This is a genomic window from Pseudomonas kielensis (assembly GCF_030505375.1).
In the GTDB taxonomy this organism is placed as follows: domain Bacteria; phylum Pseudomonadota; class Gammaproteobacteria; order Pseudomonadales; family Pseudomonadaceae; genus Aquipseudomonas; species Aquipseudomonas kielensis.
Genome location: NZ_CP130043.1, coordinates 3895652 through 3952709, shown reverse-complemented (window position 1 = coordinate 3952709; position 57058 = coordinate 3895652). Strand labels below are relative to the sequence as shown.

Genomic DNA, 57058 nt, shown 5'->3' with positions numbered 1-57058 from the left:
GAAAGCATGCAGAGCGTCGCCACCTTTCTCGAGACCCAGGGCCTGAGCCTGAGCAACATGCTGTTCGACCGCGGCGGCCGCCTGGGCCAGGCCGTGGGCTCCATGGCCCTGCCGACCACGCTGTTCTATAGCCCGGACGGACGCCTGCTGAGCAGCCATCTGGGCGAACTGTCGAACGCCAGCCTGGCCCACGCCCTGGAGGCCTTCGAGCCCGTCACCCCTGCCGCAGCACCCGCCACTTCTGTAAGGAAACTGCCATGCCCCGCCTCCGCCACCTGCTGACGCTGACCCTGGGCACTGCCCTGTTGCACCTGCCGTTGGTGCAGGCCGAAGAACTGCCCGCCGCGATCAAACAGATCGAAGCCAAGGGTGCAAAAATCATCGGTACCTTCGATGCCCCCGACGGCCTGCGCGGGTATGCCGCGCAGTACCAGAACCGCGGCATGGCCCTGTACCTGACACCCGATGGCAAACACGTGTTGCTGGGCAACTTGTATGACGCGGACGGCAAGGACCTGAGCGCCGAGCCGCTGCAAAAACTGGTGTACGCACCGATGGCCAAGGAAGTCTGGGCCAAGTTCGAAACCAGCCACTGGATTCAGGACGGCAACAAAGATGCACCGCGCGTGGTCTACCTGTTCAGTGACCCTAACTGCCCGTACTGCACGCTGTTCTGGGAGCAGGCACGGCCTTGGGTGAAGTCCGGCAAGGTGCAGTTGCGACACATCATGGTCGGTATCATCCGCGAAGACAGCCCAGGCAAATCCGCCGCCCTGCTGGCCAGCAAAGACCCAGGCAAGGCCTTGGACGCCCACGAAAAGGCCGGCAAACAAAGCACCCTCAAGGCACTGAAAACCATCCCGGCAGACGTCCAGGCCAAGCTCGACGCCAACTTGAAGTTGATGGACGAACTCGAACTGTCCGCCACCCCGGCGATTTTCTACCTGGACGCCAAGGGCGAACTGCAACAGCAACAAGGCGCACCGTCGCCGGAAAAACTGGCCGCGATACTCGGGCCGAAGTAACCCCCACGTGACCCGTGGCGCAAGTCGCGACATCGCTGAGTGCACCTGTTACGTCAACACAGATTCACTCAGTGATGATCGCTTCAATTGGACTAGACCGGGCTGGGCTCCCTGATGCGCCATGTAGTCAGCGAATCAATAGATCCGTGACTGGAAGTTCGTATATCAATGCGAGCGATGGTATCGCCCTCGGGTATTCTTGACTCTACCCAGGCAGGAGGGGTTATCTCCTGAGTCTCCAGCAACGTTCCGTGTGCATCAAAGAAAGAAAAGCTAGCGGCGGCTGCGCCAGTACCTGAAAAACCGAACCTGACCCTTGTGCATTCGTACTTGAAATGCATGGATGCCAACTGAGATCCACCCCCACCACAATGCACCGTGAGCGCGCGGCCTTCCACCATGCCTTCCTGATGCTCGCCTGCGCCTCTAACTTGATGAAGTCCAATGTATGAATCTGAGCCCGCGACCGTTTCAAACATCAATAGATTTGTATCGATAACCGTGCCAGGGCCTCCAAACTCTTTGCGGGGATAAGTCTCAAAATCATCAAACTCGCTTAGCTGCGCCTCCACCCGTAGCATTGCAGACGTAGCTGGACGAAACAGGTGGGCGTTTTCCGGGAGCGGAACTGCGGATACAGGATCGGGGATGGGAACGGGCGGTACTGGAACGCAACCACTGAAAATAACCGCGCTCTCAGAGCTTAGCCGTGACCTGTCAAGACGCCTTGTCAGCCAGCCCCGGGGTAGTTTGAACTCAAAAACATGATCGATTTTGGCCTCAGCTACGGTTACAACGTGATCATAAGCCAACCAAATGACTGGCATCGGCGGCTCTGAGTCTTGCCCACCTACCCCGACGAACAGCCGCTGCCCCGCCTGGATAAAGGGCCACGCCTTCATTGTGACGGTTTCATCGCCAGTGAACCTGTGCATATCCAGTTGCACGGTGAAATCGATGACTTCAGCGTGAACAAACTTGGGCAACGAGCTTTTCAAGTCCTCATTCCTGAGGGGCTCTATGGTCAACTCCAGGACAACCGATTCCTTGAGTTGACCACCCACCGTAGCGGTGTACCAGATCAACACAGAGTGCCCAATACAGGCACCCACCCATTGCCAGGGAACATCGATGTCGACAGTACCGCTGGCGCTGCCCTCTTTTTCAATCGGGCTAAACGTCGGTTCAGCCTGACCCTTGATTGCCCAATGCAATGTGATCGTGGTTTCTTCCATTCCCTCAAAGGCGATGGTCGCTACAGTGCCTTCAATGGCACCAATGGGGTACAGAGTGTTGTCGTCCTGTGCATGCTTTATGGTCGCTGCCGGCAATGTATTTACGCCAGCAACCGCAAGTGTTTGTGGAGTCATGATGAGCCCTCTTGCCTAGCGATGAGTACCGTCAGACCTGAACCGGAAGGCTCAGGGTCGCGGTTAGCTAAGCTCCCGGCAGGAGATAATCGCAACTGTCAGAACTGACAGGTGCCGAGGAAAAATCTGAAATATCCGACCACCGGTCTGTGAAGACTCGCGCTCCATATCGGTGTTCATGAACGCTTATCGCCCCTTCACGTCCATCGGCATCTTCTTATCGTCTTCAATCAAGTTGTAGCGATAGACCCGACCCGCTTGCTTCTCGAACGCAAAGTCATGGCCTGGAATCAAGTGTACTTTTTTCGTCGGTTTGCAATCTTCTTCGTTACTGGCGGCGCAGTCCTTGAACGAGTCGATGATAACTACGCTATTGCCATTATTTTTCAACTGGTAGCGACCAGCAGTGTTGTCTATTTTTGTATCAAAACGGGTTGTGGCCGGGCGAACAAAAAACACCATGCCATAACCGGCCATTACGTTGAAACCGGCAGACATGCTCTTTTCATAGGACTCTCGCTCACTTTCGGCGACGGCGAATTTATCTTCTTTTTCAGGTACAACCGGCAAAAAGCGGACCCGGAAATATCGCTCCTTGCTACGATCGCCGGTATACAACAGACGGGTGCCTTGAGTGCCCTTGGCGGGCACGATCAATCGGGCCGGACTGGCAACCAGGCCATCGCGAGCACTGCCTTCGACGGTCTTCAAGGGCTCCTCTCGGGACTTACCGTTCTTCTCGTAAAAAATCTCCTTGATCTCGATTTTCACGAATGCTGTTGATGTGCCGCCGTTATGAATACGTTTTAGATAACTACTTTGATTACTTTTCATAAAGTCATAAAAGGAACCAATTTGCAGGCTCGGGCCTGCGTGAGCGCTCAGGCTGAACATCAATGTGCAAAGCAACGTACAAAAAAATTTCATGTGATGAACCTCGTGCTGGAGACTGGCCTGATTAAGCCTCAGGCCGTGCTACTGCCATTAAATGTCTGAATCAAAGGTGACATAGACAATTCCGCGATAACTGCTGTCGCCTTGCATATCCTTCACTGAGTCTGGTTGCACCTCGAAGTGCAAAAGACTGGGTTGCCCAGTTGGCGAGCCTATCAGTTTTAGATATTGCAAACCGGTGCCGGCCACTGTCAGCGGACGCCGCGATATTGGCTGATTCATATTATCGACCCACGGAGGTGGCAGACTGACACTCATCTCGACCGGCACCTGATGGGATCCATTGCTAATTGCACAGGTATCACCCAAAAAACGCTCACACGTAAGTTCCATCTTGAACGGTGCATTGCTCAATATGGAAAAACGCAGGTCTCCCAGTAACTTCTCCTCTTTGCGACCGTTAGTGATCCAGTCCATCCATCCGCCCCTGGGGGCCAGAACAACCCTGTCGGAGGACATCACGACCTTGACGTCTTGTTTCACTGCCAGGTTCAGGTTGAATGTCATGGAAGAATCACTGGCATTAAAATTACCCATGTTCAAGTCGCTGGGTATTGTGTAGGTATACGACCCTACATAGTTTCCACTGATCAGTTTTTCCGGGCGAACGGCGCGTAACTCATAATCTACATCGAGCCTGTCTAAAGTCATCCACGGAATTGCAAATCGTGCGGTTCTTGGACCACAGGTGCTGGCCACTTCAGAGATTTTCCAGAAAGTTGTGTAGTCCGTTCCATTTGGATCAGCACCATCAGAAATCACTGAAAAACAGGGGGCAATCGCATTAGCCCATGAAGGCCTCCAAAGAGTGACATGGTATTCGTGAGGCGCGGCACCCGGTGGTCGCCCCGTCAACGCTTGTGCAGTGTCACTCAAGCGATAACGGGTTCCTGCACCGGCAATTCGGATTTCGATCTCTGCGGTTTCGCCAGGAATACTTTCATGGGCGACATTAAATCTGCGCCATGTCGCTGGAAAATGAAAAGGCAGGTTGCCATTCTGCGGAATAGCCCCAGACGACTGAAAAGTAATATTAAACGTATTACTTCGAATACGATTGCTCGCGCATTGGCCCGGGTATTCCAGACAAAATCCGGTAACTGGGGTGTTATTAATAATTTCAGCACTGGCCGGATTACTCGGGTCCGGCTTTATTTCTGCCTCTACGTTCAATGTGGCGGCATGGGCAGCCCCCAGATAAACCCCGCAAAGCATCCCCGCCAATACAAGGCGATTCATTAACTTGTTCATTTGACCTTCCTGTGTACGCCATATTCAGACCGCTGTTGTATAAGTGCCCTTCAACTGGCTTTCTCAGACTTATAAGCAGCTTCGGCTAATGTGTCTGGATGACACTTTAGATCGCCTACCATCAGCACATCATTCTCTCGGCGCTGGGAGGTGGGATCGAGCCTGAACTGGCATAACAACTGACTGTCGTGCCGCACTTCAAGCGTAGGTGACTTTTCACTAAGTTCCATGGAAAAGAACCCATCGACTTCGCTGACGCCACGACTGGCATGGTTGATCACATGGTGGCCTTTCAGCGGCTTCCCATTGGCATCCACCAAGCGGCCCATGACTGTCACAGTCTTCAGAATGCGTACCTGACGATAGTCCACACCACCCTTGTTCAAGTGATAGGTGGTACGCGCCGGCTGGATAGTCGCCGCGGGTACATCCGTCCCGTTGAAATCGAAGTTCACGGTGCCGTTCTTGTAGGCCGACACCGGAATGAAATTGCGACCTGCCCGCAGCGTAGAGTGGGTGCCGGAGAAGTCGTCGGCGCGTAACTGGATATCATCCACGTCACTCTCAACATCAACGATCATGCCCGCCTCGCGAGTTGTGGCCTGGCTGCTGAGTACTACGTTTGTTCCACTGACCGCCAGAGTACTGTCCAGATTCAACCCACCGGTGACGCCCCCGTTGAAGGAAGAGCGCTGCGCATGCATAGAGCCGTTGACCTGGTCAGTCTTGAAGTCGACCGTGCCCGCAAGGCCGGCCCCGTATACATCTCTGCTTGCGGTGGCGGATACGCTTTGCAATACGTGATCCTTGAGGTCCCGACGATAGGTGACGGACGCATTGGCATCCCGCCCACCGTCACGCGATGTACGCTGACCGATGCTACCGGACACCTGGTGACCGTCTGAACCCAGTGCCAGGCGCAGACTGATATCGATCCCGCGATTACGCTGGTCGGCAGTACCCACGGTACCCGGCCGGTCGAACACGGCCACGCGCCAGTCGGCAGCATTGCCAAACAACTGTGCATTACGGGTCCAACTCAAATCGATGCCCATACCTTCGGAATAACCCTGGCTTTGAGAGACTTGTGCACTGACCGAACTCCTGCTGCTCAGGCGTTGGCTCATCGACAGAGACGTGTTGCTGGTTTGCCCGTTGTACGTATTGCGTTGGCGGATGTGCGTTCCGTCCGGCAGCGTTTCATAAGTGTTGCGTGTGTCCAGCCAACTGCGCTGGTGGCGCAATACCAGACTCCCACCGTTGTAGTGATGCACGCCCTGCACTTCCACGCCCGTGCCTTCGCCCTTGGTCTGGGACAAGCTGCTGAAGACGGAGGTCTTGTCGCTCACCGTCAACTCGGCGGAAGTGCCCATCTGCATCTGCTCCTTGACCTGTCGGGCGGACACGCCCAGGACCACTCGTGGGTGCAGCAGAAAATTGAAGGCTGCACCTGCCGTCAGATCGCCGTCATCGCGTTCTTGCCAATTGCTGAGCAACTTGCTTTCGCGACCGGCAAACAGGTTGTAACGCCAGCGATTTTCCGGGTTACGCCAGTTGGTGGGCTTGTAAATAAGCTCTTGGTTGGTGGAAATCACTTGACCGTCTTCGATCAAGCGAACTTCCACTTCGTAGATGCCGCCCGGTAACGGACGCGTGTCCAGAGTCTGAAGGCCGCTGGCCACCTGCTGACTGTTGATCAGCACGCCATTGCGATAAATCTCCACCATTGCCTGTCGATTGGCGGTCACCGAAATCGGATAGAGGCTCGGCTTAGGGTCGTCGACTGCCAGGCTGTCGGAACTGCCGTACATCATGCCCAACACTGTATCGGGGCCGGCGCCGATTGTCCGCGCTGACCGAGTCAAACCCTGGGCACTGGGCGTAAAGTACCCGGCACGAAAGAAGCTGCCTTCCAGTTCCCGCTGGGCATGCAACTCGTGAACCGCGTGCTTGATGCCAGTGTCTACCCCGGACATGCGCGACAGTTGGGCGTTGAACGTGTTTGTCCAGTTGCCCAGGCTCGCGCTTGCCTCCAGGCCATAACGACCGGCCGCGTTCTGCTCCTGGCCACCGCTGATGTTCAATTGATTGCGGACAATCAACCCGACGCTGCCGCCTTCCGGTTGATCGTGAAACTGTCGGGTTTGCGGGTCGCGCTCGGCATTGGCCGTTACCAACGACACCATGGAGTCTGCAAGACTGTAGTGAACAGACTGCAACTGCCGAGGGCAGGCACTTTTGCACGATCCCAGCGCCACGCCCTGGGTCAAGAACGCAGACCACTCATCACGTTCGGCCGAAGTCAGGTCGCTGTTGCGGGTATCGGAAAAATTGATCAACGTGACCCGTTCATCTCGGGTCAACAGGATCATGGCCTCACCCAAAAACTGTTGGTCGACTTCGACGCGGACCGCCAATGGCACGTCAAAAAAGAATTCATGAAACTCCGCGGGCAAGCCTTCAGCCTGTTGCAATAAACTGACGGATTTATCCGCAGGTTTGGATTCACTGGCAAGCGCACCCGCGCAAATAATCAGCGCAAGCGCTCCTGCGATAGGAGTCTTCGAAAACATGGAAATACTTCTCAAGTTAGCGCTTGCATGTGCAAGGAAGAATGCGGCCGGCTTAGAGCGCCGGCCACAGAAACAACGAACTGACTGTTATAACTTACTCAGCATTATGGTGCGTCGAACATCACTTTAACGAAGCCGCGGTAGTTACCTTCAGCGTAGCCTCCGCCTGGTGCAACCGGGGTGATTACCAACGGCGATCGAATTTCAGTTGTCGCACCATCTTCGCCAACAACTTCTACAGGGGTACCGACAGTAGTCAGCGCCGCACCGTTAAAACTTACATTCAAGTTAATTTTTTTACTGGCATTTTTGACATCCACAATCTCCGCAGCCTCCATAAGAGTCGCCTCAATAGCAGGGGCAGTACCAGTACCAACGGAACTCTTGACCTTGAACATGCGAGTAATACCTTCCAACTGCGACGTCGCCTGATTCCAAAGCAGGCGCTGCTCGTCGCGAATGGTGCTCATGTCTTCCGGCTGCACATAAAAATCGGCGCCCGGAATATCAGCAATGACAGTAATATCATGCTGCTGAGGAACAGCCAGTGCCGCCGAAGAAGCCAAAGCCAAAGCCAGCGCAGAGGTAGACATTGCAACTTTCTTGAACATTAAATTCACCTTTAAATAGCTAAGTAAAAGTGCAAGCTTCAGCCAAGCGACGAAAGTCCAGCACCGGGTTTTCATGCCAACCAAGAGAGCTGGCATTGCATTTCAAACGGGGCGCATCTTCGTGCTTTCTGAAGGACCGGTATGCAAGACCTATCCGATCATCTTGTAGGACTTATCCTTCACCATGAAGGGGAACCTTCCACCTGCCGCTTACTCCTTGTAGGTATTTTCGCTGCAAATACAGGGGAGAGCATTTGGCTGACAGGATCAAAATAAGGGTATTGGTGTTATCAAGTACAAGGAGGATCAGGGTTCGAAAACCGAAGCTCACCTAGAGATGGGTGGCAGGAGCGAAGGGAGCATCTGCGTACGGGCAGATCGAGGGGGGGCGTGGCATTCGTTGCGTCAGTTAAGCCGAAAACACACAGTGGGTTGAAAGAAGGACTGTACGACTGTCACCGATTGACAAGGCATGCAACGCAACAGACCCCAAGCACAAAAAGTCCCGATGCTTGTGCATCGGGACGGGGTCAATCGCGCAAAACCAACCGCGTTAAACGGTTACTGCCTGTGCTTTAAAGGAATGCCGATGGGGGGGTAGGTTGTACATTCTTTTTCTGATTTATTACCGGAAGCATCCTCAGCCTCTACACAGATCTGATAGCGCTTCCCTGACTCCATCTCGGTAATAGAAAATGCCGTCTCTTCCGTGGTTCCCTTATGGTCACCATCCAGATAAACATGGTATTTAATACGTCCGGAAGAGTCATACGCCGGATCCCAGAGGACTTGCACGCTAAGATCAGTGGTTCTCAAGTTTGATATTTCAGTGGGCGGGGTAAGGTCATCGAAGCTGAGGGTCAGTGTAACCCGATCCGATTCGTTGTACTGATCATCAATCGTACAAACGCTATACAGGTAAGTGCGCCCCTCCTCCGGAGTTAAATCCCTATAAGCAGTATCTTCCGTTTCCTCCAATACTACTTCATCTCGCCGAACCCTATATAAAACCTCGCCACCATCGACCTCCCCCGGCGGCCCCCAATGCAACAAGACCGAATTGGTGGTATGTTCAAACTTCCCTAAACTCCCAGGCTTGGTCGGACGATTTCTCAATGTCTCTACACTTACTGTAGTCAGACTATAAGTTGGAGGCCTATTTCTATCTTGGAACTGAAAAATGTTTGTCCTACCTGGCGTCAACCCAGTAAATGTATACTCAGTGGCGGGGAGTGAAATCGTGTGTGTTTTACCTTCGAAATATATCCAAAGCCCTCCATGAGTCCAGGGAAACGTTAAGGTGACCGCCGTTCTTGTCACATCACGAAAGCCAACTGGATAAGGTGGTTGAGCCTTGACAGTGCTAGAAACTTTATTTAGATCACCCATAATATAGACACCTTGATTTACATATTGATTTTGTGTGGCCCGCAGCAACATCTAATCAGATCAACATTAAAAAATAACCTATCAAATCTGATAGTATTAAAAAAAACCATTACCAGCCGCATTTTGATAGAACCTACTTATCTATACAAAACTACAAACCCAACCACAGCAACACGCATACACTCCCGAACAACAGTAAGCGCTCCATACGCGCCTGCTCGAGGGCTATCGTGGCTACGTCATGACCGATGATTATGCCGTTTACAACGCACTGGGCGCCCAAGACTGGAGTTGAGCGTTTAGGCTGCTGGGCCCATGCGCGTCACAAATTCGTTGAAGCACAGAAAGTGCAGCCCAAAGGTAAAACGGGGCGCGCGGATATCGCGCTGAACCTGATCAACAAGCTTTACGGCATCGAACGCGACCTGAAGGCCTGCGGTGACGCTGAACGTAAAAACGGCCGTCACGAACAAAGCCTACCGGTGCTGGCTCAGTTGAAAAGCTGGATCGAAAAGACGCAGCCGCAGGTCACCGCGCACAATGCCTTGGGCAAAGCCATCAGTTATATCTGGCAAGCAACTGGAGCAAACTTGAATGGTACGTCGAAGAAGGCTACTTGCCGATCGACAACAACGCGGCCGAACGTGCGATCCGCCCATTGGTGATCGGAAGAAAGAACTGGCTGTTTAGCGACACGCCCAGGGGCGCGACGGCCAATGCTCAACTTTATAGCCTGGTCGAGACTGCCAAAGCCAACAGCCAAGAGCCCTATGCGTGGCTGCGCCACGCATTAGAGCGCCTACCGCTGGCGACCTCGATTGAAGATTACGAAGCGCTGCTCCCGTGGAACTGCTCACCCGCATCGTCTAGCTGAGCGCTCCACCATTAAGGTTGGTGGGGTTTATGGAGTGCTTACGGTCTATTTGATGAAGGCTGAACTCAAAACACTCTGGACACCGAGTACTGCTTGGGCCTGGAGAACGGCCTGGAAACAATGGCTGCGCCATGCTCATCAAAGCGAAATACCGGCTCTGATCCAGTTTGCCAAACGGCTAAAGGGTTACTGGCGGGGCATCGTCAGCCGGGTTCGCTGGCCGATGCACACGGGGCAGTTGGAAGGAATAAACAATCGAATAAAGGTCATCAAGCGGATGGCGTACGGTTACCGGGATAGCGAGTTCTTTTTCATGAGGATCAAGAGCGTCTTTCCCGGTTATCCGTGCTGAACCAAAAAAAAGCCCTGATGCACTGGCATAAGGGCTGGATGAAAGAGAAAACGCCCATAACACAGGAGTGTTACAGTTTCCTTCGAACAGAAACAACCGTCACCGGATAATCTATCGCCACCCGACCAGATTCGTTGCCACTTTGACCAATCGCCGTTACGCCAAAGTTATATCTCTCACTCCCGTCCAGGTCGGTAAGAACAATCTCGGTATCTGTTGTTCTAGCCAGTACATCACCGGGACCCTTATCAACGTCATAAAAAACAATATGGGAGCTGTCGAACGACGCTTCCCAGCTCAACTTAACACTAAGCTCAGAAAACTCTAACTCAGATGGATCAGTGGGCGCAGTGAAATCCTCGAAATAAATCTCGATACAACGCGGCTCCGAATAATGAAACTCATCATCAAACGTACGAATACAGTACAAATGATTACGCCCTTGCTGAGGGTCTGTATCTGTATAGGGAGGAGCGGAGGGGTTTTCTAGTAAGTCCCCATCTCGACGTATCTCATAACGTGGTATACCTCCATCAACGATGCCATCATCCCAGAAGAAAGAAACCTGCTCGGCTGTCTGACCGAACTCCCGGAAGAACGTCGGCGGGATCGGCGTTCCTCTAACTGCTGTCCGCGCTATGATCAATACAGGCAATGTAGTTTTATTGTCCGCCGTTTTCCCGCTCAAAAAATAACTGTATTCCGTGTTCGACTTGAGTGACGAGTGACGAGTGACGAGTGACGAGTGAGTAAAATTATTGTCCGGCCCCTGGTAAAGCGGAACATCAGAATTTTCACCAGCAGGAGTCAGCCAATACTCCACCAAACCTTCGCGCGTCTCCCATGATAACGCTATCGAATGTTTCGCCACATGCTCAATCTATACTTAAGACTTGAATTATCAAAATTCGCAGTATTCATCGCAGGCCTCAACTAATGAAATCCAATGGATATATTTCCTACAACGCAAGCACTTCACACCTGTATTCCCCCATAAAAAACCAACTGAGTATACTGGTAGAACTGCTAGTTGCTTTTTAGGCAGTCGTATTCAAGGCGAAATATCCATCCCACATGGACCGAACGGTTGAGCTTTTCAAAAACAGACATCTTCGGCAAATCCGCCGCGCGGTTGGCCAGCAAGGACCAAGGCGCTGAAAGGCATCCCGGCTGACATGCGGACCAACTTCAACGCCGACTTGAAGTAGATGAACGAACTTGAACTGTCCGCCACCCCAACGCCTTGCTATCTGGATGCCAAGTGCGTACTGCAACCGCAACAAGGCACGCCAACTCCGACAAAAAACACATACCCAGCGATGGTTGTAGACGACAAGCGCCCTGCAGGTACGAACTTGACCGCGATGAACCTGAACACTCTTCTGCATATCAGTTCACTCACCATGGGGATGACAACCCGGCCAGCACGCACCTACAGCCAGGGCCGTCAACGATTGGCCAGGAATGCCAGCAACGCTTCAGTGACGAATTGCGGGTTTTCCAGATTGGAGATGTGCCCCGCCTCAGGCACCCATTGGTAAGGGCAACCGATCAACTCGGCCATTTCCATGGTTTCTGAAGGCGGCCTTGGCGTGTCCTGCTCACCGCACATCAACAGCGTCGTATCCGGGTTCAATTGATTCAGGCACGCCAGCCTATCCTCACGACCAAAGGTGATACGCCCCATTGGCACGATGCTCTTGCGCAACCGCTCCGCTGGCAGCGAGGCCAATGAGTCGCGCAACTGTCGATAAAGCGCTGATTGCGGGTCGATTCCCGGCCGGAAGAAGATTGGCACCACGATATCGAGAACCTGCGGTGTAATTGCACCCGCCTCCTCGATCTGATTGAGCAGTGAGAAGTAGTACTGCCGAGTGGCTTCGGGCTCAGCCCCCAGGTACGTGTCCATCAGTACCAGGGCACTGATGCGTTGCGGGTGGGACAGGGCCAGGCGCGCGCCCCACATTCCACCAACTGAAAGACCAACCAGTGCGACACGCTCAATGCCCAGGTGATCGAGTAATGCCAGTGCCTGGCGTGCCAGGTCATTGAGTGAAGCGGTACCCTGCGGCAGCGCCCCGGACTCCCCATGCCCCCACAAATCCAGGGCAATCACCCGATAGTGTGGAGACAACGCAGCAATCTGTGGCGCCCACATGGTGTGGTCCCACAAGTAACTTCCAGCCAGGAGCACGGCAGGGCCAGTGCCCTGATCAATATAGTGAAGGGGCTCACCCTCAATAGTAACGAAAGGCATCCTGTATCTCCTGCGTAGACTCTGTCGAAAAAAATGCCCGCAGAGACTGTCCCGCCCGGGCACCTCCGTCAATTCAAGCCTTAACAGTAAATATTACAGAGCCCCCGACAACAGAAACCGCGACTCTAGACAAACCGGCATCTCCAGTAATGACCTATATCGAACTCACACCCAGCCTACACGCCATGATCTCCCCCCGCTTTTACAGCCTGCGCTTACCGTCGAACTTGGCGCAAGCTTAACGCTGCTTGACCACTCAATGGTTCGACTGCCTTGACAACTCGCCTGAAACACCGGCCGCAAACTAATCCTTCGCTGCATTCCAACGCAGCAAAACAACACTAACAAACTGTAAAACACCTACAAAGACTTCCACCGATAAAAATACTACTTTCAGGACTTCAAGACCCCATTGAAAGTAGAGCTCAAACAATGAACATCATCAGCGACTACACGCGTGACTTTGAACGCAGCGCCAACATCACCGAACTTAGAATATCTGCAAAAATTGCCGAGGCAAATTGGGCTGGCACCGATGACAAGGTATATGTAAGCATGGGCCACCACAATAACTTCCAGTTGTTTTCCGACGCCCCCAGGGTGGGTGAAATCATTAGTGTCGATGTTGATATTCCCCGCCTCTTCGGAAGACCCAGCATCCATATCAGCGAACTGCAAAACATCTCCCTGCACCAAATACCGATTGCTCACCCCATCGCCAGCGACAACTGGGAGCTAGACTCGCTGATACTGATCGCCAATGGCGTTTTCACTAACCGCTCCTTCAAAAAAATTCATCAATGGTTGCATGCCTCTTCCTCGCATTTGCAGCAAGTTTGGGCTGGACATATCAGTTGGTCAGACTGGAGCAACTCCGACAATCGCCCCCTCGATATCAACACCCAAACCTATCCCGTGCGCTGGATGCCCTGGATCGGCGACATCAAATCTTGGCGAACCTACGATCCCTCGACCCTCGAAGGCACAGGCCAACTGGTCGGCATGGTCGATGGAAAGCTGATGGGCGAATTGTTGAAAGACCGACAGACAGAAATACTAACGCCGAATACTCCCAGCGATAGTTACACCTGGGTGTATACCCCAGAGGGTGCAATTATCTACAGGCGCTGGAAACATGAGTCGCGAAACGACTACATCAGGCATAGCCAACTGGGCAGTGGACGACCGGTCATCTGCGCAGGCGAATTCAGAATAGAGAGTGCCAATGATGGTATTGCCTTGCGAGACGTTATCGCCAGCGTCAATGACGCCTCCGGCCACTATCAACCCGATGGCGGAGTGTGTTTGAGGTACGTTGAGGAAAAGCTCAACGGATTAGGCATCAATACCGATGAAACCCGTTGGTACTTCAGACAAAAATAAGTCCTCTGCAACGACTTCGCGGCAGATCGGGTAGCGCCCCAACCTGCCGCGAACAGGCCGTCGATGTGCTCAAGCGCAGGCTTGGTAAGCAAGGGGCAACCAGGGCGCAATTGCCCCAGGTGAACGGATCCAGACGAAGGAGCCGGCGCCATAACTCAAGGCACATCAGTGTGAGCTCGTCGGCGAAAGCCAAACGTAATTAATTCTTTATGCTAATTGACAATTATTATCATTAAGCCTAGCTTGTCGCTCAATGCGTAGGACGGATCCGAAGCGCTGGTCGTCCCACTAACTTTTGCAGCGAGGTGACTTCCATGGCGCAATCCGTTTCCACAAGCAGCTGCGACTCATCCTTACTCCAGGCGTTCGTAGACAACCGGCCGATGCTGGTGAAAACCGCGGCGCGCATTACGGGTTGCCGGTCCCGTGCCGAAGACGTTGTGCAAGACGCTTTCTTCCGCTTGCAATCGGCGCCCCAGATCACCTCTTCGTTCAAGGCCCAGCTCAGCTACCTGTTTCAGATCGTGCGCAACCTGGCGATCGATCACTACCGCAAACAGGCCCTGGAGCAGAAGTACTCGGGCAGTGAAGAGGAAGGCTTGAATGTGGTCATCCAGGGCGCCTCACCGGAAACCTCGCACATCAACTTCCGTGTCCTGGAAAACATCGCCGACGCCCTTGGCGAATTGCCCAGCCGTACCCGCTACGCCTTCGAGATGTATCGCCTGCATGGCATGCCACAGAAAGACATCGCCAAGGAACTGGAGGTCTCGCCGACCCTGGTGAACTTCATGATCCGCGATGCACTGGTGCACTGTCGCAAGGTTTCGGACACCCTCAGCGATACCTTCGCCCGCCGCTGATTTCAGCCCTGGGGCACTGCGACGAGCGCAATCTTGTAAGGCTGGAAAATCTTCAGCATCTGGCCATTATCCCGCAGCCCCTGCAACATCCTGCCGAACGCTTCGCCACTGATCGGAGCCTGCGGACGGATCAGGGCGTAATGGTGATACACCTGATCGACCCGCTCGGACACCAGCAAGTGGGGGGCGACCTGCTCGTTGCGCAGCACGTAGTCGCTCAAGAACGAACGAGTGACCAGGGCGATGTCGGCACGACCGCGCAGCACCATCAGCAGGTTGCTGTCGTGGGAATATGTCAGCGTCACGTTGTAGTGGCTGGCGAGGTAGCGGGTGTCGGAATTGAAGTCGGCAAAGGCATAGTGATAGCCGTTGAACAGCGCGAGCCGTTTGTCCTGCAGGTTGGAAAAATAGCTTTGTTCGCGCTCAGGAAGCTGTTGCGAGACAAAAACCTCCGCATCCTCCAGGCCCATGTCGACGGCCGTGTGCGGGACGTCTTTCCAGCCCCACTGGGGATTCTCGAAGATAGCCACGTCGATCCGGCCCTGCTTGAAGTCACCGAAACGGCGCGGAATGGAGGTGGGTACCTGGACAAATTGATAGTCGCTCTGCAACTGGTTAAGGGCGACGATCAATTGCGCGAGAAGTCCGGAATCGGCACCGGTTTCCGGGCGAATGGTGTAGGGCGGGAAATGCGCCGCGCCGATGCGCACCAGTTGTGCGGCCGAACTCGGCGCTACCGACAGCACACCCAGCGCCATCAACAACATCCGCGAAGCCATCCGAACTGGCGAATACATCAACCCACACCACCCCTGAAAATAGACCCACCCGGATTAAGCTAGGCGGTTTCGCCCACTAAGACAACGCGACGGGGCTATTTAATGCGTTTTGCCCAAATCGTCATGCTTGCGTCAGCACCAGGATCAGCGCTTCATCGGCCAACTGATCGAGGCTCATGCTGCCATCGGGCCGAAACCAGGTAGTGGTCCAGGACAATGCACCGGTGAGGAAACGACGGGTGATGAACAGGTCTCCGCGAATCAGGCCCGCGTCCTTGGCTTCCCCCAGTACCTGCAGCCAGAGCTGCTCGTAAATGTCGCGCAGCGCCAGCACCTGGGCCTGCCCGCTTTCGGACAATGAGCGCCATTCGTAGACCAGCACCGCCATTGCCTCGCCGCTGCCGCCCATGATCGACTGCAACTCGCAGCGGATCAGCGCCAATACCCGCTCGCGCACGCTGGTGGCCTGCGCCAGTTCGGCGCGCATCAACGCGGTGTTGTAGCGAATGGTTTCCTCCATCACCGAACGCAGGATCTCGTCCTTGCTCTTGAAGTGATGAAAAATACTACCGGACTGAATCCCCACCGCACTGGCCAGGTCGCGCACAGTGGTGCGCTCATAGCCCTTGTTGCGAAACAGGTGGGCCGCCATTTGCAGCAGTTTGCCGCGAGCACTGTCCGGATCGGTCAGTTGCCCGTTGTCGACCAACTCGCGCATTACCAGCAGAGCTTTTTGCTCGTCCACCCATTCTCTCCTACAGTCGCTCGAACCCAGTGCACACACCACAAATGCCGTGGCTGGCGCGGGCAATTTAAGCCGCCGAAGGAAACCAAGCAAGCGCTCGGGTAAAAGTCCTCCTCGGGATTTACAAACCAAGCGCTTGCTTGGTAGTCTCGAAACACTTCTGTCGGAGGCTTGCCATGAACAAGACGGTTCGTATCGGATGCGCCAGTGCCTTTTGGGGGGATACCTCGACCGCTGCCGCCCAACTGGTGGAGGGCGCCGCCCTGGACTATCTGGTCTTCGACTACCTGGCTGAAATCACCATGTCATTGCTCGCCGGGGCACGTATGAAAGATCCCCAGGCCGGCTACGCCAGCGACTTCGTCGAGGTCCTCGGCCCGTTGCTCGGGCAGATCGCCGAACAGCGCATCCGGGTGATCAGCAACGCCGGGGGGGTCAATCCACTGGCCTGTGCCGCCGCCTTGCAGCGCGCCTGCGATCAGGCCGGCGTCCCCCTGAAGATCGCCGTGCTGCTGGGTGATGACCTGCAACCGCAGTTCAAGCAACTGGCCGCCAGTGGCGTGCGCGAGATGTTCAGCGCAGCGCCCTTGCCGCCCGTCTGCGTATCGACCAACGCCTACCTCGGCGCTCCCGGCATTGTCGAAGCCTTGCGCCTGGGCGCAGACATCGTCATCACCGGCCGGGTGGTGGACAGCGCGGTGGTCAGCGCAGCGCTGGTGCATGAGTTCGGCTGGGCGTGGCACGACTACGAACACCTGGCCCAGGCCGCACTGGCCGGGCACATCATCGAGTGTGGCGCACAGTGCACCGGCGGCAACTTCACCGATTGGCAGCAGGTGCCGGACTACGAGCACATCGGCTTCCCCGTGATCGAGGTCAGCGCCGACGGCCAGTTCATCGTCACCAAGCCCGAAGGCTCCGGAGGTCTGGTCACGCCCTTGAGCGTGGGCGAACAATTGCTGTACGAAATCGGCAATCCACGGGCCTACCTACTGCCGGATGTGATCTGCGATTTCAGCCAGGTCAAACTCCAGCAGCAGGGCCCGAACCGGGTCCAGGTCCACGGCGCCAAAGGCTTTCCGGCACCGGCGCAGTACAAGGTCAGCGCCACTTACCCGGATGGTTTCCGTTGCACCGCCAGTTGCTTGATTGCCGGGATCGACGCCGTGGCCAAGGCGCGCCGGGTGAGCGAGGCGATCATCAACAAGACCGGGCAAATGTTCAGCCAGCGCGGTTGGGCGCCCTATAGCGAAGTGCACATCGAACTGCTGGGCAGCGAGGCCACCTATGGCCCCCACGGTCAACGCCAGGACAGCCGCGAAGTGGTGATCAAACTGGCGGTGCGGCATCCGAACAAACAGGCGCTGATCCTGTTCTCCCGGGAAATCGCCCAGGCCGCCACCGGCATGGCGCCCGGCCTGACCGGCATTGTCGGCGGCCGTCCTACCGTCTACCCGCTGATCCGCCTGTTCTCATTCCTCATCGACAAAAACGCCTGCACCCTGCAGATCGACCTGCAGGGCCAGCGCCACCCATGCACCCTGCCCGCCCTCGACCACCTCGACAGCGCCGACCTGCCCTTGCCCTTTATGGCGCCAAAACCCCAAGGGCGTGCCGATGCCAGCGTGGCACTGGTGAAACTGGCAGTGGCGCGCTCCGGCGACAAGGGCAATCACAGCAACATCGGGGTCATGGCCCGCGCCCCTGAATACCTGCCGTGGATCGCCGAAGCGCTGACGCCCGAGGTGGTCGTCGAGTGGATGAGCCACGTGCTCGACCCGATCCACGGGCGAGTCCAGCGCTGGTACCTGCCAGGCAGCCACAGCCTCAATTTCCTCCTGGAGAATGCCCTCGGTGCCGGTGGCGTGGCCAGCCTGCGGATCGACCCACAAGGCAAAGCGTTCGCCCAGCAGCTGCTGGAAATCCAGATTCCGGTGCCGCAAAGCATCGCAGACCAAGTCAACTAGAGGGTTGTCGCCGTGGCTTTTGATTCGATCTTCAAACCCGAGCTGTTTGCCGGTCAAAACATCATTGTCACCGGTGGCGGCAGTGGCATCGGCCGCTGCACCGCCCACGAGCTGGCAGCCCTTGGCGCCCACGTGCTGCTGGTGGGGCGCAAGGCGGAAAAACTGCAGCAGGTCGCCGCTGAAATTGCCGAAGACGGTGGCAAGGCCAGTTGGCAAGCCTGCGACATTCGTGACGAGGACGCCGTCAAGCACCTGGTGAGCGAACTGCTCAAGACCCATGGACCGATTCACGGCCTGGTCAACAACGCTGGCGGCCAATACCCCGCGCCACTGGCGTCGATCACCCAGAAAGGCTTCGAGACGGTGATGCGCACCAACCTGGTGGGCGGTTTCCTGATGGCCCGGGAAGTGTTCAACCAGTCCATGTGCAAGACCGGTGGCGCCATCGTCAACATGCTCGCCGACATGTGGGGCGGCATGCCGGGCATGGGCCACTCGGGGGCGGCGCGCTCGGGCATGGACAACCTCACCAAGACCGCCGCCGTCGAATGGGGCTATGCCGGGGTCCGGGTCAATGCCGTGGCCCCCGGCTGGATTGCCTCCAGCGGCATGGACACCTACGAAGGTGCATTCAAGGCGGTGATCCCGACCCTGCGCGAGCACGTGCCGCTCAAGCGCATTGGCAGCGAATCGGAAGTCAGCGCCGCCATCGTGTTCCTGCTCAGTCCCGCGGCGGCATTTGTCAGCGGCAGCACCCTGCGCATCGACGGCGCGGCCAGTCTCGGCAGTCGGGCGTGGCCATTGCACAAGGCCCAGCACAGCGAGTCCTTCAATGGCTTTCACCGCGCCTATATGCCCGATGTACTCAAGGACGAGGACTGAGCAATGCCGATGATCGAATCCCAACTCGACCCCCACAGTCCGCAGTTTGCGCTTAACCGCGAGGCGATGGTGGCCAGCATCGAGCAGGTCCGCCAACTGGAACGCAACCTGCTGACCAAGGCCGCCGAGGCCAAGGCGAAATTCGACCGGCGCGGGCAACTGCTGCCGCGCGAACGCTTGAACCTGTTACTGGACCCCGGCGCGCCGTTTCTCGAGCTGGCGAGCCTGGCCGGCTATAAGTTGCACGACGACAAGGACGGCAGCCAGGCCGGCGGCGGCTTGATCGCCGGGATCGGGTATGTGTCCGGGGTCCGGGTGCTGGTGGTGGCCAACAACAGCGCGATCAAGGGTGGGACCATTTCCCCCAGCGGCCTGAAAAAATCCCTGCGCCTGCAACAGATCGCCATGGAAAACAAACTGCCGGTGATCACCCTCGCCGAAAGCGGCGGCGCCAACCTCAATTACGCCGCCGAGATTTTTGTCGAAGGCGCGCGCAGCTTCGCCAACCAGGCCCGGATGTCGGCCATGGGGCTGCCGCAGATTACCGTGGTGCACGGCTCGGCCACCGCCGGTGGCGCCTACCAGCCCGGGCTGTCGGACTACGTGGTGGTGGTGCGCGGCAAGGCCAAGCTGTTTCTCGCCGGCCCGCCGCTGCTCAAGGCCGCCACCGGGGAAATCGCCACCGATGAAGCCCTGGGCGGCGCCGAAATGCACGCGCAGACCGCCGGCACCGCCGAGTACCTGGCCGAAAACGATGCCGATGGCGTGCGCCTGGTGCGCGAGATCGTCAGCCTGTTGCCGTGGAATGCCCGCCTGCCACAGCCCGCCCGCCCCGATTTCGATGAACCGCTGTATCCCATCGAGGAGCTGCTGGGACTGATTCCTGCCGACCCGAAAAAACCCTACGACGTGCGCGAAATCATCGCGCGCATTGCCGACGGCTCACGCTTCCTCGAGTTCAAGGGCGAGTTCGACCAGCAGACCCTGTGCGGCCATCTGAAAATCCAGGGGCGGCCCTGTGGTTTGATCGGCAACAACGGCCCGATCACCCCGCAAGGCGCGAGCAAGGCGGCGCAGTTCATCCAACTGTGTGACCAGAGCCAGACCCCCCTGCTGTTTTTCCACAACACCACCGGCTTCATGGTCGGCACCGAGTCGGAACAACAAGGGGTGATCAAGCATGGCTCCAAGCTGATCCAGGCCGTGGCCAATGCCCGTGTGCCGAAACTGACGCTGGTGGTCGGCGGCTCCTACGGTGCTGGCAATTACGCGATGTGCGGCCGCGGCCTCGATCCGCGCTTCATCTTCGCCTGGCCCAACAGCCGCACGGCGGTGATGGGCGGCGCCCAGGCCGGCAAAGTGCTGCGCATCGTCACCGAGGCCAGGCAGCTCAAGGATGGCCTGGTCCCGGACCCGAAGATGCTCGACATGCTGGAGCACGTCACCGCACAAAAACTCGACAGCCAGTCCACCGCCCTCTACGCCAGTGCCAACCTGTGGGATGACGGACTGATCGATCCACGGGACAGTCGCACGCTGCTGGGCTACCTGCTGGATATTTGCCAGGAGGCCGAGGTTCGTCAGTTGCAACCCAACAGTTTTGGTGTCGCCCGGTTCTAGTCCGGCCAAAGGAGAACAATAAAAATGATCTTTACCCAGGAACACGAAGCCCTGCGCCGCACTGTGCGCCAGTTTGTCGACAGCCAGATCAACCCCTACGTCGATGAGTGGGAGAAGGCCGGGCGTTTCCCGATCCATGAGATTTTTCGCCAGGCCGGCGAGCTGGGTCTGCTGGGTATCAGCAAACCGGAAAAATTCGGCGGCATGGGCCTGGACTACAGCTATTCGATCGTCGCGGCCGAAGAGTTCGGCACCATTCATTGCGGCGGGATTCCCATGTCCATCGGCGTACAGACCGACATGTGCACCCCGGCGCTGGCGCGCTTTGGCTCCGATGAGCTGCGCGAGGAATTCCTGCGCCCGGCCATCAGCGGCGAACAGGTCGGCTGCATTGGCGTCTCGGAAGTCGGCGCCGGGTCCGATGTCGCCGGGTTGAAGACCACCGCGCGCAAGGACGGCGATGACTACGTGATCAATGGCAGCAAGATGTGGATCACCAACTCGCCAAGTGCCGACTTCATCTGCCTGCTGGCCAACACCTCGGACGACAAGGCGCACATCAACAAGTCGCTGATCATGGTGCCGATGAACACGCCTGGCGTCAGCCTCGGTTCGCACCTGGACAAACTGGGCATGCGCAGCTCGGAAACCGCCCAGGTATTCTTCGATGACGTGCGCGTGCCGCAACGTAACCGCATCGGCCACGAAGGGGCCGGGTTCATGATGCAGATGCTGCAGTTCCAGGAAGAACGCCTGTTCGGCGCGGCCAACATGATCAAGGGCCTGGAGTACTGCGTCGACAGCACCATCGAGTACTGCAAGGAACGCAAGACCTTCGGCAATGCCCTGATCGACAACCAGGTCATCCACTTCCGTCTCGCCGAACTGTCCACCGAGATCGAGTGCCTGCGGGCGCTGGTCTATCAGGCCACCGAGCAGTACGTCAAAGGCCAGGACGTCACCCGACTGGCGTCCATGGCCAAGCTCAAGGCCGGTCGCCTGGGCCGGGAAGTCAGCGACAGTTGCCTGCAGTACTGGGGCGGCATGGGCTTCATGTGGGACAACCCGGTGGCCCGCGCCTACCGCGACGTGCGCCTGGTGTCGATCGGCGGCGGTGCCGACGAAATCATGCTGGGGATCATCTGCAAGCTGATGGGCACCCTGCCCGGGAAGAAAAAATGAGCCCCCTGCCCGATTGCCAGACCCTGTTGCTGGACCTACACAGCGGCGTGCTGCACATCACCCTGAACCGCGCCGATTGCCGTAACGCCATGAGCCTGCAGATGGTCGCCGAGTTGCGTGCCGTGCTGGCGGCTGTGCGCGATGACCGCCAGGTACGCGCGTTGGTGCTGGGCGGCGCCGGCGGGCATTTCTGTGCCGGCGGCGACTTGAAAGACATGGCCAACGCCCGAGCCCAGGGTGCAGACGCTTACCGTGAGCTGAACCGGGCCTTCGGCGCGTTGCTGGAGGAGGCCCAGCACGCGCCGCAAGTGCTGATCTGCGTGCTGCAGGGTGCGGTGCTCGGCGGCGGCCTGGGCCTGGCCTGTGTCAGCGACATCGCCCTGGCCGACCACCAGGCGCAATTCGGCCTGCCGGAAACCAGCCTGGGGCTGCTGCCGGCGCAGATCGCGCCCTTTGTGGTCCGGCGTATCGGCCTGACCCAGGCCCGACGCCTGGCCCTGACGGCGGCACGTTTTGATGGGCACGAGGCACGACGTCTGGGCCTGGTGCATTTTGTCGAACAGGACGCGCAAGCCTTGGCCGAACGCCTGGACGCGGTACTCGAGCACGTCCTGTGCTGCGCGCCGGAGGCCAATGCCGCGACCAAGGCCCTGCTACTGGCCAGCACCGAACAACCGCTGGGGCCCTTGCTCGACCAGGCCGCGCAGTGGTTCAGCGCGGCAGTGACAGGCGCAGAAGGCGTCGAGGGCACCCTGGCTTTTATCCAGAAACGCAAACCGGGTTGGGCGCCCTGAACGCATCGCGAGCAGGCCCTTACAGACTCCGCACTCACCAATGGGAATCCGACCATGCCCACTCTGCGCAAAATCCTCATCGCCAACCGCGGTGAAATTGCCTGCCGTATCCAGCGCACCGCCCAGGCCCTGGGCTATCGCACAGTGGCCGTCTTCAGCGACGCCGACGCCGACGCCCTGCATGTGCAACTGGCCGACGAAGCCGTGCATATCGGCCCTGCGGCGGTGGCCCAGTCCTACCTCAATGCCCAGGCGATCCTCGACGCCGCACGGCGCAGCGGGGCCGACGCGATCCACCCTGGCTATGGTTTCCTTTCGGAAAACGCGCCGTTCGCCCAAGCCTGCGCCGACGCCGGGTTGACCTTTATCGGCCCAAGCCCCGAGGCCATCGAACTGATGGGCAGCAAACGCCTGTCGAAAGTCGCCATGCTTGCCGCCGGCGTGCCGTGCATCGCCGGCTACCAGGGCGCGGAGCAGGACGATCAGACCCTGGCGCGCGAAGCCGAGCGCATCGGCTATCCGTTGATGATCAAGGCCAGCGCCGGCGGTGGTGGACGCGGCATGCGCCTGGTGCACGAGGCTGGCCAGCTACTGGAGCAACTGCGCACTGCGCGCTCCGAAGCCCTGAATGCCTTTGGCAGTGCCGAGCTGATTCTGGAGCAGGCGCTGATCGCTCCGCGTCACGTTGAAATCCAGTTGTTCGGCGACCAGCACGGCCACCTGATCTATCTCGGCGAGCGTGACTGCTCCATCCAGCGCCGCCATCAGAAAGTCATCGAAGAGGCGCCTTGCCCGGTGATGACCCCAGCGCTGCGCCAGGCCATGGGCGAAGCCGCACTCAAGGCGGCGCGCGCGGTCGACTACGTCGGCGCCGGCACTGTGGAGTTTCTGCTCGACAGCCGTGGACACTTTTACTTCCTGGAAATGAACACCCGGTTGCAGGTCGAGCATCCGGTCACCGAGCTGATCACCGGCCTCGACCTGGTGGCCTGGCAACTGCAGGTCGCCGCCGGATTGCCCCTGCCACTGCGCCAGGAACAGGTCGAGCTCAAGGGCCATGCCATGGAGGTGCGCCTGTATGCCGAGGACCCGGCGCAGGCGTTCATGCCACAGACCGGGCGTATCCACCACTGGTTGCCGGCCCTGCAAGCGGGGGTGCGCATTGACCATGGCCTGCTCGAAGGGCAGCAGGTCAGCCCCTTCTACGACCCCATGCTGGGAAAAATCATCGCCTACGGCGCCACCCGCGAAGAGGCCCGGCGCAAACTGGTGCGGGCTGTCGAAGACACGGTCCTGCTGGGGGTGCAGACCAATCAGCGCTTGCTCGCCGCCCTGCTGGACCATCCGCAGTTCATCAGCGGCGAGTTCAGCACCGGCTTTATCCCCGAGCATTTCAGCGCTCACCCAAGCCTGCACCCCCACGTCCCCAGCGCCGAAGAATTGGCGATCGCCGCGGCTTTGTTCTATCAGCAGTCCGCCCAGGTACACAGCGCCGGGCTGACGGGCTGGCGCAACAATGCCAGTGCCCCGCTGCAACAGCAGATCGGCCTGCAGGATGCCCGTTGGCCCGCGCAAGTAACGGTGCTGGCCGAGGGTCGGTTGAGCATTGAAGTGGCCGCGCAAACACTGCACCTGACGGTGTTGGAGATCAGCCCGCATTCAGTCTATCTGGAGCTCGATGGCATCCGTCGGCGCTGTGCCTATGCCTTGGCCCACGGCCAGCTCTGGCTAGGCACCCGCCCTGGCGCCCTGGTGCTGCAGGACCAGACCCTGGCACCGGTTCGCGGCCAGGCCAGCGCCAGTTGCGGGACCCTGAAAGCGCCGATGGACGGGGCGATCGTCGACGTGCTGGTCAGCGAAGGCGCACAGGTCCGCAAGGGCCAGTTGCTCCTGGTGCTGGAGGCCATGAAGATGGAACACCCGCTCAAGGCCGGTATCGACGGCGTGATCAAACGCTTGCAGGTCGGACCCGGCGACCAGGTGAAAAATCGTCAGATTTTATTGGAGGTTGAATAAGCCCCTAGGCGGAACCGCCGGGGTTGGCTACGCTCAGCTTCATCAGTACGCGGATACCAGGAAAGCTGTGATGCCTCATTGGCTGGTAATTGATCTTGAAGCGACAACTGATGACGGCGGCTGGCCGGTCGAAGAGATGGAAATCATTGAAATCGGTGCCACCCTGGTCAATCGCCAGGGCCGCGAGCTGGATCACTTCCAGCGCTTCGTCCGGCCGTTGCGACGCCCCTTGTTGACCCCTTTTTGTCGGGAGCTGACCCATATCACCCAGGCCAACATCGACGCGGCCCAACCGCTGGCAGACGTCTGGCTGCAGTTTGAACACTGGCTGGGCCAGCATCACAGCCGCCTGGAGGGCTGGGCCAGTTGGGGCGACTACGATCGCAAACAGTTGCTCCAGGAATGGCAGCGCCTGCAACTCGACAGCGTCCTGAGCCGGGTGCCGCACATCAATCTCAAGCAGCGCTTCGCCAAGGCCCGTCGACTGGAACGGCCACTGGGCCTCAACGCGGCCCTGCAACTGGCCGGCCTGCAGTTCAGCGGGCAACAGCATCGGGCGCTGGAGGATGCGCGCAATACCGCCCGTTTATTACCGTTGAGCCTGCCCGCCACTCCTTGACTGCAACAGGTGACGGGCGAAAAGGCCTTGTGCATACTGGCCAGCCTTTTTTAGCCCTTTTCGAGGAATCGCCCATGTTCAAAGTCAACGAGTACTTCGACGGCACCGTCAAGTCGATTGCTTTCGGCACTGCCGAAGGTCCGGCCACTATTGGCGTCATGGCGGCGGGCGAATACGAGTTCGGCACCAGCCAGCGTGAAATCATGCATGTGGTCTCGGGTGCCCTGACCGTTAAACTGCCGGACAGCGACGATTGGCAAACCTTCGCTGCCGGCAGCCAGTTCAATGTTCCGGCCAACAGCAAGTTCCAGCTCAAAGTGGCGGTCGACAGCGCCTACCTGTGCGAATACCGCGGCTAAGCGCCAGCGCGGCACAAAAAATGCCCGTGTCCTGAGACACGGGCATTTTTCGTTCTGCGCCCAGGGGGGTTATTCGAGAATCGTCACCGGCATGCCGACTTCCAGCCGACCATCACCATCGTTGACCAGGTTCTGCCCGAACATCGCGCCGTCATCTTGGGTGCGGTACTTTTGCAAGGTTGCCAGTGGCTCGCGGTCAGCGCTGCGCTCACCGGTCTGCGGGTCGATGGTGGTCAGGATGCAGCGCGAGCACGGCTTGACCACACGGAACTCGACATCGCCAATGCGAATCCGCTTCCAACTGTCTTCGGCAAACGCTTCGCTGCCCTCGATCACCAGGTTGGGCCGGAACCTGAGCATCTCCAGGGGCCGACCAACCCGTTGCACCAAGTCATCGAGCGACGCCTGGCCAATCAACAGCAGGGGAAAGCCATCGGCGAAGGCGACTTTATCGTCATCCTTGCCGTAGCCTGCCTGGGTGGTCCGGGCCAACGCCTCGGGGACTTGCACCAGGCGCGTGGGCTTGCCAATGAACGCGCTGACCCAGGCGGCCGCGGCGTCACCGGCATCAGGCACCCGCAAGGTGTCGCGCCAGATCGTCACGCCACGCAGTTGCGCGTCGTCCACCGGCAGGGCCACCTCAATCGGCGAATGCCCGGGCGCCGCCAGTGTCAGGCCGCCGGTGGCATTCCACAGGGCCGACAATTGGCTCATCGCCGCCACTGCCCGCTGAGTCAGAAACCGCCCACTGGCCTCGTCCACCAGCATCCAGCGGCGGTCACCGGCCAGCCCCAGCTTGTCCAGGTGCGCCTGTTGCAGGACTTCACCCTTGGCGGACTTGAGTGGATAACGGTACAGCGCGCTCAGACGCAACATGGCCAGCTCCCTGATGGACAAAAACGCCACCCTATACGAGCTTGATCGCCGAATCAAAGGCCGGTCGGGTGCCAACGCCTGGCGGGCGCGAATTTCGTGGCGTTGGGACCGCGAGCAGGGCCTCGGGTTATCAGGCCGGGACTTCGTCGAGCATTAACCGTTGGCGCACCACATCGACCAGTTTGTCGGGCTGGAACTTGGAGAGGAAGTTGTCGCAACCGACCTTCTTCACCATCGACTCGTTGAAACTGCCGGACAGCGAGGTGTGCAGCACCACGTACAGCCCCCGCAAGCGCGGATCGTTGCGGATCTCGGTGGTCAGGCGATAGCCGTCCATTTCCGGCATTTCCGCGTCGGTGAAGACCATCAGCAGCTTCTCGGTCATCTCCACCCCACTGTCGGCCCAGCTCTTGAGCAGTTTCAGGGCCTTCAGGCCGTCGCTGGCAATGTGCATTTTCACCCCCAACTGGCTGAGGGTGTCGCGCATCTGCGCCAGCGCCACGTTAGAGTCGTCCACCAGCAACACCTCACGATGGCGGGCACGCTCGAGCACCGGGTCCTCGAGTTTCTCGCGCGAGACCTTGGTGCTGTAGGGCACGATCTCGGCGAGGACTTTTTCGACGTCGATGATTTCCACCAGTTGTTCATCGACTTTGCTGATGGCGGTCAGGTAATGCTGGCGGCCAGCGCTGGTGGGGGGCGGCAGAATGGCTTCCCAGTTCATGTTGACAATGCGGTCCACACCGCCGACCAGGAACGCCTGCACCGAGCGGTTGTACTCGGTGACGATAATCGTGCTGTTGGGGCCTGGCACCAACGGGCGCATGCCGATGGCCTGGGACAAGTCGATCACGGGCAGGGTCTGGCCACGCAGATTGACCACACCACAGACAAACGGATGACGATGGGGCATCAGGGTCAGCTTGGGCAGTTGCAGGACTTCCTGCACCTTGAAGACGTTGATCGCGAACAACTGCCGACCGGCCAGGCGGAACATGAGGATTTCCAGGCGATTCTCACCCACCAGTTGGGTGCGTTGATCTACCGTGTCGAGAATGCCGGCCATTATGACTCCTGGGTTTACCATTGAATTCACTCAGGCAAGGTATCGGCGGCTGCCTGCACTTCTTGACCCTGGAGTGACGGGCTTCGTAAAAAAATTGATGTCATATTGGCATCATGCTCTACTGAATGAATCTCTCCCGGGGTAACGCCCCCCGAGAACTGCCTGCCCCATCAGCCTTGCGTTCAGCATCAGGGAAACCCCTAGGTGCAATCGGGACTCGCCTGATATTCGTGATATCCAATAGCCATTAATGTGACGCCATTCTCATTGCATGAATGGAGTCAGGCTTTTGTTGTTGATCGCGGAGCCACCGCCAGGCCCTCTTTACCCCCCGTCAGAACATTCAGCGAGAGCCTCACGACGCGATGCCGCCGTCGTTCGTTGTGCGACCCCTGCCGCCAACGCTGCGGTCCTGTGCGTAACAGACAAGAACTTGCCGGAAAAACCGGAACCGTCCTACAGACTTTGTGCAATTACAGACAGTAACTTAGCCCCGTTCACCCGACGCCCGATTGCCCTACCTGACTTGAAGTCGTGGAGAAAAGCATGTTGAACGAACGGAAAAACTGGAACCCGCGACTGCCTGAATTCCTGATTGAAGCCGAAACCCTGCTGGCAAAATCAGAAGAGTGCCTGGCGCACCTGCAACTGATCAAAAACGACCCCGACGCCATCCATTGCCTGCTTGGCACTCTGCTCACCCTGGCCAATCGCGCGCACGTCCTGGCGCTGGGTGACATCTGTACGTTTGCCCGCTCCATACATGCCGTACTCAGCCGGGTACAGGGGCAAGTCAATTTGCATGACCAGGCACTTGGCGTGTTAAAGGAGTGTTTGACGCTGATCGCCTGGCAACTGGAACTGGTCGATCTGTATACCGGTGACCTGCGTCTCGACAGTACCGAGCAGGCGTCTTTGCTTGAGGCATTCGTCGCGCAAATCGACGGTGTGCCCTGTACGCTCGGCGGGCCGACCAGCGGCCTGGCCTACGCAACCATGGCCACCAGGCGGGCGTAAGGCACGTCATCAAGACGACGCCGGAGCACTGTGCGCAAACGCGACCAACTGCACCTTAGGTGGTAACATGCGCACCAATTAATTGACGCTACAGAAATGACACTCTGAATCCCGGCCCCTGGCGGCGGGAAGTGCAAGGCTCGACTTTGCCCCTCAGACTGCTCTGCTTTGCAGCCGCCCGCTCCAGTCAATCACCCTGACCGGCCAGCCCACAGCGAACATTCATGGGTTCCCTGCGCCATGCACGCCAGCCTCAAATCAGTCATGAACTGGCGCCCCTCCCGACAGGCAGCACAACGCTTGACCCTGCTGCTTGGCCTGGGCACCGCCCTCGGTTGCCTGCTGGCGTATTCCCTGTCCAGTCCGGTGCCACTGGCCTTGCTGGTGTTGAGCCTGGCGGCGGCAATCAGCGTATTGCGCCAATACCTGCGCTTGCGCAGCGCCATCAAGTTTCAGCCCCAGGAACTGGCGGATCGCTTGCTGCAGGTCCAGGAAAGCGAACGTCATCGACTCAGCCGGGAATTGCACGACGACATCGGCCAATTGCTCACCGCCGCAAAACTGCAAAACGAATGGCTAAAGCGCCGCCTGCCGCCAGAACTGCACAGCCACTGCAGCCTGCTTGGGGAAACCCTGGAAGACACCTTGGCCAAGGTGCACGACATTTGCGCGGTGCTCAACCCACGGCAACTGTCGAGCCTGGGCCTGGAAGCCAGCTTGCGCGCCCATCTGCTCAAGACGCTGGCCAACAACAGTCTGCACTGGAGCCTGGAATGCCAGCAGCAACTGGCAGGCATTCCGGAAGAAATGGCGGTCGCGGCGTTTCGCGTCACCCAGGAAGCCATCACCAATGTGCTGCGCCACGCCCAGGCCGAGAATCTGCTGGTTCGTTTGCAGCGTACGCCCGAGGGGCTGGCACTGTTGGTCAGTGATGATGGTGTGGGGTTTTCTCCTGCCGCGTTTCCTGGCCGTGAGGGACAGCGCGGCATGGCCGGCATGTCGGAGCGGGTCGAGCAGTTGGGTGGCCAACTGAGCGTCAAAAGTGAACCGGGCAAGGGAACACGGATCGACGCCCTTTTCCCCTGGGCACCCCGCACACTCGAACGAGCCGCCACCCATAAGGTTCCCCATTGACTTGTAACTTACTACTGGTGGATGACCACTCGCTGATCAGGGCTGGCGTGCGTGCGCTGGTCCTGGATATTCCCGGCTATGCGGTGATTGGTGAGGCCGATGATGGAGCCCAGGTGCTGGAGATGGTCGAGAGCTTGAACCCGGACATCATTGTCCTCGACCTCTCGATGAAGCAGGTGGGCGGATTGGACGCACTGCAAAGGCTCAAGGCGGTCCATCCGCAGAGCAAGGTGCTGATCCTGTCGATGCACACCGAGCCGACGCTGATCATGCGTGCCCTTGAGTCCGGGGCTCATGGCTACCTGCTCAAGGACACCACGGCAACGGAGCTTGAGCACGCCCTTGAAGCCCTGCGCAACAACGAACGCTACCTGAGCCCGGCCATCGCCCACACCGTGATCGACCAGGCGCTGGCACGGGCCCACACCCCTCAGGTCGCCACCGTCGATAGCCATAACCTGACCGCGCGGCAACTGGAGATCCTGCGGCTGATCGTGCGCGGCAAATCCACTCGCGAGATAGCCTCCGGTCTGGGGCTGAGCATCAAGACCGTGGAAACCCACCGCTCGCAGATCATGAAGCGCCTGCAGATCTACGAGGTGGCGGGGCTGGTGCTGTTTGCCGTGCGCGAGCGCATCATCAGCCTCGACGACTGATCCGGCTCACGCCTTGAGCAGCGGCGAATCCGCGGGCAGATGCACCCGCAATGCGCTAGGACGCACCGAAAAGCGCAGGCTCTCGCCTTCCAGTGGCTCGCCATCAAGATTGATGTAGAGCCCTTCCGAGACCTTGATCTCGACCCATGGCAGGCGCGCGCGGACAAACATGTTGTCGATGCCCCAACCGTCCACCAACAGGTCCTTGAGCGTCCCCACGACATCCTGCGGTGCCGGGAGGATGCTGATATCCAGCAGGCCGTCGTTGACCAGCGCCTGCGGACATAACTCATGCCCGCCACCGGCCTGCCGGCCGTTGCCGATCCCCAGCGCCAACAACTGCCCATGCCAGTGAAAATCCGGGCCTTGCAACTCGCCATAGGCGGCATGCAACTCGCTGAAGCGCGACAGTCCGGTGAACAGGTAAGCCGCTCCGCCCAGCATCTTCTTCAGGTCTTCAGAGGTGTTCGCCGTCACCTGGCTGCCAAATCCGCCCGTCGCCATATTGAGAAACACCTGGCCACCCACTTCCCCCAGGTCGATCGGTTGCGCCGGCACGTCCAGCAACGCGAGTGCCTCTCGCGGTACCAGGGAAACCCCTGCCGCGCGCGCAAAGTCATTGGCAGTCCCCAACGGCAGCAGCACCAGGCTGGCTTGATCAGCCTGCGCTGCCAGCGCTTCAGCGATGTCGCGCAAGGTGCCATCGCCTCCCCCGGCAATCAATCGGGTAAAGCCCGCCGCCAGTGCCTCTTGCACCATGCGCTGGGCGTCCCCGGCCTCCCACGTCAGGCGCACCGCCAGCTCCCATCCTTGCTCGCGCTTTTCCTCGACCGCCGTACGGACCTCTTCGTTGAGTGCCTGCTTACCGTGCAAAATCAACAGCGCCTTGCGCTCACTCATCGTCATCTCCCCGATTGATCAAAGGCCTCTGGCAGATGTTGACCACACACGCGACTGAAAGAGCCCAGGACCGCGATAAGTTTCGAGTTTTTTCTTACAGCCTGTGACGAATCAGCCTAATTGACGCTGAATTGATATTGGAACACCTTGTGTCCAGGCACCTCAGGAACAGATTGGTAATACACAAGGAAGTGAATGCTTATGAATGGCCCCGCACTCCAGGCCCTGACCCGCTCCACAACAAAAAAATCTGCGCCGACACCCTCCAAGGGCGACCCTCACTCGGCAACCCGTTGCACGTCCATACCAGCCAAAGGAAGCGACATGGAACCTCGCATCGCAGAACTGGAGGCCCATCTCAAGTCCCTGCACAAGGACCTGCACCAGGCCCGCGGCGAGTTACAAGCCATCCGGTACAGGCTTGCCTACTCGACCGGAACCCTCATCGTGATCATCGGCCTCGTCAGTTGGATCGCCAACAGCCGTTTCGATCAGTTGCTGACGTTGCTCAACTAAACACGTGCCCGGCCCAGGCAGCAGCGTGGGCCGGGCGCAGAATCAGCCAAGCACTTCACTCAATGGAATGAAGTTCACCCAATCACCTTCGACCAGGGTGCGCTCCTCCAGCACCTCGACCAGTCCTTCGGCCCATGCGGCACTGCGCAACACGCCGGAGCTCTGGTTGCGGTAGATAATCGCCCGCCCCTGCTCCAGGCGTCCGCGCAAGTACTCGCGACGGTTGCCAGCCTTGGGCCAGACAAACCCCGCCGGGACCTGGAACTGCAGCGGGGTCACCTCTCTCACGCCCTGGCGTCGTAACAGATAGGGGCGCGCCAGCAAGGCGAAGGTCACCAGGGTCGACGCCGGATTACCCGGCAAGCCAATCACCGGCACACCTTGAAAGTGCCCAAAGGTCAGGGGTTTGCCGGGCTTGATCGCCAGCTTCCATAACGCCAGCTCACCCGCCTCACGCAGCGCGATGCCGAGGAAATCCGCTTCGCCGACCGACACCCCGCCAGTGGAGAGAATCAGGTCGACGCTGCCCAACTGCGCAAGGCGCTCGCGGGTGGCCTGCAGGTTGTCCGGCAGAATGCCTGCATCCAACACCTCACACCCCAGGCGCTGCAGCCAACTGCACAGCAGCACTCGATTGCTGTTGTAGATCTGCCCAGGCCCCAATGCCTGTCCCGGTTCCACCAACTCATCACCGGTCGACAGCACGGCGACCCGCACTTTGCGCACCACCCGGAGCTCGGCATTGCCCAATGAGGCGGCCAGGCCGAGTTCGATCGGACCCAGGCGCGTACCGGCGTTCAGCACCTGTTCGCCCACTGTGGTTTCCTGGCCTTGTGGGCGAATGTTCTGCCCGGTGCGCAAAGGCTCGCTGAAGCGCACGCGCTGATCGGTCAGGACCTCGGTGTTTTCCTGCATCTCGACGCAGTCCGCGCCGGCCGGCACCGGGGCACCGGTAAAGATCCGCGCACAGGTGCCTGGGGCCAGCGGCTCGGGGGCCATTCCGGCGAAGATCTTCTGGCTGACGGGCAAGGGTTCGCCTGTCCAGTCGGCGACGCGCAAGGCGTAGCCGTCCATGGCACTGTTGGGCCACGGTGGCAGATCGAGACTCGAGAGCAGATCCTCGGCCAGCACCCGTCCCTCGGCGGCCGCCAACGGCAGGCTTTCGCACTCGACAATCGGCGCCGCTTCGGCCATCTCCAGCAGGCGCGCCAATGCCACTTCGACCGGCATCAAACTGCCGGTCTTGCCTGGCTTACCCACGGGATTCACAAGGTGCCGCCTGCTTCAAATGGGCGACAAAGTTGCACGGCCGATGACGGACGTCCAACTGCTCCGCCAGAATGCCGTCCCAGCCCGTGCGTACCGCGTTGGTGGAGCCCGGCAGGCAGCACACCAGGGTGCCATTGGCCAGGCCGGCCAGCGCACGGGATTGCACCGTCGAGGTGCCGATGTCCGCCACCGAAATCTGGCGAAACAACTCGCCGAACCCATCGACCTGCTTGTCCAGCAGGCAACTGACGGCTTCCGGGGTGCTGTCGCGTCCGGTGAAGCCAGTCCCGCCGGTAATCAGCACCACTTGCACCACGTCGTCGGCAATCCAGGTGGCCACTTGCGCACGTATTTTGTACAAGTCATCTTTAAGCAACACCCGTGCAGCCAGGTGATGGCCAGCAGCGCCCAGGCGGTCGACAAAGACCTGTCCCGAGGTATCGGTTTCCAGCGTGCGGGTGTCGCTGACAGTCAGCACCGCGATGTTCAGCGGGGCGAAAGGTACATCAGCCTTGGCTTTCATAGGCTCGTCCAGTTGTAGGAGAAACAGCCCGGTGTTATATCACAGCGCCCTGTTTTTTTGCCGCCCCGATGGAGTAGCGTCATGCCCGTGAATGTTCAGCTCCCGCCCTGCTCCATCTTGCTGCTGGCAGGCGGGCGCGGCCAACGCATGGGTGGCCAGGACAAGGGATTGCTGGAGTGGCAGGGCCAGCCTTTGATCAGCCATCTGCACCGGCTGACGCGCAGCTTGACCGATGACCTGATCATCTCCTGCAACCGCAATCGGCAACAGTACGCGGCCTACGCCGACCAACTGGTGCACGACGAGATTGCCGACTTCCCAGGCCCATTGGCCGGCATTCGCGCCGGCCTGGCGGTGGCACGGTACGCTCATCTGCTGGTGCTGCCGTGCGATGTACCACGCGTTGATGCCCAGCTTGTGCATGAGATGCGCGCAGCCGCCAGCAAGCACCCGGACACACCCTTGATGCTGCGCCAGGGTGAACATTGGCAACCGTTGCTGTGCGTGATCCCGGTAGCGCTTGCCCGGGCGTTTGAAAGCGCCTGGAATACCGGTGAACGCAGTCCTGGGCGTATCATGCGTAATCTGGGGGCTTTGGCCTTGCAGTGCCCGGACCATGATCAGCGCCTGGCCAACCTCAATACGCCCGAACTGTTAAGTCTGCACGCCCGCGTGCCAGAATGACGGCGCCAAGGAACTTGCCGGCGTGTCACACGTCTCAAGTCCAGTATTTAAAAGAATTCATTTGCGGAGACATCTCATGACTCAACGGACCCTCGCCACTTTCATGCTTGCTCTGGGCTTGGCCACCCTTGCTGGTTGCTCCTCGCCTGCAGTGATCACCTTGAATGACGGTCGCGAAATCCAGTCTGTCGATACCCCTAAATTCGATTCCGACTCGGGCTTCTACGAGTTCGAACAACTGGACGGCAAGCAGACCCGCATCAACAAGGATCAGGTTCGCACCGTTAAAGACCTGTAAGCCTCGGCCTCTACGGCTGCACGACAATGCCCGCCCTGCGCGGGCGTTGTCGTCTCTGAGAGGCGGAAAAACCTGTGGTGCAACAGCGGTGGCCAAGACTCACCAGGCCAGTGTGATCCGGCTTTCGAAAACCCGCTCCACGCCGCTCAACGGATCACTGAAGCGCAACCCCTTGGCCAGCAGCTTCAGCGGGTTGGCGTAGTCGTCCTCGACATCCTTCAGTACCTGGGGATAGAACGGGTCATTGCAGATGCTCGCCCCCAGCGCAGTCATGTGCACCCGCAACTGGTGCTTCTTGCCGGTGACCGGTGACAAGCCGTACCGCCATAGGTCGCCGTTCTTCTCCAGAACCTGCACCGCCGTTTCGGTATTGCTCACCCCTGGGCCTTCCTGCATGCGAAAGAAGGGTTCGCCATCCACCAGCCGGCTTTTGTGTACCAGGGGGAATGTCAGTTGGGGCAACGCCTGGGCAATGGCTTCGTAGTACTTGTCGATCTTGCGAGTTGGGAACAACGACTGATACGCCGAACGGCTTTGCGGATTGGCGGAAAACAGCACCAGCCCAGCGGTGTGGCGATCGATGCGATGCAATGGCACCAGATGGGGATTGTCCAGGCGGCGAATCAAGCGGCGCAGCAGGGTCTGCTCGACGTATTCACCCGCTGGCGTCACTGGCAGAAAATGCGGCTTGTCTGCCACGACCAGGTGTTCGTCGGCATACAGGATCGTTTCCAGCACAGGGATGACTTTTTCGTCCGGCACTTCGCGAAAGTAGTGGATTCGCAGGCCTTCCTTGTAGGCCAGGTCCAGGGCAATCGCCTGGCCCTGAGCATCCAGGACGCGACCACGGGCAATCCGGTCCAGCCACTGTTCGCGCCCAATGGCACTGAAGTGTTCGCACAGGCAGTCAAGCACGGTGGCCCAGGTGCCTGGCGGCAGGTACAGCGTGCTGGCCTGGCTATGGGTGGCGGAAAATGATGAAGTGGACATACGCAAGCTCTTGCCGTTAATGCAGGCGGGCATTATCCAGTAACCACCGGAACCTACCTAGGGGAGATTCCGTGCCGCCCTGGTTCAGGCCTCACAGGTAGCCATTGACTCGCGCAAGGCCGCAGCCTCGGTGAACTCTTTCAACCAGCGCAATACCTCCACTGCCTCCCAGCGCCCGGGATCATAAAGCGCGTAGAGCAACCCCTGATACCCCACCACATCCAGTTGCCGGTGATACCCGGCGCGCTGGAACAAGGCTTCGATTTCCGCGAAGCAGGTATTGAAGTGCAATTTGTTGAATGGGGTCTTCCCTTCCGTCACCAGGCCATCGAGCCGCAGCTCCAGGACCGCCTCACGCACCACGTCGGCCGACATCCGGTTCACGCTGGCTTTCAACTGTTCGACATTGACCATGCTGCATCACTCCTGTTTCGTATGCGCCCGCTGATGCCTGACGCTTTATGCAAAGCCTGCTGGACCGCCCTCAGCCACGTCCCACATAGCTGACCACCCAGAGCACCACGCCCCAGATCGGGGCCGGGTCGAGATCGTCGAAGGCAACCGAGGGCACCGAGGGCCGGGCGGCCTTGAGCAGCAGCCCGCCCTTGGGGTCGGCTGCCAGCAAACGCACGCAATACTCGTTGTCGCCATTAAGGTGAGCCACCACGTACTGATCCTGAACCGGCTTGATCGAACGATCGACGATCAGGCGGTCACCCGGATAAATACCAAAGCCCAGCAAGGTGTCGTCTTCGACCAACACCGCACGGACCTGGGGCGCGCCCAGGCCGACAATCTGGTCAAGGGAGAAGTTCTGGCCCCGATCTTCGGCGGCAGAATGCACGGCGCTGAGGCTCAGCTCATCGGCGTCGGGCAAGTGCAGGCGCTGGGTACTGGCGAGCAAGGTGAGGGACATGGCGGCCACCCGAATAACTGTATGCACATACAGTAACCGAATATCCGGGTTGGCGCCAATGCGTGTCGCGTGGGACACGACAAACGGAGTGCATGGCGCCGAACTGGCTCCAGGATTCAGCGCAGGAAGGCGACGACTTGCTCGGCGTCGAAGGGCCAGCCCAGTTCCGCGCCGGTATCGACTCGGCGTAGCACCGGGATCCGCAGGCCATAAGCTTCGAACAGTGCCTGGCTGTCGGCTATATCCACCAACTCCACCAACAGGCCATGCTCGACCAGCGGCATCAGTTCCGCTTCGGCGAGTTCACACAGGTGGCAGCCAAGGGTGCCGAACAACTGGCATTCAGGGGGCATGACAGACGGACCACGAAAGAATGGGTGATCATTCTAGGCCGGTCACCAAAAACCGTCGAGCACAGGGCGCCCGCCATCAGTCCTGACTGACCGCGCCGATCTTGTGGATCGACAGGTCGGCACCGTAATACTCCTCTTCCTGGCTCAGGCGCAGTCCGTGCAGTCGCTTGATCACGCCGTATACCAGCAGCCCGCCGAGCAATGCGATGACGATGCCCAACGCCGTGCCGATCAGTTGACTGATCAGGCTGACGCCTCCCAGACCGCCCAATGCTGTCTGGCCGAAAATTCCACAGGCGATGCCGCCCCAGGCCCCGCACAGGCCATGCAGTGGCCAGACACCGAGCACGTCATCGATTTTCCATTGGTTCTGCGCCGCAATAAAACACCAGACAAACAGGGCGCCGGCAATGGCCCCCGTGACCAACGCACCGACCGGGTGCATCAGGTCGGAACCGGCACAAATGGCCACCAGCCCGGCCAACGGACCGTTGTGCAGGAACCCGGGGTCGTTACGCCCGACGATCAGGGCCGCCATGGTGCCGCCAACCATCGCCATCAATGAGTTGACCGCTACCAGGCCGCTGACCCCTTGCAGCGTTTGCGCACTCATGACGTTAAAGCCGAACCAGCCAACAATCAGAATCCACGAGCCAAGGGCCAGGAACGGAATGCTCGACGGCGCAAACGCTACCAGTCGACCCTCGCGGTATCGCCCGTTACGAGGCCCGAGCAGCAGCACTGCCGCCAGGGCCAGCCAACCGCCCATGGCGTGCACCACCACGGAACCGGCGAAATCATGGAAGCTGGCGCCAAACCGTTCCAGTAGCCAGGCCTGCAGGCCAAGATTGCCGTTCCAGACCATGCCTTCGAAAAACGGGTAGATAAACGCTACGATCAACGCCGTCGCACAGAGACTGCGGAGCGAAGCGCGCCCGCTCGGCGATCCCGCCCGAAATGATCGCCGGAATAGCGGCGGCAAAGGTCAGCAGGAAAAAAAACTTCACCAGGCCGTACCCGTGATCGGCACTGAGCACGGCGGCCGGTTGCAGGAAGTTGACCCCGTAGGAAATCCAATAGCCTATAAAGAAGTAGGCCAGTGTCGAGACCGCAAAGTCGCTGAGGATCTTCGACAGGGCATTGACCTGGTTTTTTTGACGAACCGTGCCCACTTCAAGAAAGGCGAAACCGGCATGCATGGCCAAAACCATCACCGCGCCAATCAGGATGAACAGGGTATTGGAGCTATGGACCAGGGTGGCCACTGCACTTTGCACATTTTCCATGGGGTTGGCAGACCTTCAAACCGCAAATGGCACCAAAGCAGTTCGCCGAGCCTGTGCGTGCACCAAGTTGATACCTCCCCTGGTCTCAAACCGGTTTGACGGCGAACCGTTTTGGCGCAAAGACTTCAACGCGATCAATCATTGCCTCGATGTTGCCGCGGGTTTCTATTATTTGAGTTAAGGTTTTCGCCAGGCATGCCCGTTTCAGGACAATGGAAGCGGCCGGCGCACCAGGACGTAGCAAAAGCTGTACCAGTCATTTGCACTGAACCTTAGTGCAAGGCCCATACTCGAACCTTTGACACGCCACTTATGGAGATCACCATGGCCAGCAAAACAGCAAAGACTGCTCAAGAAATCCTGATGGATGATTTTCAAACCCTGGTCAACGATACCGAACGCTTGCTGGAGCACACCGCGACCCTGGCGGGCGATCAAGCCGACGAATTGCGTGACCAGATTCATCAGAGCCTGTTGCGTGCCCGTGAAACCCTGCAATTGACCCAGGACTCCCTGACCGAACGCGGCAAGGCCGCCGTCACGGCCACCGAAGACTATGTCCAGGCCAACCCTTGGCAGTCCGTGGGGATCGCCGCCGGTGTCGGCTTCCTGATCGGCCTGCTGGCGACACGGCGCTGATATGGCTATCGGTGAATCCGGCTCGTCCGAGACTGGCACTGGCTCCTCGCCGCGACGCCTGGGCGCCGCTTTTCTGGGTTTGCTGCACAGCCACGTAGAGCTGTTCGGCATTGAACTGCAGGAACAGAAAGCCCGTACCGTCACCCTGCTGCTGTTTGCCGGCCTGGCCCTGGTGTTTGCCCTGCTGTTGCTGGTGGGGATTTCGGCACTGGTGATGATTCTGCTCTGGGACACCTACCGCCTGACAGCGATCATTGGTCTGTGTGTGTTCTATGCGGCCGCCGCGCTGTTCTGTGGGATGCGCCTGAAAGCGGCGATTTTCGATGAGTCGTCGCCGTTCCACGCGACCCTCGAGGAACTGGCCAACGACCGGGAGCGCCTGCTGCCATGAACCTGCCTGAAATTCCCAAGAACAGTTCCCGCAAGGAAATGCGCAAGGCCCTGCTGCGCCTGCGCATGGAAATGCATCGCCAGGAAATCCGCCACGAGTCGCAACAATTATTGCAGCCGCTGCAGCGTGTACGGGGCATGGGCCAGAGCTTTCAAGACGGCCTGGGCATCAAGCATGCTCCGTTGTGGGGCGTAGCGGCGGTCACCCTGCTCGGCTTTCTCACGGGCAAGGGCGCCAAGGGTGGCGGTATCCGCAGTGCCACGCGGCTGGTCCGATTGGGCACTACGTTGCTGCCACTGATTCGTCTGGTGCTACAGGGCGCCTCGCGTAAAAACTGATCGCCACATCATCGTCAGCCCGACCCAAGCTCTTGCCCGAGAGGTTCGGTCGGGCTTGCAGCCTGGCGCTTGAACCGGGAAGCTAGCGCATCAGTTACCTGACGGAGAGATCAGCCTTGGATTGGCAGACCCTGCTTAACCGTGAACGCCTCGGCAAACCTGTGCACAGTCCGGAAGAACTCGGCCGCAGTCCCTTCCACAAAGACCATGACCGGGTGATTTTCTCCGGGGCCTTCCGCCGTCTGGGCCGCAAGACCCAGGTCCACCCGGTCCACAGCAACGATCACATCCACACCCGCCTGACCCACTCACTGGAAGTCAGTTGTGTGGGGCGTTCGCTGGGCATGCGCGTCGGTGAAACCATCCGCAGCGCCCTACCCGACTGGTGCGAGCCCAGTGACCTGGGGATGGTGGTGCAATCGGCCTGCCTGGCCCATGACATTGGTAACCCACCCTTTGGCCACTCCGGCGAGGACGCCATTCGCTACTGGTTCCAGCAGGCCGCAAATAAAGGCTGGCTGGATGCAATGAGTGAGGTCGAGCGCAACGACTTCCTCAACTTCGAGGGCAATGCGCAAGGTTTCCGGGTACTGACTCAACTGGAGTATCACCAGTTCGATGGCGGAACCCGACTGACCTACGCCACCCTCGGCACTTACCTCAAGTACCCCTGGACCGCCCGACACGCCGACTCACTGGGTTACAAGAAACACAAGTTCGGCTGCTATCAGAGCGAACTGCCCCTGCTTGAACAGATTGCCCAGAAGCTCGGCCTGCCACAACTGGACGACCAACGCTGGGCCCGCCACCCCCTGGTCTACCTGATGGAGGCCGCGGATGACATCTGCTACGCCTTGATCGACCTGGAAGACGGCCTGGAAATGGAGTTGCTGGAATACGCCGAGGTCGAATCGCTGTTACTCGGCCTGGTGGGCGATGACCTGCCGGAAACCTACCGCCAGCTCGGCCCCTCTGACTCACGCCGGCGCAAGCTGGCGATTTTACGCGGCAAGGCCATTGAACACCTGACCAACGCCGCGGCGCGGGCCTTCGTCGAGCAACAGGACGCCCTGCTGGCAGGCACGCTGCAAGGTGACCTGGTGGAACACATGCATGGCCCGGCCAAACGTTGCGTATTGAATGCCAAGGACATGGCGCGCAAGAAGATCTTCCAGGACAAACGCAAGACCCTGCATGAAATCGGTGCCTACACCACCCTGGAAATCCTTTTGAACGGGTTCTGTGGCGCCGCCCTGGAGCAGCACGGCGGTGGAACCGCCTCGTTCAAGAATCGACGCATACTCGATTTGCTGGGCAACAACGCGCCCGACCCACACGGTCCGTTGCACGCCTCATTTTTACGCATGATCGACTTTATTGCCGGCATGACCGACAGCTATGCCAGCGAGATGGCCATGGAAATGACCGGACGCTCCAGCCGACCGTGACCCGTACACCCGTCGCGCGATCTCTTTGGGCCGCGACGGGTGATTGCACTCCTCGGCGCCATCCAGGAATCATCCTACAGTTCACACGGAATTGAATGACAACGAAGGTAGCGGTATGTAGACAACTCCATTTCTATGCTGAACAGCATGCTCAAAACTCAATACAGCGGTAGATATTCAGCAATAGAAAAAAGATAATCCCCCCGATTAAAGCGTAACGCCGCCCTCCCCAACTCCAATCTTTCTTCCAGGAAAGCTAAATGTTCATATACAACTTGCGCATCCTGCTGGTGGAAGACCACCCTTTTCAACTCAGGGCAACACTCTGCCTGCTTAACAGTTACGGCTTCACCCAAGTCACTACCGCCGACACTGCCGAAAATGCATTACAAAAGATGAATCTGGCACATCAACCTTTCGAATTGTTACTCTGCGACCAATGCCTTCCAGATCTTCCCGGCCTGGAACTGATTGGCATTGCGAGCCTACAGGGACTTATACAACAAGCCATTCTCCTGAGCAGCCTGGATTGCCGGGAATTAAACACTTTGAAGAAATCCGCTGATGAACACCGGCTACCCCTACTCGGTTATCTGGCCAAACCGCTGAAAAAAACCGAGCTTATAAACCTGCTGATGCCAGAACAGAGTAATCACTGAGCATCGTCACTACTGGCCACACTCTCCGCCGAGTTCGCGCCCCATTACAAGTGCCCTTCCCGCCACAACTTACAAGTATAAACATAGGCTGTCGACAGCAGACTTCCTCCTGACATTCCTTCCGACTGCGTAATCCCTCGCCTTCTATTATGTAGGACTCGTCCTATATTGCACTCCCGCCCTCCTCGGTTCATACGTCGCTCCTGCTATCTGAGCTAAGGTGCTCGCTTTATTTGCGCACGTATGGGACTTGATTATGAACACCGTTTTTATTGTCGACGATCACCCCGTCATTCGCCTCGCCGTTCGTATGTTGTTGGAACATGAGGGTTACAAAGTCGTCGGGGAATCGGATAACGGCGTCGACGCCATGCAGATGGTTCGCGAATGTATGCCTGACCTGATCATTCTCGATATCAGCATCCCGAAACTGGATGGCCTGGAAGTTCTTTCGCGCTTCAATAGCATGAGCACACCTCTTAAAACCCTGGTACTCACCGCGCAGAGCCCGGAACTTTTCGCCATTCGCTGCATGCAGTCCGGTGCATGCGGGTACGTCTGCAAACAGGAAGACCTGAGTGAGTTGGTAAGCGCCATCAACGCCGTTTTTTCCGGCTATCACTACTTCCCCAGCCAGGCATTGAACCCCACGCGCAGCAATGACGAACTGAGCGCCGAACTCGACTTGTTCAGATCCGTCAATGACCGCGAACTGATGGTCCTGCAATTGTTCGCCCAAGGCCGTAGCAACAAGGAAATTGCCAAAGGGATGTTTCTCAGCAACAAGACTGTCAGCACCTACAAAAAAAGGCTCATGCAAAAACTCAAGGCAAAATCCCTGGTGGAACTCATCGAAATGGCAAAACGCAACGCTTTAGTGTGAGAGACAGGATGCCCAGTTCTTTAAAGGACTATTTGTTGTATTTGAGTGTCGGACTTTGTCTGGGCGCCTCTGCCTGTATGGCAGCCCCCGAAATCGGAAATTACTCACTGCTCAGTCGCTCGACGACCAGCGTCATGGATGTGCAACTGGAGCCCTCGCAACGACAGTGGATTCAGGACAGAACCGAACTGATCCTGGGGACTTCGGCGCCCGATTATCCACCCTTCGACCTGACGATCCGGGGCCAGGACTATGAAGGGTTCACCGCAGATTACGCGGGCATCATCGGCAACACCCTGGGGCTGCCTATCAAGATCCGACGCTACCCTTCCCGAGAAGCCGCCATCGAGGCACTGGAAAACGGCGATGTTGACCTACTGGGCACGGCCAACGGCTATGAAGCCCGACAAGCGAACATCGCTCTGTCCACCCCCTACGCCATCGACCAACCGGTCCTGGTCACCCGGGAGACCGAAACCCGCTCGCTGACCGAGGGCCTGGCCGGCATGCGCTTGAGCATGGTCTATCACTACCTGCCTCTGGAAGAGGTAACGGCCCTGTACCCCAACGCCATCATCACACCCTACCCATCCTTTCAGAACGCGATCAATGCCGTGGCCTTCGATCAGGCCGACGTGTTTCTGGGCGATACCATTTCCACTCACTTCACGATCAATAAGGGCTATCTGAAGAACGTCAGGATGGCCAACTTCGGCAAACACGAGGCCTACGGTTTCAGCTTTGCCGTCAAGCAGGACAACCGGGATTTGTTGAACCTCATCAACGCGGTGCTGGCAAGGGTGCCGGCCCGTGAGCGGGAACACATCGCCAAACGCTGGAGCGCCGGCAGTGACATCCTGCTGACTGACCGCAAACTGCAGTTGAGCGATCGGGAAGAACGCTGGCTGGCGCAACACCCAGTGGTGCGCGTGGCCGTCAACGAGGGTGTTGCACCGCTGACCTTTTTTGATTCCGATGGCAGCCTGAGGGGGATCACCGCCGACCTGCTGGAGCTCATCCGGTTGCGCACAGGATTGCGTTTCGAGCTTCATCGCAGCCCCAGCGAACGCGCCATGATCAATCTGATTGAAGAGGACCGCGTCGACCTGATTGCCGCCATTGCTCCCAGTGTCGAGCGCGAGACACACCTGAGCTTCACCCGACCCTACCTGGAAAGCTCCTATGTACTGCTGAGCAGCAAGAACCCCGGCAGCCCGATGAATCTCGAGCAACTGCGCGGCAAGAGCCTGGCAATCACCGAAAACAATCCATTGCGCGATGACCTGCAACGCGAACACCCTGGTATCCACCTCGTGCAAACGCAGGACGCCTTCAGTGCCGTGGAGTTGCTTGCCAAGGGCCAGGTCGAGGGCGCGGTTGAGTCCCTGATCATTGCCAACTACTTCATCGCTGCGCGGTTGTTCGAAGACCAGGTGCAGATCAGCGCAACGGTCGGCACACAGCAAGCCGCCGTTTCCCTTGCCACCGCCCGTGGTGCGATCGAGTTGAGTACGATCCTCGACAAGGCCCTGCTGAGTATCGCCCCGGACGAACTGGGGATCATCAACAGCCGCTGGCGTGGCTACATGGGTCCCGACGGTAGCACCTGGCGCAAGTATCAGCGCCAGCTGTACCAACTGGTGATCGGCAGCAGCCTGCTACTGCTGATGCTCCTGGCCTGGAACGCCCACATGCGCAGGCAGATCAGGCAGCGGCAAAAGGCAGAGCGGGCCCTCAATGACCAGCTCGAATTCATGCACACGCTGGTCAATGGAACACCTCACCCGATCTACGTGCGCGACCGCGACGGTGTCCTGCAAAGTTGCAATGACAGCTACTTGGGAACCTTCAACGCCAAACGCGAGCAGGTCATCGGCAAAACCGTCATGCAAGGGGCCATGAGCAACGCCTTCGAAGCCAGGGAATACCAGGCGGACTATCAGCGCGTGGTGGCAGAGGGCGTGCCGATGCTGCTCGATCGCACCCTGCACACTGGCAGCACAATGCTGACGATCTATCACTGGATCCTGCCCTACCGGGATTCCACGGGAGAGGTCCAGGGGATTATCGGCGGCTGGATCGACATCAGCGACAGACGCCAACTGTTTGATGAACTCAGGGCCGCCAAAGAGCGCGCCGATGAAGCGAACCGCGCCAAGAGTACCTTCCTGGCTACCATGAGCCATGAAATCCGTACACCGATGAACGCCGTGATCGGCATGCTCGAACTGACCCTCGAACGTGACGAGCACAGCCTGCAGGATCGTCCGGCCATTGAAGTGGCCTACAACTCGGCCAAGGACCTGCTGGCGCTGATCGGTGACATTCTCGACATTGCCCGAATCGAATCCGGTCGCCTGAGCCTGGCGCCCGAACGGGTCAATCTCGGCGCAACCCTGGAAGCTGTGGTACGGGTCTTCGACGGACTCGCGCGGCAGAAGAAACTGACGCTGAGCCTCGACTTCCCCGACGCGGATGCGCAGCCGGATGTGCTGACCGACCCTTTGCGCCTGAAACAGATTCTGTCCAACCTGATCAGCAATGCCATCAAGTTTACCGAGCAGGGAGAAGTCAGCATCAAGGTCCGGTTGATGACGGTCGAGGGTGCCGACCACCAACAAATGGTCATGCACATCAACGATACCGGGATCGGCATCAGTGCAGACGACCAGCGCCGGTTGTTCGAGCCTTTCGCCCAGGCACAGCACACCGGACAATTGGCCAGGAGCGGTGCCGGCCTGGGCCTGGTGATCTGCCGCAGCCTGTGCGAAATGATGGGTGGCGACCTGCAACTGAGCAGCCAACCGGGCGTCGGCACCCAGGTCCGGGTTGATCTCCCCATGACGCCGATACCAGGAGCCTCCGTGCGGGAGCCTGTGCCGCCGCTGGTCGCACCTGGCCAGGCCAGCTTGAACGTGCTGGTGGTCGACGACCATCCGGCGAATCGCCTGCTGATGAGCCAGCAACTGGGGTTCCTGGGCCACCGTTGGGTCACGGCGAACGACGGTGCGCAAGGCTTGGCGGCCTGGCGAGAGGGCCATTTCGACCTGGTGATTGCCGACTGCAACATGCCGGTGATGAATGGCTATGAACTGTCCCGGGCCATCCGCAGGATCGAGCAGGATGAGCAACGAACACCGTGCACGGTGCTCGGTTTTACTGCCAACGCCCAGCCCGAGGAAAAACCTCGATGCCGCCAGGCGGGAATGAACGATTGCCTGTTCAAACCCATCAGCCTGGCGACACTGAGCCAGTGCCTGGAGACCCTGCAGCCGTTCAATGAAGAACCGGCCTTCAACCTGCAGAGCCTGCAAGCACTGACCGGTGGCGACCCGGTGCTGGTGCAGCGCCTGCTCACCGAGCTGCTCAACAGCAATCGCCTCGATCGACAAGCATTGCTCAGCGTGTCACCAGGCTGCGGGCGCGAGGAGTTCATCGATATCGCCCACAAAATCAAAGGTGCGGCCCGCATCGTCCAGGCCACCAGGCTGATGGACAGCTGTGAAGCACTTGAGCGGATGTGCCACGAAGCGTTCACCGAGGCCAGCCTGGCAAGCTGCACCGAAGCGATACAGCAGGCGATGCTGGAACTGGAGCGAGCACTGCAACGTGAGATCACCCAGCAATCGCCGGCCTGACGCTTCCGGGCCACAGGTTAAGCCCTGTTGGCCCTGCCCCCCCCCGGACAGCCTCGAGGATTCACGGCAGACCGTTGTGCCATTAACTATGCTTGTTCGCTGAGCCGTGCGTATCGATCATGGAGAGCCAGCAATGCCCAGCCCACTGCGCCCGGACAAACGGCGATTGCCGCTGCACGTGCACATCAGCGTGATGTTCACCCTGTTGCTGCTGTTCACGGGCGTTGTACTGGGTATTTTCAATTACCGACAAACCACCGAAATCATCCTCTCCAGCAGTGAGAAACTGTTCGAACGCATAGACCAGGACGTACGCAGGGACCTGCAAACCACCTACCAGCCCATTCGACGATTGCTCAGCCTGTTGGCAGAAAGCGTCGCGATCCAGGGCACGGACCTGGCGCACCGGCTGCCCCTACTCAAACCCTTCAGCCAGTCCCTCAGGGACAATACCGAGCTGGCATCGCTGTACGTCGGTTATGCCGATGGTGATTTTTTCATGGTCCGTCCATTGCGCAGCGATGCACTGAAAAAAAACCTGCAGGCACCTGATGCCGCCGCCTTTCAGCTCTGGAGCATCGATCGTGACAGCCTCACCGGGCAAACCCGCTCACAATCCCTGTTCTATGACGCGACGCTGAACCAGATCGGGCGCCTGGATAATCCGCAGGAAGCCTATGACCCGCGCACCCGCGCCTGGTTCGACCGGGCCAACATCAGCCAAGAGCAAATCACCACCGAGCCCTACATCTTCTTTTCGACCCACAACATCGGCACGACGCTCGCCCGCCGCAGCGGCCCCAACGCCGTCGTAGGTGCCGACCTGACGCTGGCGCAGCTGTCCGCCACCCTGGCCAAGCACCAGGTAACGCCCGGCACCGAAGTCGCCCTGTTCGACGGCGACGGCAATGCTGTTGCTTACCCCGACAGCCGCAAGCTGATCATCGATGATCAAAAGGCCCACTTGGCCAAGGTCAAGGACTTGAGCCCGGCGCTGGCAGCCCTGTTCATGCATACGGCCAGCGGCAATCGCCTGGAGGTCGGCAACCGTCAATGGATCTTTGCCCGCAGCAGCATCCAGGAGGGTGGCCCGCGGGGGCTGAACCTGGCGGTGATGGTGCCCGAAGAGGAATTGCTGGTCGATGCCTATCGAATGCGCTGGCAGGGCGCCCTACTGACCCTGGCTATCTTGTTACTGTGCGTGCCACTGGGTTGGCTGACTTCCCGCATCCTGGTCAAACCGTTACGGGCACTGGTGCAGGAAGCCGACGCGATTCGCAGTTTTGATTTCAACTACCCGGTCACCCGCCGCTCGCCGGTGCTGGAAGTCGACCAGCTCAGCGTCTCCATGGCGCGCATGAAAGCGACGCTGGCCAGCTTCTTTGAAATCACCGACAGCCTGTCGGCAGAAACCCGCTTCGAGCCGCTGCTGCTAAGAGTCCTGGCGGAAACCGTGAAGATTGGCCAGGCCCAGGCGGGACTGATCTACCTGCGGGAAAATGAAGGCAACCGCCTCCAGCCCCATGGCTTGTTCATCGAGGGTGAATCCCACGACCTGTCGGCGTTCAACATCAAGGGTCACGACCCTGACGACACGCAGGCCCCTGCCTGGTTGCGCCCACTGACAAGCCAGAACGCCCTGGTGACTACCCTGGGATTCGAGCAGGCAGGCGACCTGCAAAGTGTCATGCTGGCGCTGCAGAGCCCCAGCGTGCACCTGATCGGCATTCGCCTGCACAACCGCCATAACGAAACGGTCGGCGTGCTGGTCCTGTTGCTGGCCGACAGCGGCGCGCAAGCGGACCTCGAAAAGCTGCGCCCCGACCGGATCGCCTTCATCCAGGCGGTCTCCGGCGCTGCGGCCGTCAGCATCGAAAGCCAGCGCCTGCAGCACAAGCAAAAACAGCTGCTGGACGCCTTCATCCAGTTGCTCGCAGGTGCGATCGATGCCAAGAGCCCCTACACCGGCGGCCACTGCCAACGGGTACCCGCACTGACCCTGATGCTCGCCCAGGCTGCCGCCGCCAGCCGGGCCCCGGAATTCGAGCGCTACAACCCCACCGACGATGAATGGGAAGCGCTGCACATTGCCGCCTGGTTGCACGACTGCGGAAAAGTCACCACTCCCGAATACGTGGTCGACAAAGCCACCAAGCTTGAGACCCTCACCGACCGCCTGCACGAGATCCGCACCCGTTTCGAGGTGCTCAAGCGCGATGCCTGGATCGACTACTGGCAGGGGCTCGCCCAGGGGGGCGATGAACAGATACTGGCTGCGACGCGCGACACCCGCCTGGCCGAGCTCGACGACGACTTTGCCTTTGTCGCCCGCAGTAACCTGGGGGGCGAGACCATGGCCGAGGCCGACCTGCAACGCTTGCACGCCATAGCCCAACGCACCTGGACCCGCACCCTGGATGACCGGCTGGGGCTATCCTGGGAGGAGAACCGCCGTCAGGCACGTAGCCCAGCTCCCGTGCTGCCGGTCAGCGAGCCGCTGCTGGCGGATAAACCCGAACACCTGTTCGAGCGCAACAGTGCCGAGCTGATTCCAACGGACAACCCCTGGGGCTTCAAACTCGACGTACCGCCGCACAAATACAACCGTGGCGAGCTGTACAACTTGAGCATCACCCGCGGCACGCTGACCCGCGAGGAGCGCTACATCATCAACCATCACATGGTGCAAACAATCCTGATGCTCAGCCACCTGCCCTTCCCCGGGCACCTGAGCAACGTCATGGAGATTGCCGCCGGGCACCACGAAAAAATGGACGGCACCGGCTATCCCAGACAACTCACGCGGGAACAGATGAGCCTGCCGGCGCGGATGATGGCGATCGCCGATATTTTCGAAGCGCTGACTGCCGCAGACCGACCCTACAAGAAAGCCAAGACGCTCAGTGAGGCCCTGGGCATCATGGCGTTCATGTGCCGTGATGCCCACATCGACCCGCAGCTTTTTGCGCTGTTTATCGAGGAACAGATCTATCAGCAGTACGCCGACAGATACCTGGAGCCAGGGCAGATCGATGCCGTGGACCGGCAAGGCCTGCTGGCCAAAGCAGGCCTGGTCAGTTGATCAGCAGTCGGTAAGGCGCAGGAAGATTGCGGCCAGTTGCTCGATACCGGCCTGGTCGGCGACGCTGAAGCGCGCCAGTGATGGGCTATCCAGGTCCAGCACGCCGATCAGCCGACCGTCCTTGACCAGTGGCACCACCAACTCACTGTTCGACGCGCTGTCACAGGCAATGTGCCCGGCGAACGCATGCACATCCTCCACCCGCTGAGTCGTGAGCGTGGCCGCCGCAGCGCCACAAACACCCCGCCCGAAGGGGATCCGCACACAGGCAATCTGGCCCTGGAATGGCCCGAGCACCAGCTCTTCATCGCGGTTCAGGTAGAACCCGGCCCAGTTCAGGTCATCGAGCTGATGGAACAGGAACGCCGAGAACTGCGCGGCGTTGGCGATAAAATCTCGCTCATCGGCCAGCAACGACTCCAGCTGTGCGCAGAGCAGGCCATAACCGTCCAGGCCTGCGCCGCTGTTTTGCAAATCGATCATGCCTGTTGCTCCAACAATTTGAGCCCGACCCAATAGCGGGCGAACTGATAGGCGCAACGCCCGTTGCGGTTACCACGGCCAGTCGCCCAGCGCACCGCGAGGATTTCCAGTTCTTCATCCCGTTGCCAGGCCAGGCCGGCCTTGGTGGCCAACTCGCCGACCCAGTGTTCGACCACGTTGAGAAAGTGCTCCTGGGTAAAGGGGTAGAACGACAGCCACAGGCCAAAACGATCCGACAGCGCGATCTTGTCCTCCACCGCCTCACTGGGGTGCAGTTCGCCGTCGACCCTTTTCCAGTTTTCGTTATCGCTCTCTTTTTCCGGCACCAGGTGGCGCCGGTTGGAGGTGGCATACAGCAGAACGTTGTCCGGGGCCTGCTCCAGCGAGCCGTCGAGCACACTCTTGAGTACCCGGTAATCGCCCTCGCCCGCCTCGAAAGACAGATCGTCACAAAACAGCACAAAGCGTTGCGGCAACTTGGCGACCTGCTCCACCACCCGTGGCAGGTCCGCCAGGTGATCACGCTCGATCTCGATCAAGCGCAGCCCGCCCTTGGCATGCTCGGCCAACAACGCGCGCACCAGTGAAGACTTGCCCGTTCCTCGCGAGCCCCAGAGCAGAGCATGGTTGGCAGGCAGGCCATCGAGGAACTGGCGCGTATTGCGGCCCAGCTGTTCCAGTTGCTTGTCGACCCCGATCAGGTCGGTCAGGCGCATGTCCAGGCTGACCTCAAGTGGCAGCAGAAAACCACTGCGCCCCTCACGCTGCCAGCGGGCAGCCAGGCATTGTGTCCAGTCGATGGCACTGCGTGGCGCAGGCAGCAGCGGCTCGATACGAGCCAGAACCGCATCAGCGCGTTCAAGAAAGGCATTCAGTCGAGAATCCACGTCTTCTCCTCAAGGCAGTTCACAGTAATGATGGGCAGACCAAGCCGCTCCTGACGCCAGACACCATCCGAGTCGCGAGCCAGAGCGCTGCGCGCACGGCAAAACTCGGTAGCGATCAGCTATGCTTGGCCCAGAAGGGAAACGAAAGTGGCTGCGCACCCGATGGATATCAAGTTCACCAACCGCCTGTCCTATAAGCAAGCCAAGCTCACCGTGCTGGTCGGTTTTGTCCTGGGTATGCTGCTGAGTCTGCTGCAGATAGGGATCGATTATGCCAGCGAAGATGCTTCCATCAACCGGGAAATATTGTCGTTGCTGGAAATCAGCCACAGTCCCGCCTCCCGGATCGCCTACAACATCGACGCGGAACTGGCCCAGGAGTTGACGCTTGGCCTATTGCGCTCACCCGCGGTGATTGGTGCGCAACTGACCGACAATAACAACACCGTGCTGGCCAACGTCAAGCGTGCCCCCTCAGCCAGTTCTTACCGCGTGATCAGCGACTTCCTGTTTGGCGCCAATCGTCAATTCAAGGAGCGGCTGTTCCTCGAGCATCTGCCCGATGAGTCCCTCGGCACACTGCAACTGGAAGTCGATACCTACGCCTTCGGCAGCCGCTTCTTGCGCCGGGCCGAAGTCACCCTGCTCAACGGTTTCGCCCGCAGCCTGATCCTCAGTGGCATTCTCCTGGCGTTGTTCTATGTGATGCTGACCAAGCCGCTGGTACGGGTCATTCGTGAGCTGAGCGAGCGAGACCCGCGCATTGCCGAGCAACCGCCGCTGGAATGCCCGCTGCACCATCAGAACGATGAAATCGGAGTGCTGGTCAGGGTGGCCAACCAGCAGTTCGAAAGCATGACCACGGAAATCCAGCAGCGACGCGCCGCCGAAAATCGCCTGACCGACTACCTGGGTCAACTGGAGACCATCGTTTCCTCGCGAACCGCCGAGTTGAAAGCGATCAATCGGCGCCTGACAACCTCCAACGAGGAACTGCAGATCGCGCGCCAGACAGCCCTGGACATGGCGCAGGCTCGCTCGGTGTTCCTGGCCAACATGAGCCATGAAATCCGCACGCCCCTCAACGGCCTGCTGGGCATGATCGCCTTGTCCCTCGACAGCCCCTTGAATGCCGAGCAGCGCCAACAACTGGCGATTGCCCACGACTCCGGCAAAGTACTGGTGGAATTGCTCAACGATATTCTCGACCTGTCGAAGTTCGATGCGGGCCAACTGGAACTCGAACACATTCCCTTCGACCTCGGCTCATTGATCGAGGACACCGCCAACCTGCTCTCGCAGAACGCGGCACCCAGTGTCGAGCTGACCTGCCTGATCGACCCGCACTTTCCCGCCCAGGTGATTGGCGACCCGACACGGGTTCGGCAAATCGTCAGTAACCTGCTGTCCAATGCCCTCAAATTCACCCGCTTCGGCCGCGTCGATGTGCGCCTCAGTTCCTGGGAGGATGGCGTTCGGATCGAAGTCTGCGACACCGGTATCGGCATTGCCCAGGATGCCCAGGTCAAGATCTTCCAACCCTTTACCCAGGCCGGCGCCGGCATTACGCGCCAGTTCGGCGGCACCGGGCTGGGGCTGGCCCTGACCTTCAACCTGTGCAACGTCATGCAAGGCCGCCTGAGCATCAGTTCGGAGTCGGGTTTTGGCAGCCAGTTCTGTGCCGACCTGCCACTGCCCGCGCACACTCGCGCCACACCGCCGGCCCGCCTGCAGGGCAAGGTCGTGGCCATCACGGCGGCCAGCAGTGGCCTGGCCGAGTTGTTGCGCAGTCTGCTGCCCGGATGGGGCCTGGACTACCAGCAGCGCAGCCTCGATGACTCTTTGCACGGTCTGGACCCCGATGTACTGATTACCGACTGCCCACCCTGCCTGTTCGAATTGCGCTCGACGTTCTCCGCACCGATCTTGCTGGTGACAGCCTACGGCAACTTCATGCCCAGCGAAGAAAGCGCCGCCCTTGCTCCTCTGCAACAACAAGCCCGCCCGCTGGCGCGCAATGCGCTGTACCAGACCTTGCGCCGGGCCTTGAACGTGGAAAGCGCTGGGGATAACCGGGCGCCCGATCAAACGCCGTCGCCTCCACGCCGCGGGCGAATCCTGTTGGTGGAGGACAACCCGGTCAATCAACTGGTGGCCAAAGGCATGCTAAGCAAACTGGGCAGTGACGTGATTGTGGTGTCCCACGGCGCCGAGGCACTCGACCAACTGGAACTCAGCCACTTTGACCTGGTGCTGATGGACTGCAACATGCCGGTCATGGACGGCTATGAAGCCAGTCGGCATATCCGGCGCAGCGGTCGCTGGCCGGACCTGCCGATTGTCGCCTTGACCGCCAATGCCATGCCCGAGGAACGGGAGCGCTGTCGCGCGGCCGGGATGAACGACTACTTGGCCAAACCCTTTCGCCGCGAGGAACTCGCCGCGCTGCTGGACCTGTGGATACCGCTCAGGAAAGCCCCTTGATCTGCTCCAGCAACTGATCGAGCCCCGCACGCAATTGCGTCAGTTGCTGAAGATCGATGCCGCTGTCGCACAACAACCTGGTCTTGAGGGGGCCGACCTGCTCACGCAATGCACTACCGGCCGGCGACAGGCTCAGGTGCACTTCCCGTTCGTCACGCGCCGAACGTTGGCGCTGGACGAACTGCATCTGCTCCAGGCGCTTGAGCAAGGGGGTCAGCGTTCCGGAATCCAGCGCCAGGCGTTCGCCCAACGCCTTGACCGTGGGTTGCTCAGGCGGCTGTTGCTGCCACTCCCACAACACCAGCATCACCAGGTACTGCGGATAGGTCAGGCCCAGGGGCTCGAGCAAGGGCTTGTAGCTCCGGATCACCGCTCTGGAGGCCGCGTACAGCTTGAAGCAGAGCTGGTCATCCAGCGCCAGCGAATCAACGGACAGGTCATTCATTTGAGCAGGGCTTCAATCTCGCGTGTCAGGTCCTGCGGCTTGGTCGCGGGGGCAAAACGCTTGACCAGGTTGCCGTCCTTGCCGATCAGGAATTTGGTGAAGTTCCATTTGATGCCTTGGGACCCCAACACGCCGGGGGCGCGCTTCTTCAACTGAACAAACAGCGGATGGGCGTCGCTGCCATTGACGTCGATCTTTTTGAACAGCGGAAAACTGACACCGAAGTTCAATTCGCAGAACTCGGAGATCGCCCCCTCGTTACCCGGTTCCTGCTTGCCGAACTGATTGCAGGGAAAACCAAGCACCACCAGGCCCTGATCCTTGTAGGCCTGCCACAATGCCTCCAGTCCCTTGTACTGCGGGGTGAAGCCACATTTGCTGGCAGTGTTGACCACCAGCACCGCCTTGCCGGCGTAATCGGCGAGGGTCTTTTGCTCCCCCTTGATCGTGGTGCACGGGATGTTGAGCAGGTTGTCGGTCATGGTACAGCTCCGATTAATGGGCAGTGGCGACAAACATAGCGAGCAATTGGATTGTACGCAATTTAATTAACCAAAAACCGACCGGGAGTACCGGCCGGCTAACGAGCGCTAGCTGCCGGGAGCACACCTTCGCCGGCCGGCCAGCACCTGCCTCAGTCGCGCGGCACCAGGTCCAGGCACACGGAGTTGATGCAATAGCGCAGGCCAGTGGGCGGCGGGCCGTCCGGGAACACATGACCCAGGTGCGCCTCACACTTGGCGCAAACCACTTCCGTGCGGATCATGCCGTGGCTGACATCGCGGATCTCGACCATGGCACTGGCGCCGATCGGCTCGTAGAAACTTGGCCAGCCGCAGCCGGAATCGAACTTTGCCCGGGAGTCGAACAGCGGTTCGTTGCAGCAGATGCAATGATAGACACCCGCGGTTTTGGTCGCGTTGTACTTGCCCGAGAACGGTCGCTCGGTGCCCTTGAGACGGCACACGTTGTACTGCTCCGGATCGAGCATGGCCCGCCATTCTTCCAGGGTTTTCTGGATCTTTTCCATTGTCCTACCTCAGCAACTGAAAAAGCCCGATCTGTACCTTTTCCACGGATCGGGCGGCACGTATGATTGCGCCTCGTCAAACGCCAGTCTGGCAGCCGCGTTACACGCATTCAAACGGATTTTGGTGCACCGCTCCGAGGCGCCGGGCTCGTGTGAGAACGCAGGATTCACAGTACGGTAGTTCATACAACGTCTGGATCGTTCATTTTCGGGAACACATCGCCATGCAGGTCAGCAAATCGAACAAGCTCGCCAACGTCTGTTATGACATTCGCGGCCCGGTGCTCAAGCACGCCAAACGCCTGGAAGAGGAAGGCCATCGCATCCTCAAGCTGAACATCGGCAACCCGGCACCCTTTGGTTTCGAAGCACCTGATGAAATCCTCCAGGACGTCATCCGCAACCTGCCGACTGCCCAGGGCTACAGCGACTCCAAAGGCCTGTTCAGCGCGCGCAAGGCGGTGATGCAGTACTACCAGCAGAAGCAGGTCGAAGGTGTCGGTATCGAGGACATCTACCTGGGCAACGGCGTTTCCGAGCTGATCGTGATGTCGATGCAGGCCTTGCTCAACAACGGCGACGAAGTGCTGGTGCCGGCGCCCGATTACCCGCTGTGGACCGCTGCAGTGAGCCTGGCCGGTGGCAACCCGGTGCATTACCTGTGCGACGAACAGGCCGACTGGTTCCCTGACCTGGCTGACATCAAGGCCAAGATCACCCCCAACACCAAAGCCCTGGTGATCATCAACCCGAACAACCCGACCGGCGCGGTGTACTCGCGCGAAGTCCTGCTGGGCATGCTCGAACTGGCGCGCCAACACAACCTGGTGGTGTTCTCCGACGAGATCTACGACAAGATCCTCTACGACGATGCTGTGCACATCTGCACCGCCTCGCTGGCACCGGACCTGCTGTGCCTGACCTTCAACGGCCTGTCCAAGTCCTACCGGGTGGCGGGTTTCCGTTCCGGCTGGATCGCCATCTCCGGGCCCAAGCAACACGCCCAGAGCTACATCGAAGGCATCGACATGCTGGCCAACATGCGCCTGTGCGCCAACGTGCCGAGCCAGCACGCGATCCAGACGGCGCTGGGTGGCTACCAGAGCATCAACGACCTGGTGCTGCCCCAGGGGCGACTGTTGGAGCAACGCAACCGTACCTGGGAGCTGCTCAATGACATTCCTGGCGTCAGTTGCGTGAAGCCGATGGGGGCGCTGTACGCGTTCCCGCGGATCGATCCGAAAGTCTGCCCGATCCACAATGATGAAAAATTCGTGCTCGACCTGCTGCTCTCGGAAAAACTGCTGGTGGTGCAGGGCACCGCGTTCAACTGGCCGTGGCCTGACCATTTCCGTGTCGTCACCCTGCCCCGCCTGGACGACCTGGACATGGCCATCGGCCGGATTGGCAACTTCCTGAAATCCTATCGCCAGTAATCGACTTGTTGCCGAGGCGAGTATCGACTCGTCCTCGGTGATTGATTCAGCAACATATCCCCCGCCTTTCGACTACTCTCTGCGCCTTGTGTACGGGCGCTGCCTCATCTGTGGCTGCAACCCAATAGCACCGGGCATTGCGTAGGAAAAAACCGACCCAATATGGCTTTAGACGATACGAGAAATGTCCTGCAACCCACTAGAATCTGGCTGTAGGACACAGTTTGAAATAGTCACCCGGTTGAATAGCCCGGTGCAGCACCTTATATACCCCGCAGTAAGCTACATCTTTAGCATGAGGAGATTTCTACAACCATGATGCGCATCCTGCTGTTTTTGGCCACTAACCTGGCGGTCGTGCTGATTGCCAGCATCACCCTGAGCCTTTTCGGCTTCAACGGGTTCATGGCGGCCAACGGGGTTGATCTCAACCTCAATCAGCTGCTGATTTTCTGTGCGGTCTTTGGTTTCGCCGGTTCCCTGTTCTCGCTGTTCATCTCCAAGTGGATGGCGAAGATGAGCACCAGCACCCAAATCATCAGCCAGCCGCGCACTCGCCATGAACAATGGTTGCTGCAAACCGTTGAGCAACTGTCCCGCGAAGCCGGGATCAAGATGCCGGAAGTCGGTATTTTCCCGGCTTACGAGGCCAACGCATTTGCCACCGGCTGGAACAAGAACGATGCACTGGTTGCGGTCAGCCAGGGCTTGCTCGAACGTTTCTCGCCGGACGAAGTGAAAGCGGTCCTGGCCCACGAGATCGGCCACGTAGCCAACGGTGACATGGTCACCCTGGCGCTGGTCCAGGGCGTGGTGAACACCTTCGTGATGTTCTTTGCGCGGATCATCGGCAACTTTGTCGACAA

At 59.2% G+C, this 57058-nt stretch carries 53 protein-coding genes and 3 pseudogenes (2 of these 56 cut by a window edge); 31 read left to right on the top strand and 25 right to left on the bottom strand.

The annotated features are described in order from the left end of the window. Positions 1–282 carry the 3' portion of a TlpA family protein disulfide reductase gene (locus tag Q1W70_RS18560; protein WP_166590205.1) on the top strand. 588 nt of this gene lie to the left of the window's left edge, so 282 of the gene's 870 nt are visible here — the last part of the coding sequence; its start codon lies off the left edge, out of view; it ends in the stop codon at positions 280–282. Continuing rightward, a complete protein-coding gene (gene dsbG / locus Q1W70_RS18555) occupies positions 258–1025 on the top strand; it encodes a thiol:disulfide interchange protein DsbG (protein WP_166590204.1) in 768 nt (255 codons plus the stop codon). The genes Q1W70_RS18560 and dsbG overlap by 25 nt, the downstream gene beginning before the upstream one ends. 92 nt (positions 1026–1117) lie before the next feature. Here the strand turns inward: dsbG and Q1W70_RS18550 are convergent, their stop codons facing one another. The 6 genes from Q1W70_RS18550 to Q1W70_RS18525 all read right to left on the bottom strand — a co-directional run bounded on the left by Q1W70_RS18550 (position 1118) and on the right by Q1W70_RS18525 (position 9173). Continuing rightward, a complete protein-coding gene (locus tag Q1W70_RS18550; protein ID WP_302097723.1) occupies positions 1118–2395 on the bottom strand; it encodes a hypothetical protein in 1278 nt (425 codons plus the stop codon). A 186-nt stretch (positions 2396–2581) separates the two neighbouring features. Continuing rightward, complete coding sequence (locus Q1W70_RS18545; RefSeq protein WP_302097722.1) at positions 2582–3322, bottom strand: molecular chaperone; 741 nt, start codon at positions 3320–3322, stop codon at positions 2582–2584. A gap of 57 nt (positions 3323–3379) precedes the next feature. Continuing rightward, the gene (locus tag Q1W70_RS18540; protein WP_166590201.1) at positions 3380–4600 is read right to left on the bottom strand and encodes a hypothetical protein; all 1221 of its coding nucleotides are present in this window, start codon (positions 4598–4600) and stop codon (positions 3380–3382) included. Between the two features lie 50 nt (positions 4601–4650). Continuing rightward, positions 4651–7173: a TcfC E-set like domain-containing protein gene (locus Q1W70_RS18535; RefSeq protein WP_166590200.1), complete on the bottom strand. Its 2523-nt coding sequence runs from the start codon at positions 7171–7173 to the stop codon at positions 4651–4653. 104 nt (positions 7174–7277) lie between these two features. Next, on the bottom strand, positions 7278–7784 hold the full coding sequence (locus Q1W70_RS18530) for a CS1 type fimbrial major subunit (RefSeq protein WP_166590199.1): 507 nt from the start codon (positions 7782–7784) through the stop codon (positions 7278–7280). 561 nt (positions 7785–8345) lie between these two features. After that, positions 8346–9173, bottom strand: coding sequence for a fibronectin type III domain-containing protein (locus Q1W70_RS18525; RefSeq protein WP_166590198.1), 828 nt, complete (start codon positions 9171–9173; stop codon positions 8346–8348). A gap of 211 nt (positions 9174–9384) precedes the next feature. Between Q1W70_RS18525 and tnpC the strand changes: the two are divergent. Then, positions 9385–10047: pseudogene (gene tnpC / locus Q1W70_RS18520) on the top strand (IS66 family transposase); the annotation flags it as partial. 34 nt (positions 10048–10081) lie between these two features. Next, a pseudogene (locus Q1W70_RS18515) lies at positions 10082–10399 on the top strand (ISL3 family transposase); the annotation flags it as partial. Between the two features lie 70 nt (positions 10400–10469). Here the strand turns inward: Q1W70_RS18515 and Q1W70_RS18510 are convergent. Both Q1W70_RS18510 and Q1W70_RS18505 read right to left on the bottom strand, forming a co-directional pair. Beyond that, positions 10470–11270 carry a fibronectin type III domain-containing protein gene (locus tag Q1W70_RS18510; protein WP_302097718.1) on the bottom strand — a complete coding sequence of 267 codons (801 nt, stop codon included), beginning with the start codon at positions 11268–11270 and terminating at the stop codon, positions 10470–10472. 576 nt (positions 11271–11846) lie between these two features. Next, the gene (locus Q1W70_RS18505) at positions 11847–12656 is read right to left on the bottom strand and encodes an alpha/beta fold hydrolase (protein ID WP_166590197.1); all 810 of its coding nucleotides are present in this window, start codon (positions 12654–12656) and stop codon (positions 11847–11849) included. A gap of 432 nt (positions 12657–13088) precedes the next feature. Between Q1W70_RS18505 and Q1W70_RS18500 the strand changes: the two genes are divergently transcribed. Both Q1W70_RS18500 and Q1W70_RS18495 read left to right on the top strand, forming a co-directional pair. Continuing rightward, positions 13089–14039: a hypothetical protein gene (locus Q1W70_RS18500; protein ID WP_166590196.1), complete on the top strand. Its 951-nt coding sequence runs from the start codon at positions 13089–13091 to the stop codon at positions 14037–14039. A gap of 314 nt (positions 14040–14353) precedes the next feature. Continuing rightward, on the top strand, positions 14354–14902 hold the full coding sequence (locus Q1W70_RS18495; RefSeq protein ID WP_166590195.1) for an RNA polymerase factor sigma-70: 549 nt from the start codon (positions 14354–14356) through the stop codon (positions 14900–14902). A 2-nt stretch (positions 14903–14904) separates the two neighbouring features. Here the strand turns inward: Q1W70_RS18495 and Q1W70_RS18490 are convergent, their stop codons facing one another. Both Q1W70_RS18490 and Q1W70_RS18485 read right to left on the bottom strand, forming a co-directional pair. Next, positions 14905–15699, bottom strand: coding sequence for a substrate-binding periplasmic protein (locus Q1W70_RS18490; protein ID WP_166590194.1), 795 nt, complete (start codon positions 15697–15699; stop codon positions 14905–14907). A 103-nt stretch (positions 15700–15802) separates the two neighbouring features. Continuing rightward, complete coding sequence (locus tag Q1W70_RS18485) at positions 15803–16426, bottom strand: TetR/AcrR family transcriptional regulator (RefSeq protein WP_185819149.1); 624 nt, start codon at positions 16424–16426, stop codon at positions 15803–15805. Between the two features lie 176 nt (positions 16427–16602). Here Q1W70_RS18485 and Q1W70_RS18480 point away from each other — a divergent pair, with 176 nt between their 5' ends. From Q1W70_RS18480 to ppnP, 8 genes are all read left to right on the top strand, one after another. Beyond that, the gene (locus tag Q1W70_RS18480) at positions 16603–18393 is read left to right on the top strand and encodes an acyclic terpene utilization AtuA family protein (RefSeq protein WP_302097717.1); all 1791 of its coding nucleotides are present in this window, start codon (positions 16603–16605) and stop codon (positions 18391–18393) included. 12 nt (positions 18394–18405) lie between these two features. Further along, positions 18406–19275 carry an SDR family oxidoreductase gene (locus Q1W70_RS18475; protein WP_166590192.1) on the top strand — a complete coding sequence of 290 codons (870 nt, stop codon included), beginning with the start codon at positions 18406–18408 and terminating at the stop codon, positions 19273–19275. 3 nt (positions 19276–19278) lie between these two features. Continuing rightward, a complete protein-coding gene (atuC, locus tag Q1W70_RS18470) occupies positions 19279–20895 on the top strand; it encodes a geranyl-CoA carboxylase subunit beta (RefSeq protein ID WP_182341554.1) in 1617 nt (538 codons plus the stop codon). Positions 20896–20919: 24 nt separating this feature from the next. Next, positions 20920–22077 carry a citronellyl-CoA dehydrogenase gene (gene atuD, locus Q1W70_RS18465; protein WP_166590190.1) on the top strand — a complete coding sequence of 386 codons (1158 nt, stop codon included), beginning with the start codon at positions 20920–20922 and terminating at the stop codon, positions 22075–22077. Beyond that, positions 22074–22871, top strand: coding sequence for an enoyl-CoA hydratase/isomerase family protein (locus Q1W70_RS18460; protein WP_166590189.1), 798 nt, complete (start codon positions 22074–22076; stop codon positions 22869–22871). The genes atuD and Q1W70_RS18460 overlap by 4 nt, the downstream gene beginning before the upstream one ends. Before the next feature lie 54 nt (positions 22872–22925). Next, positions 22926–24887 carry an acetyl-CoA carboxylase biotin carboxylase subunit gene (locus Q1W70_RS18455; protein WP_185819147.1) on the top strand — a complete coding sequence of 654 codons (1962 nt, stop codon included), beginning with the start codon at positions 22926–22928 and terminating at the stop codon, positions 24885–24887. 70 nt (positions 24888–24957) lie between these two features. Further along, complete coding sequence (locus Q1W70_RS18450) at positions 24958–25506, top strand: 3'-5' exonuclease (RefSeq protein ID WP_166590187.1); 549 nt, start codon at positions 24958–24960, stop codon at positions 25504–25506. A gap of 74 nt (positions 25507–25580) precedes the next feature. Next, positions 25581–25865: a pyrimidine/purine nucleoside phosphorylase gene (gene ppnP, locus Q1W70_RS18445; protein WP_095168189.1), complete on the top strand. Its 285-nt coding sequence runs from the start codon at positions 25581–25583 to the stop codon at positions 25863–25865. Positions 25866–25934: 69 nt separating this feature from the next. On the opposite strand, the gene Q1W70_RS18440 is transcribed toward ppnP, so the two are convergent. Then, positions 25935–26741, bottom strand: coding sequence for an MOSC domain-containing protein (locus Q1W70_RS18440; RefSeq protein WP_166590186.1), 807 nt, complete (start codon positions 26739–26741; stop codon positions 25935–25937). A gap of 130 nt (positions 26742–26871) precedes the next feature. Then, complete coding sequence (locus Q1W70_RS18435) at positions 26872–27807, bottom strand: chemotaxis protein CheV (RefSeq protein WP_159997247.1); 936 nt, start codon at positions 27805–27807, stop codon at positions 26872–26874. A gap of 546 nt (positions 27808–28353) precedes the next feature. Between Q1W70_RS18435 and Q1W70_RS18430 the strand changes: the two genes are divergently transcribed. From Q1W70_RS18430 to Q1W70_RS18420, 3 genes are all read left to right on the top strand, one after another. Further along, positions 28354–28824 (top strand): hypothetical protein, encoded by a 471-nt coding sequence (locus Q1W70_RS18430; RefSeq protein ID WP_302097715.1) that lies wholly within the window; start codon positions 28354–28356, stop codon positions 28822–28824. 240 nt (positions 28825–29064) lie between these two features. Further along, on the top strand, positions 29065–29958 hold the full coding sequence (locus Q1W70_RS18425) for a sensor histidine kinase (RefSeq protein ID WP_302097714.1): 894 nt from the start codon (positions 29065–29067) through the stop codon (positions 29956–29958). Next, complete coding sequence (locus tag Q1W70_RS18420) at positions 29955–30614, top strand: response regulator (RefSeq protein WP_166590183.1); 660 nt, start codon at positions 29955–29957, stop codon at positions 30612–30614. The genes Q1W70_RS18425 and Q1W70_RS18420 overlap by 4 nt, the downstream gene beginning before the upstream one ends. A gap of 6 nt (positions 30615–30620) precedes the next feature. On the opposite strand, the gene yegS is transcribed toward Q1W70_RS18420, so the two are convergent. Continuing rightward, entirely contained in the window at positions 30621–31514 is an 894-nt protein-coding gene (yegS, locus tag Q1W70_RS18415) for a lipid kinase YegS (protein ID WP_166590182.1), read from the bottom strand. A 324-nt stretch (positions 31515–31838) separates the two neighbouring features. Between yegS and Q1W70_RS18410 the strand changes: the two genes are divergently transcribed. Continuing rightward, positions 31839–32030 carry a hypothetical protein gene (locus Q1W70_RS18410; protein WP_166590181.1) on the top strand — a complete coding sequence of 64 codons (192 nt, stop codon included), beginning with the start codon at positions 31839–31841 and terminating at the stop codon, positions 32028–32030. A gap of 42 nt (positions 32031–32072) precedes the next feature. On the opposite strand, the gene Q1W70_RS18405 is transcribed toward Q1W70_RS18410, so the two are convergent. Together Q1W70_RS18405 and moaB are read right to left on the bottom strand one after the other, a co-directional pair. Beyond that, positions 32073–33260 carry a molybdopterin molybdotransferase MoeA gene (locus Q1W70_RS18405; RefSeq protein WP_166590232.1) on the bottom strand — a complete coding sequence of 396 codons (1188 nt, stop codon included), beginning with the start codon at positions 33258–33260 and terminating at the stop codon, positions 32073–32075. A gap of 22 nt (positions 33261–33282) precedes the next feature. Next, the gene (gene moaB, locus Q1W70_RS18400) at positions 33283–33822 is read right to left on the bottom strand and encodes a molybdenum cofactor biosynthesis protein B (RefSeq protein WP_166590180.1); all 540 of its coding nucleotides are present in this window, start codon (positions 33820–33822) and stop codon (positions 33283–33285) included. Positions 33823–33903: 81 nt separating this feature from the next. Between moaB and mobA the strand changes: the two genes are divergently transcribed. Beyond that, positions 33904–34506, top strand: coding sequence for a molybdenum cofactor guanylyltransferase MobA (gene mobA, locus Q1W70_RS18395; protein ID WP_302097712.1), 603 nt, complete (start codon positions 33904–33906; stop codon positions 34504–34506). Positions 34507–34582: 76 nt separating this feature from the next. Beyond that, positions 34583–34804 (top strand): YgdI/YgdR family lipoprotein, encoded by a 222-nt coding sequence (locus Q1W70_RS18390; protein WP_166590178.1) that lies wholly within the window; start codon positions 34583–34585, stop codon positions 34802–34804. Positions 34805–34903: 99 nt separating this feature from the next. Here Q1W70_RS18390 and Q1W70_RS18385 read toward each other — a convergent pair whose 3' ends face one another. The 5 genes and pseudogenes from Q1W70_RS18385 to Q1W70_RS18365 all read right to left on the bottom strand — a co-directional run bounded on the left by Q1W70_RS18385 (position 34904) and on the right by Q1W70_RS18365 (position 38349). Continuing rightward, a complete protein-coding gene (locus tag Q1W70_RS18385; RefSeq protein ID WP_166590177.1) occupies positions 34904–35794 on the bottom strand; it encodes a pseudouridine synthase in 891 nt (296 codons plus the stop codon). Between the two features lie 84 nt (positions 35795–35878). Beyond that, entirely contained in the window at positions 35879–36208 is a 330-nt protein-coding gene (locus Q1W70_RS18380; RefSeq protein ID WP_166590176.1) for a transcriptional regulator, read from the bottom strand. A 70-nt stretch (positions 36209–36278) separates the two neighbouring features. Further along, the gene (locus Q1W70_RS18375; protein ID WP_166590175.1) at positions 36279–36710 is read right to left on the bottom strand and encodes a LexA family protein; all 432 of its coding nucleotides are present in this window, start codon (positions 36708–36710) and stop codon (positions 36279–36281) included. A 116-nt stretch (positions 36711–36826) separates the two neighbouring features. Beyond that, positions 36827–37063 carry a glutaredoxin family protein gene (locus Q1W70_RS18370; protein WP_166590174.1) on the bottom strand — a complete coding sequence of 79 codons (237 nt, stop codon included), beginning with the start codon at positions 37061–37063 and terminating at the stop codon, positions 36827–36829. A gap of 76 nt (positions 37064–37139) precedes the next feature. After that, positions 37140–38349 (bottom strand): annotated as a pseudogene (locus Q1W70_RS18365) (ammonium transporter). 324 nt (positions 38350–38673) lie between these two features. Here Q1W70_RS18365 and Q1W70_RS18360 point away from each other — a divergent pair. The 8 genes from Q1W70_RS18360 (at position 38674) to Q1W70_RS18325 (ending at position 49427) form a co-directional block, all read left to right on the top strand. Continuing rightward, positions 38674–38988 (top strand): ElaB/YgaM/YqjD family protein, encoded by a 315-nt coding sequence (locus Q1W70_RS18360; protein ID WP_166590172.1) that lies wholly within the window; start codon positions 38674–38676, stop codon positions 38986–38988. Between the two features lies 1 nt (position 38989). Next, positions 38990–39379 carry a phage holin family protein gene (locus Q1W70_RS18355; RefSeq protein WP_166590171.1) on the top strand — a complete coding sequence of 130 codons (390 nt, stop codon included), beginning with the start codon at positions 38990–38992 and terminating at the stop codon, positions 39377–39379. After that, positions 39376–39717, top strand: a complete 342-nt coding sequence (locus Q1W70_RS18350) for a hypothetical protein (protein ID WP_166590170.1) — start codon at positions 39376–39378, stop codon at positions 39715–39717. The genes Q1W70_RS18355 and Q1W70_RS18350 overlap by 4 nt, the downstream gene beginning before the upstream one ends. Positions 39718–39833: 116 nt before the next feature. Further along, positions 39834–41165 carry a deoxyguanosinetriphosphate triphosphohydrolase gene (locus Q1W70_RS18345; RefSeq protein WP_302097710.1) on the top strand — a complete coding sequence of 444 codons (1332 nt, stop codon included), beginning with the start codon at positions 39834–39836 and terminating at the stop codon, positions 41163–41165. 260 nt (positions 41166–41425) lie between these two features. Next, positions 41426–41824: a response regulator gene (locus Q1W70_RS18340; protein ID WP_166590168.1), complete on the top strand. Its 399-nt coding sequence runs from the start codon at positions 41426–41428 to the stop codon at positions 41822–41824. Between the two features lie 256 nt (positions 41825–42080). Next, positions 42081–42707: a response regulator transcription factor gene (locus Q1W70_RS18335; RefSeq protein ID WP_166590231.1), complete on the top strand. Its 627-nt coding sequence runs from the start codon at positions 42081–42083 to the stop codon at positions 42705–42707. Between the two features lie 8 nt (positions 42708–42715). Next, positions 42716–46345: a transporter substrate-binding domain-containing protein gene (locus tag Q1W70_RS18330; protein ID WP_302097709.1), complete on the top strand. Its 3630-nt coding sequence runs from the start codon at positions 42716–42718 to the stop codon at positions 46343–46345. 133 nt (positions 46346–46478) lie between these two features. Beyond that, a complete protein-coding gene (locus tag Q1W70_RS18325; protein WP_302097708.1) occupies positions 46479–49427 on the top strand; it encodes an HD domain-containing phosphohydrolase in 2949 nt (982 codons plus the stop codon). Here the strand turns inward: Q1W70_RS18325 and Q1W70_RS18320 are convergent, their stop codons facing one another. After that, positions 49428–49910, bottom strand: coding sequence for a GAF domain-containing protein (locus Q1W70_RS18320; RefSeq protein ID WP_185818845.1), 483 nt, complete (start codon positions 49908–49910; stop codon positions 49428–49430). It lies immediately after the preceding gene. Next, a complete protein-coding gene (locus Q1W70_RS18315; protein WP_166590164.1) occupies positions 49907–50797 on the bottom strand; it encodes an ATP-binding protein in 891 nt (296 codons plus the stop codon). The genes Q1W70_RS18320 and Q1W70_RS18315 overlap by 4 nt, the downstream gene beginning before the upstream one ends. Before the next feature lie 162 nt (positions 50798–50959). Between Q1W70_RS18315 and Q1W70_RS18310 the strand changes: the two genes are divergently transcribed. After that, positions 50960–53281: a hybrid sensor histidine kinase/response regulator gene (locus Q1W70_RS18310; protein ID WP_166590230.1), complete on the top strand. Its 2322-nt coding sequence runs from the start codon at positions 50960–50962 to the stop codon at positions 53279–53281. Here Q1W70_RS18310 and Q1W70_RS18305 read toward each other — a convergent pair. The 3 genes from Q1W70_RS18305 to msrB form a co-directional block, all read right to left on the bottom strand. After that, positions 53265–53726, bottom strand: coding sequence for a MarR family winged helix-turn-helix transcriptional regulator (locus Q1W70_RS18305; protein WP_166590163.1), 462 nt, complete (start codon positions 53724–53726; stop codon positions 53265–53267). The genes Q1W70_RS18310 and Q1W70_RS18305 overlap by 17 nt on opposite strands. After that, entirely contained in the window at positions 53723–54208 is a 486-nt protein-coding gene (locus Q1W70_RS18300) for a glutathione peroxidase (RefSeq protein ID WP_166590162.1), read from the bottom strand. Before Q1W70_RS18300 ends, Q1W70_RS18305 begins: the two co-directional genes overlap by 4 nt. A 152-nt stretch (positions 54209–54360) precedes the next feature. Beyond that, entirely contained in the window at positions 54361–54756 is a 396-nt protein-coding gene (gene msrB / locus Q1W70_RS18295) for a peptide-methionine (R)-S-oxide reductase MsrB (RefSeq protein WP_159997279.1), read from the bottom strand. Positions 54757–54980: 224 nt separating this feature from the next. Between msrB and Q1W70_RS18290 the strand changes: the two genes are divergently transcribed. Together Q1W70_RS18290 and htpX are read left to right on the top strand one after the other, a co-directional pair. After that, positions 54981–56192, top strand: a complete 1212-nt coding sequence (locus Q1W70_RS18290) for a pyridoxal phosphate-dependent aminotransferase (RefSeq protein WP_166590160.1) — start codon at positions 54981–54983, stop codon at positions 56190–56192. A 315-nt stretch (positions 56193–56507) separates the two neighbouring features. Continuing rightward, positions 56508–57058 carry the 5' portion of a protease HtpX gene (gene htpX, locus Q1W70_RS18285; protein ID WP_095168127.1) on the top strand. The gene runs 337 nt beyond the window's last position, so only the first 551 of its 888 coding nucleotides appear in the window; its start codon is at positions 56508–56510; the stop codon falls past the right edge of the window.

What these genes read in the sequence shown, in the direction of transcription:
- atuC (WP_182341554.1), top strand. Translation starts at nt 19,279, where the DNA reads ATGCCGATGATCGAATCCCAACTCGACCCCCACAGTCCGCAGTTTGCG.
- ppnP (WP_095168189.1), top strand. Translation starts at nt 25,581, where the DNA reads ATGTTCAAAGTCAACGAGTACTTCGACGGCACCGTCAAGTCGATTGCT.
- Q1W70_RS18450 (WP_166590187.1), top strand. Translation starts at nt 24,958, where the DNA reads ATGCCTCATTGGCTGGTAATTGATCTTGAAGCGACAACTGATGACGGC.
- Q1W70_RS18360 (WP_166590172.1), top strand. Translation starts at nt 38,674, where the DNA reads ATGGCCAGCAAAACAGCAAAGACTGCTCAAGAAATCCTGATGGATGAT.
- Q1W70_RS18545 (WP_302097722.1), bottom strand. Translation starts at nt 3,322, where the DNA reads ATGAAATTTTTTTGTACGTTGCTTTGCACATTGATGTTCAGCCTGAGC.
- Q1W70_RS18430 (WP_302097715.1), top strand. Translation starts at nt 28,354, where the DNA reads ATGTTGAACGAACGGAAAAACTGGAACCCGCGACTGCCTGAATTCCTG.
- Q1W70_RS18440 (WP_166590186.1), bottom strand. Translation starts at nt 26,741, where the DNA reads ATGTTGCGTCTGAGCGCGCTGTACCGTTATCCACTCAAGTCCGCCAAG.
- Q1W70_RS18500 (WP_166590196.1), top strand. Translation starts at nt 13,089, where the DNA reads ATGAACATCATCAGCGACTACACGCGTGACTTTGAACGCAGCGCCAAC.
- Q1W70_RS18530 (WP_166590199.1), bottom strand. Translation starts at nt 7,784, where the DNA reads ATGTTCAAGAAAGTTGCAATGTCTACCTCTGCGCTGGCTTTGGCTTTG.
- Q1W70_RS18540 (WP_166590201.1), bottom strand. Translation starts at nt 4,600, where the DNA reads ATGAACAAGTTAATGAATCGCCTTGTATTGGCGGGGATGCTTTGCGGG.
- Q1W70_RS18310 (WP_166590230.1), top strand. Translation starts at nt 50,960, where the DNA reads ATGGATATCAAGTTCACCAACCGCCTGTCCTATAAGCAAGCCAAGCTC.
- moaB (WP_166590180.1), bottom strand. Translation starts at nt 33,822, where the DNA reads ATGAAAGCCAAGGCTGATGTACCTTTCGCCCCGCTGAACATCGCGGTG.
- Q1W70_RS18380 (WP_166590176.1), bottom strand. Translation starts at nt 36,208, where the DNA reads ATGGTCAATGTCGAACAGTTGAAAGCCAGCGTGAACCGGATGTCGGCC.
- Q1W70_RS18505 (WP_166590197.1), bottom strand. Translation starts at nt 12,656, where the DNA reads ATGCCTTTCGTTACTATTGAGGGTGAGCCCCTTCACTATATTGATCAG.
- Q1W70_RS18300 (WP_166590162.1), bottom strand. Translation starts at nt 54,208, where the DNA reads ATGACCGACAACCTGCTCAACATCCCGTGCACCACGATCAAGGGGGAG.
- Q1W70_RS18535 (WP_166590200.1), bottom strand. Translation starts at nt 7,173, where the DNA reads ATGTTTTCGAAGACTCCTATCGCAGGAGCGCTTGCGCTGATTATTTGC.
- Q1W70_RS18435 (WP_159997247.1), bottom strand. Translation starts at nt 27,807, where the DNA reads ATGGCCGGCATTCTCGACACGGTAGATCAACGCACCCAACTGGTGGGT.
- Q1W70_RS18480 (WP_302097717.1), top strand. Translation starts at nt 16,603, where the DNA reads ATGAACAAGACGGTTCGTATCGGATGCGCCAGTGCCTTTTGGGGGGAT.
- Q1W70_RS18335 (WP_166590231.1), top strand. Translation starts at nt 42,081, where the DNA reads ATGAACACCGTTTTTATTGTCGACGATCACCCCGTCATTCGCCTCGCC.
- Q1W70_RS18350 (WP_166590170.1), top strand. Translation starts at nt 39,376, where the DNA reads ATGAACCTGCCTGAAATTCCCAAGAACAGTTCCCGCAAGGAAATGCGC.
- dsbG (WP_166590204.1), top strand. Translation starts at nt 258, where the DNA reads ATGCCCCGCCTCCGCCACCTGCTGACGCTGACCCTGGGCACTGCCCTG.
- Q1W70_RS18355 (WP_166590171.1), top strand. Translation starts at nt 38,990, where the DNA reads ATGGCTATCGGTGAATCCGGCTCGTCCGAGACTGGCACTGGCTCCTCG.
- Q1W70_RS18340 (WP_166590168.1), top strand. Translation starts at nt 41,426, where the DNA reads ATGTTCATATACAACTTGCGCATCCTGCTGGTGGAAGACCACCCTTTT.
- msrB (WP_159997279.1), bottom strand. Translation starts at nt 54,756, where the DNA reads ATGGAAAAGATCCAGAAAACCCTGGAAGAATGGCGGGCCATGCTCGAT.
- Q1W70_RS18370 (WP_166590174.1), bottom strand. Translation starts at nt 37,063, where the DNA reads ATGCCCCCTGAATGCCAGTTGTTCGGCACCCTTGGCTGCCACCTGTGT.
- Q1W70_RS18320 (WP_185818845.1), bottom strand. Translation starts at nt 49,910, where the DNA reads ATGATCGATTTGCAAAACAGCGGCGCAGGCCTGGACGGTTATGGCCTG.
- Q1W70_RS18375 (WP_166590175.1), bottom strand. Translation starts at nt 36,710, where the DNA reads ATGTCCCTCACCTTGCTCGCCAGTACCCAGCGCCTGCACTTGCCCGAC.
- yegS (WP_166590182.1), bottom strand. Translation starts at nt 31,514, where the DNA reads ATGAGTGAGCGCAAGGCGCTGTTGATTTTGCACGGTAAGCAGGCACTC.
- Q1W70_RS18495 (WP_166590195.1), top strand. Translation starts at nt 14,354, where the DNA reads ATGGCGCAATCCGTTTCCACAAGCAGCTGCGACTCATCCTTACTCCAG.
- Q1W70_RS18390 (WP_166590178.1), top strand. Translation starts at nt 34,583, where the DNA reads ATGACTCAACGGACCCTCGCCACTTTCATGCTTGCTCTGGGCTTGGCC.
- Q1W70_RS18325 (WP_302097708.1), top strand. Translation starts at nt 46,479, where the DNA reads ATGCCCAGCCCACTGCGCCCGGACAAACGGCGATTGCCGCTGCACGTG.
- Q1W70_RS18490 (WP_166590194.1), bottom strand. Translation starts at nt 15,699, where the DNA reads ATGTATTCGCCAGTTCGGATGGCTTCGCGGATGTTGTTGATGGCGCTG.
- atuD (WP_166590190.1), top strand. Translation starts at nt 20,920, where the DNA reads ATGATCTTTACCCAGGAACACGAAGCCCTGCGCCGCACTGTGCGCCAG.
- Q1W70_RS18330 (WP_302097709.1), top strand. Translation starts at nt 42,716, where the DNA reads ATGCCCAGTTCTTTAAAGGACTATTTGTTGTATTTGAGTGTCGGACTT.
- Q1W70_RS18525 (WP_166590198.1), bottom strand. Translation starts at nt 9,173, where the DNA reads ATGGGTGATCTAAATAAAGTTTCTAGCACTGTCAAGGCTCAACCACCT.
- Q1W70_RS18550 (WP_302097723.1), bottom strand. Translation starts at nt 2,395, where the DNA reads ATGACTCCACAAACACTTGCGGTTGCTGGCGTAAATACATTGCCGGCA.
- Q1W70_RS18460 (WP_166590189.1), top strand. Translation starts at nt 22,074, where the DNA reads ATGAGCCCCCTGCCCGATTGCCAGACCCTGTTGCTGGACCTACACAGC.
- Q1W70_RS18405 (WP_166590232.1), bottom strand. Translation starts at nt 33,260, where the DNA reads ATGCCGGTCGAAGTGGCATTGGCGCGCCTGCTGGAGATGGCCGAAGCG.
- Q1W70_RS18425 (WP_302097714.1), top strand. Translation starts at nt 29,065, where the DNA reads ATGCACGCCAGCCTCAAATCAGTCATGAACTGGCGCCCCTCCCGACAG.
- Q1W70_RS18410 (WP_166590181.1), top strand. Translation starts at nt 31,839, where the DNA reads ATGGAACCTCGCATCGCAGAACTGGAGGCCCATCTCAAGTCCCTGCAC.
- Q1W70_RS18290 (WP_166590160.1), top strand. Translation starts at nt 54,981, where the DNA reads ATGCAGGTCAGCAAATCGAACAAGCTCGCCAACGTCTGTTATGACATT.
- Q1W70_RS18455 (WP_185819147.1), top strand. Translation starts at nt 22,926, where the DNA reads ATGCCCACTCTGCGCAAAATCCTCATCGCCAACCGCGGTGAAATTGCC.
- Q1W70_RS18305 (WP_166590163.1), bottom strand. Translation starts at nt 53,726, where the DNA reads ATGAATGACCTGTCCGTTGATTCGCTGGCGCTGGATGACCAGCTCTGC.
- Q1W70_RS18385 (WP_166590177.1), bottom strand. Translation starts at nt 35,794, where the DNA reads ATGTCCACTTCATCATTTTCCGCCACCCATAGCCAGGCCAGCACGCTG.
- mobA (WP_302097712.1), top strand. Translation starts at nt 33,904, where the DNA reads ATGCCCGTGAATGTTCAGCTCCCGCCCTGCTCCATCTTGCTGCTGGCA.